Source organism: Montanilutibacter psychrotolerans, assembly GCF_003719825.1.
In the GTDB taxonomy this organism is placed as follows: Bacteria; Pseudomonadota; Gammaproteobacteria; order Xanthomonadales; family Xanthomonadaceae; genus Montanilutibacter; species Montanilutibacter psychrotolerans.
This window is the reverse complement of the sequence record NZ_RIBS01000005.1, coordinates 56,949-111,921: the sequence shown is the minus strand read 5'-3', so window position 1 is coordinate 111,921 and position 54,973 is coordinate 56,949. Positions and strand designations below refer to the sequence as shown.

The following is a 54,973-nucleotide window of genomic DNA, read 5'->3' as shown; positions in this document are numbered from 1 at the left end:
CTCGGACACGCTGCGGTGCGCCATGTACAAGGTGCGTTGCGCGTCTTCGCGCTGCTGTTCGCTGGCCAGCAGGCGATCGCGCAGCTGCGTCAGCCCCGATTCGAGCTCGCGCTCGCGGGCCTGCAGCGTTTCGATCTCGCCGCGCAGCGACTGGATCTCGCGCTCGCGCAGCAGCGCGCCCTGCTTGGCCGCGCCCGAGCGCAGCACGCGCACCCAGCCGGCGCCCAGCCGCGCGCCATCGGGCGTGATGACCGATTCGCCTTCGCCCAGCGACGCCTGCAGCGCGCGTGCGGCGTCCAGGTCGTTGGCGACGTGCAGGCGCGCGAGGATCCGCCGGATCGCCTTCGGCCCCTGCACGCGTGCGGCCAACGAGGTCGCCGGGTAGCTGCCGTCGTCGCGTTCGGGCGACACCAGCGCCAGGCGACCGTCGCCCAGTTCGCCGATCGCGGCCACCAGCGCTTCGGGCGCCTCCACCAGCACGCCTTCGATGAGCTGGCCGAGCGCGCCTTCGACGGCGTTCTCCCAGCCCGGCTCGACCACCAGTTTTTCGCCCACGCGCGCGGCCGAATCCAGGCCACGCGCCTTCAGCCAGTCCAGCGCGGCGCCCTGCTCCTGGCCCAGCGCGGCGTGCTGCAGGGTTTCCAGTGACGACAGTCGACCGCGTGCGGTCTGCGCCTGCTTGCGCACTTCCGCCAGTTCGGACTGGTTGCCGCGCTGTTGTTCCTGCAGCTCGCCGACCACGGCCTTGCGCGATTCGAGCTCGTCGCCAAGGCTGTCGATCGACAGCTTCTGTGTTTCGTGTTGCTCCTGGAGGGTGCTGAACGCTTCGGCCAGGGCGCCCACGTCCAGCCCGGTCCGCTCGTTGGCCAGCAGCTCGCGGCGGCGGTCGGCGTCGAGCACCTGGCGGTCCAGGTGCTCGATGCGGGTGCGCTCGACATCGGCCGCGCGTGCGACCTCGGCCTGCGCACGCGAATGCGTGTCCCAGCGCTGCTGCCAGTCGTTGAGGCGGGATTCGGCGTCGCGCAATGCTTCCTGGCGCGCGCCGTCGTCGTCGCGCAGGAACTCCAGGCGCGGCTCGGCATCGGCCACCGCGGCCAGCAACGCGTCCAGGCGCGCCTGGTCGTTGCCGATGTGCGCTGCAACCTCCGACAGCTGGCTCTGCGCCTCGTCGCGGGCGCGTTGCAGACGCGTGGTCATCTCGCGCTGGTGCTGCATCTGCTGCTCGATGCGCGCCAGCGTGCCGCTGACTTCGTAACTGGCGGCCTGCGCCTTGTTGAGCGTCTCGGCGGCCTCCTCGCGACGCACCCGGCCAGTCTCGATCTCGCGCTCGGCCTCGCGTTGTTCGGCAATCAGTTGCTGCAGGCGGGTTTCCTGCTGGTCGAGCTTCTCGCGCTGCGCCTGGAGCTTGTGGTCGAGGGCGCGGTGCTCGAGCGCCTTCCACTGCGCGTCCTTGACCTTCCGCTCGGCCTGGATGGCCTGGTACTGCTCGGCCTGGCGAGCCTGGCGCTTGAGGTGTTCGAGCTGCTTGCCGACTTCGTCGCGCAGGTCGTTGAGGCGGTCGAGGTTCTCGCGGGTGTGACGGATGCGGGTCTCGGTCTCGCGACGACGCTCCTTGTACTTGGAGATGCCGGCGGCCTCCTCCAGATAGATGCGCAGGTCTTCCGGTCGCGCCTCGATGATCTGGCTGATCATGCCCTGCTCGATGATCGAGTAGCTGCGCGGGCCCAGGCCGGTGCCGAGGAACAGGTCGGTGATGTCCCGGCGGCGGCATTTGCCGCCATTGAGGTAGTACTGGCTGGCGCCGTCGCGGCTGACGGTGCGCTTGACCGAGATCTCGTTGAACGCGGCGAATTCGCCGGTGATGGTGTGGTCGGAGTTGTCGAAGATCAGCTCGACCATCGCCTGCGACACCGGCTTGCGCGCCGAGGAGCCGGCGAAGATCACGTCGGTGAGCGAGTCACCGCGCAACCGGCTGGCCGAGCTTTCGCCCATGACCCAGCGCACGGCGTCGATGATGTTGGACTTGCCGCAGCCGTTGGGCCCGACCACGCCGGTCATGTTGGTTGGCAGGTGCAGCGTCGTCGGATCGACGAAGGACTTGAAGCCGGACAGCTTGATCGTGGACAGACGCATGCGACGGAGTGCCTCTGGCGCGCCACCAGGGGCGCCAATGATGCTGGAACGGGTTGGAAAACCAGGTTGGATTTCGCGCCCAAGCCATTGATTTGATTGGGCGCATCCCTGCCGTTTGGCAACAATGTCCGGCAGTATAGCGGGGCCGCGGGGCCACCGGATGCTGCCTCGGACGGCGTGCCGGAAGCACCCATCGGCCGAGGGCGCAGCCGCCCGGGTCGGGACCGCTTCGATGTGACCGGCATTGACGCGCGGCGGCAGTTTCCGCCCCCGCAGGAAAATCCGATCGCGGATTCGTGACCTGACTGCCAGCTGATCTGCAAACGCCGTCACGGAAACCAACGGCACGGCTCTTGCGTCAAATCCCGATATGAGCCTGGACCACGCCAGCACCGACCTTCGAGCCACCGCGGTTCCCGAGACCGCGCGATACGTGCTTCACGCGCACCGCGATACCGAGGCCTGGGCCTGGGCCGCAGCGGTCTGCATCGCCGGCGAGCTGCGTCGCGAGCTCCAGAATCGTCCGCGGGTCCGTCTGTTGCTGGCCGCCGACACGGGTCTGGCGCAGGTTTATCGCGTCCTGTCGAAGGCGCCGCTGGACTGGCATCGCGTCGATGTGACCCTGATCGACGAACTCTGGCTACTGCCCGACGACCCCGACAGCCACGCGCGCTTCCTGCGCCAGAACCTGCTGCAGAACCTCGCCGCGGCGGCGCGCCTTGAGCCGTTGACGCAGGCCGGCCGTCGTATCGGCGACGCCGTCGCGATCGCCAACAACTATGCGCGGCAGCCCACCAGCGTGCTGGTGCTGGCGATGGGGGCGGACGGGCGGATCGGGTCGCTGGTGCCGGGCAGCTTCGGGCTGCGCGCGGTCCTGGAAAGCCGCGTTCCCTATGCCGCGATCGACCCGGGCATCGACGCGGCGCCGGGCGAGTTCGGCCCCAGGATCGGCCTGACCCCGGCCGGCCTGGCAAACGCACACAGCTGCCTGCTGCTGTTGCGCGGTGCTCCATCGCGCGCGGCGCTGGCAACGGCGATGAGCAGCAGCGAGGTGGCCCAGTGGCCGATCGTCGCCGCGCTGGACACCCAACACGGCCGGCCACTGCACGTGCATTGGTGCGCCTGACCGGCCTGGACGCACACGCCAACGCCGACACGCGCTGCGTCGGCCGCCATCACCCGGGCGACCAGACATACCGCGATCGCTTCTGAGGGGCTTCCTGGATGAGGGGGGTGCATCGGGACGCGCGACGCTACCCGCAAGCGGGTTCGGCCACGCGATGTCCGTCGAACCCGGCGCGCCTTCGCCGCCTCAGGCCACCTTAGCTCGCCTCATCCGGTGTCCGCGCACGGATTGCCAGCGCGTGGATGTCGGTGTCCATCAGCGCACCGACCGCCGCGTACACCGCGCGATGCCGGGCCAATGGCGCCATCCCGACGAACGCCGCGCTGACCACGTCGACACGAAAGTGGCCGCGCCCGTCCCGTGCACCGGCGTGGCCGGCGTGGCGGTGGCTTTCGTCCTCGATCTCCAGCGACACCGGCGTCAGCGCAGCCTCGATTGCCGCGCGGATGGCCGCGACCCGGCGCGTGCCGGGTCCGGCATCGCTCACGGCAGCACCTTGCGGAACGGTCGCACCTCGACCCGCTGGTAGACACCGGCCGCAACATAGGGATCGGCATCGGCCCAGGCGCGGGCGTCCTGTAGCGATTCGAACTCGGCGATCACGACGCTGCCGCTGAAGCCCGCCGGGCCCGGGTCTTCGGCGTCGATGGCCGGACACGGGCCGGCCAGCAGGAGCCGGCCGCCGTCGCGCAGCGCGGTCAGTCGCGCCAGGTGCTGCGGCCTTGCCGCGAGTCGTTGCGCCAGCACATCGGCGCCGTCATAGCCTTCGATCACGTACCACATTCAGGGAGTTTTCCAGTCGCCCCGGTCGGGGCCCGCGGCGATTGTAGCCATGCGCCGCTCAGGTACTGGCTGGACAGGGCACGGATCAGCCCGTACGCTAGCTCCACATGAGGCCGGAAGCAGCGGCCAGTCGCGGTCCAGGCAACGTCCACCGCGATCCCCGTGCCCCGCCACGCACGGCAAGCTGCCCACCTCGCCCCACGCCCAGCAAGCCCCGCCGCCACGCACCCGCGTGATGCGCACGCCGGAGCCTTGGGCCTGTCGGCAACGACCTTCCGCAGTCCGTAGCACCTGCTGTCCAGCAAGCATTCGACCAACGAGGCGGCCCGTCCTGGCCGCCCGCAAGCAGCAAACGCAGTGCCCGCGGCCCGGAGGGGGCCGGCATCGCATGACCAACGACCTCGCGCCTGGCGCGACCGATCACAACCCGAATCCGGCGTCCCCGCCCCCGCAGCAGCAGGAAATGCCGCTGGCGATGGTGCATGGCCAGCCGGTGCTGCAGATCCCACAGGACCTGTACATCCCGCCCGATGCGCTCGAGGTCATCCTCGACGCGTTCGAGGGCCCGCTCGACCTGCTGCTCTACCTCATCCGCCGGCAGAACCTGGAAATCCTCGACATCCCGGTGGCCGAGATCACCAAGCAGTACGTCGACTACATCCAGGCCATGCACGAGATGCGTTTCGAGCTGGCCGCCGACTACCTGGTGATGGCCGCCATCCTGGCCGAGATCAAGTCGCGCATGCTGCTGCCGCGCGCGGCCACCGAGGAAAGCCTGGAGGACGATCCGCGCGCCGAACTGGTACGCCGCCTGCAGGAGTACGAACGCTTCAAGAAGGCCGCCGAGGACCTGGACACTCTGCCCCGCCAGGACCGCGATACCGCTCCGGTGCAGGCCTACGTGCCGGACCGGGCGTCGATCAAGCTGCCGCCGCCGGTCGAGCTCAAGGAAATGCTGCTGGCGCTGCACGACGTGTTCAAGCGCGCCGAGCTGTTCACCCAGCACGCGATCAAGCGCGACGCCCTGAGTGTCCGCCAGCGCATGGGCGAACTTCTGGAGCGCATGGCCGACGGCGTGTTTCACCGCTTCGAGTCGCTGTTCACCGCCGAAGAAGGCAAGCTGGGTGTGGTGGTGACCTTCCTCGGGCTGCTGACACTGGCCAAGGAGCAACTGATCGAGATCGTCCAGGAAGGATCGCTGGCGCCGATCTACGTCAAATCGCTCGCGCTGGGCACCCACCCGGACGAAATCCAGCTCAGCAGCGAATTCGACAACGACGATGCTGCAAACGATGACACCCGCGCATGAGCCTGCCGGCCGTCGCGACCGCTTCTTCCCGCGCAACGCCGGGGCCCTCCGCGGTTCCCGCCGTGGCTGATCCCATCCGGACCGCTGCCCGTCAGCGCCGCCGGCACTGACGGTCGACAGAACCTACCGCGCCCATGGAACAGACATTCGTCACCCGCATCGTCGAAGCCGCCCTGCTTGCGGCCAACCAGCCGTTGACGCTGGCGCAGTTGCAGGGCCTGTTCCCCGAAGACCAGCCGGCCCCGGCCGGCACGGTCGAACACGCGATCGAGGCCCTGCGCGAGGGCTGCGCCGAACGCGGCGTGGAACTGGTCGAAACCGCATCGGGGTTCCGCTTCCAGGTGCAGGCCGACGTCCATCCCTGGGTGGCGCGCCTGTGGACCGACCGACAGACCCGCTACACCCGCGCCACGCTGGAAACCCTGGCGCTCATCGCGTACCGCCAACCCATCACGCGCGGTGAGATCGAGCAGGTTCGCGGCGTGGCGGTCAACAGCAACATCATCAAGGCGTTGGAAGAGCGCGAGTGGATTCGCGTCGTCGGCCACCGTGACGTGCCCGGCAAGCCCGCGCTGTTCGGCACAACCAAGGTCTTCCTCGACTACTTCGGCCTGAAGCGCCTGGACGAACTGCCGCCGCTTTCGGAGCTCAAGGAAATCGGCGAACTCGACCCGCAGCTTCCATTCGACGGCGCCACGGCGAAGGTCGCACCGATCCAGGCCGGCGGGCTGGGCCTGGGTGACCAAAGCAGCAACGACGACGCCGACGACACCTCCGGCCGGCCCGTCATCGACGGTGACGAAGCAACCGGCGAGACCCCCGACACCACGCCCGCAGACAGCGGCACCACCGACACCACCGACATCGATGCCGAGCGCGACGAAGGGGCCGACACCGCCCCCGACGCGACCGGCGACGACCGCGACACCGCCCCCGAGCCTGCCGATGGCAGTGCCGTAGAGGGCAAGCCCGAAGCCGCGCCGGGAGAGCGCGCGGCGGACGAGAACGATCACGAGCAAGACAACGCCGTCGAGACGACGACCGTTCCCGAGTTTGAGGCCGGATCCGAACAGGACCTGCCGGAGCCACAGAAATGACCGACGAAAAACCCCGCAAGCTCACGCTCAAGCGGATCACGGAAAAAAGCGCTGCCAGCGACGCCCCGCGCCTTGAGGAACGCCTGCACAAGGTGCTCGCCCAGGCCGGCCTGGGCTCGCGTCGCGCGCTCGAGCAGCGCATCGCCGACGGCCTGGTCAAGGTCAACGGCGACGTTGCACAGATCGGCCAGAGCATCAAGAGCGGCGACAAGGTCGACCTCGATGGTCGCCAGTTCGTCGCCAGCGCGCTGACCGAACCGGCACGCGTGCTGATGTACAACAAGCCCGAAGGCGAAGTGACCACGCGCGAAGACCCCGAGGGTCGCCCGACGATCTTCGAGGCGCTGCCCGCACTCAAGGGCGCGCGCTGGATCGCGATCGGCCGCCTGGACATCAACACCACCGGCCTGCTGCTGCTGACCACCGACGGGGAGTTGGCCAACGCGCTCATGCACCCCTCGTTCGAGGTCGATCGCGAGTACGTCTGCCGTGTCCGCGCGCCGGAAGGCGAGGACAAGGTTGCCGACAACCTCGTCGACCGCCTCGCCCGAGGCGTTGCGCTGGACGACGGCCCGGCCAAGTTCGACGAGATCGAACGCATCGGCGGCAGCGATTCGCACGACTGGTTCCGCGTGGTCGTCAAGGAAGGCCGCAATCGCGAAGTGCGCCGCCTGTGGGAGTCGCAGGGCTGCCAGGTGAGCCGCCTCAAGCGCATCCGCTACGGCACGGTCGACCTGCCGCGTGAACTGCTGCGCGGCCAGTCGCAGGAACTGGTGACCGACAAGGTCCAGTCGCTGCGTACCGAGCTCGGCCTGGAGGACGGCACGCCGTCCGCGCTGACGCTGCAGCCGGTGATCGGCCAGCGCAAGGCGGCCAAGTCGACGATCAATTTCGGCGGCGAAGGCCGCGCCCACGTCGGCGGCCCGAGCCGTGCCGACGAAGGCCGCGAGCTGCGCCGTTTCGACCACGTCCGCGAAGATCGCGGCCGTGGCGGCCCGCGTCGCCATGGCGGCCTGACCGTCAGCGGCGAAGCGGCAGCCAAGCAGTCGCAGAAGCCGTTCAAGCAGCGCAAGGACAAGGGCGCGCGCGCGCTGCCCGAGGGCAATCCGGCCGCGTTCCGCAGCTGGTACGTTCCCGAAGGCGTCGACACCGGCCCGAGCGGCCACCGCAATGCCGATGGCCAGGCACCGCGCAAGCCGTACGGCGGAAAGCCGGGCGGTCCGCGCCCGGGCGGCGCCGGTCGTCCGGCCGGCGGTGGCGGCGGTTACCAGGGGCGCAGTGAACGCGGCCCGGGCGGCGGCGGCGGTTACGGCGAGCGCGGTCCGCGTGGACCGGGCGGCGGCCAGGGCGAGCGCGGCCCGCGCGGTCCCGGCGGCGGCGGCGGCGGTGGTTACGGTGGCGAGCGCAGCGGCGGCGGTTACCAGGGCGAACGCCGTGGGCCCGGCGGTGGCGGTGGCGGTGCCGGCCAGGGCCAACGCGCCCCGCGTCCGTACGGCCATCCGGGCAATGCCCCGAGCTTCCCGTCCGATCACGCCAATCCCGGCAGCTTCAATCCGTACGGCGACAAGCCGCGTGGCCCGCGTCCGGGTGGCCCGGCCGGCGCACGTCCCGGTGGTCCGCGTCCGGGTGGCAAGCCCGGTGGCGCGCCTCGTCCGGGCGGCCCGCGTCCGGGTGGCCCGCGCGGTGGCGGTCGCCCCGGCGGTGGTCGCGGCCCGCGCGGCGGCGCGTGAGGCCCGTCTGATCGACAGCAACACAGCAAAGGGCGCTTCGGCGCCCTTTGTTTTTGTAGCGGTGCGGGCCTCGATCGAGGGTCTTGCTGGCGACTCCAGCGGCCATCCGCGTGCGCGGGTTCTATCGCGATCGAAACGCCTGGTCGCGCCGGTGTGATCTCACCGTCTGGCCGCCGACCTGGCAATCGCGGCCGAAGCCGTTGCTGCCGGAGCGCTCGCGGATCGTGTCGGCGGGCGCCTTGGGCGCCCACGACCGTTCGGCGTTGCCGCCCTTACGCCAGCGAGAACACGTCGCCGTCGAGCATCGCCGGAAAGCGTTCGCGGTGCGCCCGCAACTCGGTGGCCTGCAAGGTGGTGGTGGAGACGACTTCCCCGTCGGTGCATTCGCTGATCGGCTGGCCGAGGAAATCGATCACCGCGCTGTCGCCCGAGTAATGCAGACCGTTGCCGTCGGTGCCAACGCGGTTCAACCCGGCGACGAAGCACAGGTTCTCGATCGCGCGCGCGCGCAGCAGGGTCTTCCAGGGGTACGCGCGCGCCGACGGCCAGTTGGCGACGTACAACAGCAGGTCGTAGTCGAGCCCGCCAGGACGCTCCACGTCGAAACGGTTGCGCGAGTACACCGGAAAGCGCAGGTCGTAGCAGACCAGCGGACAGATCCTCCAACCCTTCCATTCCAGCACCAGCCGCTGCGCGCCGGCAGCGTAGCGCTCGTGCTCGCCGCCGTAGCGGAACAGGTGGCGCTTGTCGTAGGTGTGCAGCTGGCCGTCGGGGGTGGCGAACAGCAGGCGGTTGACGACCTTGGAGTCGCCCGCGCCGTCGTCGATACGCAGTTGCACGCTTCCGGCCACCGCGGCGCCGAGCTTGGCGGCCTGCTCCCGGATCCACGCAACGGTTGGGCCGTCCATGCCCTCGGCGTTGTGGATTGCCTCGTTGCTGAAGCCGCTGGTGAAGGTTTCCGGCAGCAGCACCAGATCGGTGGTGCCGTGCAGCGGCGCCATCAGATGACCGTAGTAATCGCGGTTGCCGGCGGGATCGTGCCAGCGGGTATCGCCCTGGACCAGGGTGATGCGCAGGTCGTCCATGTCAAAGCCCCTGCAGTCGTTCGATCGCGGCATCCAGCGTGGCTTCGTTCTTGGCAAAGCACAACCGCGCCAGGCGCTGGCCGGCCGGTGGCGATTCGTAGAACGGCGACAGCGGGATGGCCGCGACGCCCTTCTCGGTGGTCAGCCAACGGCAGAACGCGGCGTCGTCCAGATCGCTGACCGCCGAGTAGTCGACCAGTTGGAAATAGCCGCCGGGCACGTCGAGCGGCTTGAGACGGGTGGTCAGCAGCTGCTCGCGGAAACGGTCGCGCTTGGCCTGGTAGAACGCGCCCAGCTGCTCGTAATGCTCCGGCTCGGCCTCGAGCATTTCGGCAAACGCCCATTGCGCCGGGGTGAAGCTACTGAAGCTGTTGTACTGGTGCACCTTGCGGAACTCGACGCTGAGCGCCGGCGGCGCGATGCAGTAGCCGATCTTCCAGCCGGTGCAGTGGTAGGTCTTGCCGAAGCTGGACACCACGAACGCGCGCGCGCGCAGTTCCGGATGGCGCAGCACCGACTCGTGGATGGCGCCGTCGAACACGATGTGTTCGTACACCTCGTCGGAGATCAGCAGGATGTCGGTGCCGCGCAGCAGCTCGGTCAGCTGGCGGATGTCGTCGGCGGAGAACATCGCGCCGGACGGGTTGTGCGGGCTGTTGATCATCAGCAGCCGCGTCCGGGGACTGATCGCGGCGCGCACCAGGTTCCAGTCGGGGGCGAAGCTGCGCGGGTCCAGCGGCACGTGCACCGCCACGCCGCCGGCCAGGTCGATCGCCGGTTCGTAGCAGTCGTAGCAGGGATCCAGGACGATCACTTCGTCGCCCGGGTGCACCACGGCGTGGATCGCATCGAAGATCGCTTCGCTGGCGCCCGACACCACGGTGATCTCGCTGTCGGCGTCGGGCCGGTGGCCGTAGCAGCGCTCGGTCTTGCCGGCGATGGCCTGGCGAAGCGCCGGGATGCCGGTCATCGGCGAGTACTGGTTCTTTCCGTCCTGCATCGCGCGAGTCAGCGCATCCACCAGGCGCACGGGCACGTCGAAATCGGGGAAGCCCTGACCGAGGTTGACCGCGCCGTGCTCGATGGCGAGCTGCGACATCACGGTGAAGATGGTGGTGCCGACCTTCGGCAACTTGGTGTCTGGAGTCATCGGGTATGGGGCGCCGGCGCGGGGATCGCCGAGTGTACGTAATGCCGGTGGCGAGGCCGTAATGACGATTCACCATGCCCGCATCGCCGCACGTCGGTTGATCCACCCTGAGGGATCTGCCGGGATTGCGCTGCATTCACACCGCCATGACACTCGCTGCATGAGCAGGGAACTCCACGTCGTCAGCGCCGCCGAGCTTGCCCTGGCCTATGCCGGCGCGAAGTATGCCGTCCGGCTGGATGGCGACGCGCTTCCATTGCGTGTGGGCCAGCTGGCGCAGGACCTGGAAGCCTACTGGCCGGCCACGCGCTACATGTTCATCACCGCGTGGAATCCGGCATCCGAGCCGCATTCCGACGGCGCCAACGAGGCCGCCGATGCGTTGCTGGTTGCCGAACTCGCCGCGCTGGGCCTGGCCACGCAACCTGCCTGGGCAGAGGACGAAAGCGGCCGGTGGCGCGAACCGGGCTGGGTGCTGGCCGATCCGGAGCCGGCCACGGTCGACCGTCTCGCCCAGCAGTTCGGCCAGGCCGCGGTGCTGGTCTGGGAACACGGGCAACCGGTGCGCCTGCGCATGATGCTGCCGCGCCCCGCCGGGGCCACGTCCTGCGACCACACCGACTGGTTAGAATGACCCCCCGCGGCCACCCGGCCGCACTCCCGTGTCGACCTTCGCCGCGCGACCGCCTCACGACGGTACCTCGCCGGCTTTCCGTTGCCGCTTGCACCGCCGCTTGGCCCCGGCGCGGTCCGGCCGGTCCGGCGACCGCCCCACCTCCACCGGATCCCGCGCGACACCGATGACCAGCGATCACGCCCCGCCCCTGCTGCAAGCCCGCGGCCTGAGCTTCAGCCGCAACGACGAGCCGGTGTTCGGGCCGCTGGATTTTTCGGTGAATGCCGGCGAGGCGCTGCTGGTCCAGGGTGGCAATGGCGCCGGAAAGACCACCCTGCTGCGCGTGCTGGCCGGACTGCTGCGCGCCGACGAGGGCGAGATCGATATCGATGGCCAGCCCGCGCAGGCCGCGCGCCGCGCACGCGCGATCGCCTATCTCAGCCATCTTCCCGGGCTCAAGGCCGACCTCAGCGCGCTGGAAAACCTCGACTTCCTTTGCGGACTGCACGGCCGTCGTCGTGCGCAGGTGCCCGGCAACGCGCTGGCCATCGTCGGCCTGGCCGGCTATGAGGACGCCCTCGCCCGGCAGCTGTCGGCTGGCCAGAAAAAACGTCTGACGCTGGCCCGGCTGTGGCTGTCGCCGGCACCGCTGTGGCTGCTCGACGAGCCCTACGCCAACCTCGACCTGGAAGGCATCGAGCTGGTCAACCGCATGGTGCAGGCGCACCTGCGCGATGGCGGTGCCGCGCTGGTCACCACCCACGGCGCCTACGCCGCCCCGCCGGTGCGCACACGCATGCTGGTGATGGAGAAGGCGGCATGAATCCGATGATCGACACCCCTCCAGCGCCCGATGCGCACGCCGCCCGCGGCCGGGGGCTCGCATGAGCCGCGCGGGTTTGCCCGGCCTGCCCGGTTCGGCACGCGCACTGATGGCCCGCGACCTGCGCCTGTTGTGGCGTCGTCGCGGCGATGCATTGCAGCCGGCGCTGTTCGCCCTGCTGGTGGTGGTGCTGTTTGCACTGGGCCTGGGTAGCGAGCCGCGCGAGTTGGCCAAGGTGGCCGGTGCGGTGCTGTGGCTGGCGGTGCTGCTGGCCGGGCTGCTGTCGCTGGACACGCTGTTCCGTGGCGACGCCGAGGACGGCTCCCTCGAGCAATGGATGCTGGCGCCGGTGCCGCTGGCGTGGCTGGTGGGCGTGCGCACGTTCATGCACTGGTCGACCACGGCGCTGCCGCTGCTGCTGGCCGCCCCGTTGCTGGCCGAACTGATGCACCTGCCGCGTGCGCAGTTGCCGGCGCTGATGGCCTCGCTCGCGCTGGGCACGCCCCTGCTCAGTCTGATCGGTGCGGTGGTGGCCGCGCTGACGGTCGGCATGAGGCGGTCCGGTATACTGGTGGCCCTGCTCGCGCTACCGCTGTACGTGCCCGTGCTGGTGTTCGGCGCCGGCAGCGTGGCGGCCTCGGCCCAGGGACTGGATTACGGCGGCGGGCTGCTGATGCTCGGCGCCGGACTGGTGCTCGCGGTGGTGCTGGCGCCACTGGCGGCCGCCGCGGCCATCCGCATCGCGCTGAATTGAGCCGGACCACCTTGCGGCAGCCACTGTCCGCGACCATCCCCGCCGTCACTGCCCGGCCTGTCGTTGGCCGGGCGTGGACTGAGAAACGATGAATCCGATCCTGCTGTGGTTCCACAAACTCGGCTCGCCGCCCAACTTCGATCGCTTCGCCGCGCGCTGGAGCCCATGGGGCTATGGACTGGGCCTGCTGGTCATGGCGTGGGGCCTGTATGGCGCACTGTTCCAGGTCAACGCCGACTTCAAGCAGGGCGACAGCTTCCGCATCCTCTACATCCACGTGCCCAGCGCGTGGATGAGCATGGCGGTGTTCGCCCTGATGGCGGTGTACGCGGCCATCGCGCAGATCTGGCGGATCAAGCTGTGCGAAATCCTGGCCATGGCGTGTGCCCCGATCGGCGCGGCCTTCACCCTGATCACCCTGCTGACCGGCTCGATCTGGGGCCAGCCGATGTGGGGCACCTGGTGGGACTGGGACCCGCGCCTGACCACCGAACTGATCCTGTTGTTCATGTACCTGGGCGTGATCGGCCTGTACCACGCGATCGACGACCGTCGCGCGGCCGCGCGCGCCGCCGGATTCCTGGCCATCGTCGGTGTCGTGCTTTTGCCGGTGATCCGCTACTCGGTGGTCTGGTGGGAGACCCTGCACCAGGGCCAGACCATCAGCCTGTTCGGCGATTCGAAGATGGATCCCAGCATGATGCCGCCGCTGGTGTGGATGCTGATCGGCACCAAGTTGTGGTTCGTCGGCGCCCTGCTCGCCCGCGCCCGTGCCGACAACCTGCGCCGCGAGTCCGGCAAGGCCTGGGTGGCCGAACTGGCCGGCGTTGCCACCGCCAACCGCCGCAACACAGGTCGCAGCGCATGAGCTACCTCGGTTATGTCGTCGCCGCCTATTCGGTGTTCTTCGTGGTGCTGGGCTGGGATTTCGTCGCCACCCGCCTGCAGGTCCGCCGCGAACTGCGCAACGCGCAACGGCGCGCCGCCCGCGATGCGGCGCGCGCAACGTCCCAGGAACTGACCCGATGAACCCCACCCGTCGCCGCCGCCTGTTGTGGGTGCTGTTGCTCGTCGTCGCCGCGGGCATCGCCGCCACGCTGGTGGCGCTGGCATTGCAGCGCAATGTCGCCTACCTCTACACGCCCAGCGAAGTGCTGCGCGGCGAAGCCGGCGAACACGCACGCTTCCGCCTCGGCGGCATGGTCGCGGCGGGTTCGTTCCAGCGCGCCCAGGGCTCGCTCGAAGCCCACTTCAAGGTCACCGACGGCGATGCGGAGATGCCGGTCGTGTACGACGGCATCCTGCCGGACCTGTTCAGCGAGAAGACCGCGGTCATCGCCACCGGCCGCATGGACGGCAACCGCTTCGTCGCCGAACAGGTGCTGGCCAAGCACGACGAGACGTACATGCCCAAGGAAGTGGCCGACAAGATGGGCATGGCGCACCAGAAGCACGACGTGCCGCCCACGCCCGCGGAGCAGACGCCTTGAGGCATGCGGGTTCGCTGTCCGTTGTCGTTCGCGCTGCGCGCATGACCCGCACCACCCGTCGCGAGGACCATCCGCATGCTGCCTGAACTTGGCCAGATCGCGCTGTTGTTGGCGCTGCTGGTAGCCCTGATGCAGGCAGTGCTGCCGCTCGCCGGCGCGCAGCGCTCGATCGCGTCGTGGATGGCGATCGCGCGCCCTGCCGCGTACGCGCAACTGCTGCTGGTGGCGCTGGCGTTTGCCGCACTGACGCACGGCTTCGTGACCCAGGATTTCTCCCTGCGCTACGTCGCCACCAACTCCAATTCGTTGCTGCCGGTGATCTACCGCTACACCGCGGTGTGGGGCGCGCACGAGGGCTCGCTGCTGCTGTGGGCGCTGGTGCTGGCGCTGTGGACAGGCGCGGTGGCGCGGTTTTCGCAACGCCTGCCGGCCGAGGTCATCGCGCGCGTGCTGGGCGTGATGGGCGTGGTCAGCGTCGGATTCCTGGCGTTCCTGATCTTCACCAGCAACCCGTTCGAACGCCTCCTGCCGGGCGCCGTCGAGGGGCGCGACCTCAACCCGCTGTTGCAGGATCCGGGGATGATCATCCACCCGCCGATGCTCTACGTGGGCTACGTGGGTTTCTCGGTGCCGTTCGCGTTCGCTATCGCGGCGCTGCTCGATGGCCGCATCGACACACGCTGGCTGCGCTGGACGCGGCCGTGGACCAACGTGGCCTGGGCGTTCCTGACGTTCGGCATCGCGTTGGGCTCGTGGTGGGCGTACTACGAACTGGGCTGGGGCGGCTGGTGGTTCTGGGATCCGGTCGAAAACGCCAGCTTCATGCCGTGGCTGGCCGGCGCGGCGCTGCTGCACTCGCAGGCGGTCACCGAGAAGCGCGGCAGCTTCCGTGGCTGGACGCTGCTGCTGGCGATCGCGACGTTCTCGCTGTCGCTGCTGGGCACGTTCCTGGTGCGTTCGGGTGTGCTGACCAGCGTGCACGCGTTCGCCGCCGATCCCACCCGCGGCTTGTTCATCCTGATCTTCCTGGGCATCGTGATTGGCGGCTCGTTGCTGCTGTACGCGCTGCGCGCGCCGACGGGCGACGACGGCGCGCCGTTCGCCGGCAGCTCGCGCGAGACCCTGCTGCTGGCCAACAACCTGCTGCTGTCGACCGCCTGCGCGATGGTCCTGATCGGCACGCTGTACCCACTGCTGGCCGACGCGCTGGAACTGGGCAAGATCTCGGTCGGACCGCCGTACTTCGCGTTGATGTTCCTGCTGCTGATGGCACCGCTGGTGCTGCTGCTGCCGTTTGGACCGGTGACCCGCTGGCAGCGCGAGCAACCCTCGCGCCCGCTGGCGATGCTGCTGCCGTGGGCCGGGCTGGCCGTGGCGGTCGGTGTCGCCGCGTTCTGGCTGGCGCCGCAAGGGGCATGGAAAGTCGCCGCCGGCGTGCTGGGCGCGGCGTGGGTCGCGGCGGGTACCGCGCGGTTCGTCTGGTCGCGCCTGCGTGGCAGCGGCCAGCGCTTCACCGCCGAGATGCTGGGCATGACGCTGGCCCACCTCGGCGTTGCGGTGTTCCTGGTGGGCGCCCTGCTCACCGAGGGCCTGAGTCAACAGCGTGAGCTGGCCGTGGCACAGGGCCAGACGGTGGAACTGGGCGGTTACGGATTCCGTTTCGACAGCGTCGCGCACCGCGCCGGCCCCAACTTCGAAGCCGACCGCGGCACCGTCACCGTGTTCGAAGGCGGCCGGCAGATCGCCGTGCTGCACCCGGAAAAACGCGCATACGCCAGCGGCGGCCAGGTCATGACCGAGGCGGCCATCGAGCGCGGCGTCACCCGCGATCTCTACGTTGCGCTCGGCGAATCGCTGGGCGGCGGCGCGTGGGCGCTGCGCGTGCACGTCAAGCCGTTCGTGCGCTGGATCTGGGCCGGTGCGTTGCTGATGATGCTGGGCGGCCTGGTCACCGCGACCGACCGGCGCTTCCGCACCGCGCGCGCACCCGCGGAACGCGCCCGCGACGAGGACACCTCCGACGGCGCGGACATCCCCGAGGTGCTTCCGGTCCAGGCGCGGCGCCGGAACGAGGACGCAGACCCCGACCCGGACTTCGCGCTCGACGCAGGAGACGACTGATGAAAGGATCCCGCTGGTTGCCACTGGGCGTCGCCGCCGCTCTGGGCGCGTTGCTCGCCGTGGGCGTGATGCTCAGCCGCAATCCCGGCCGCGAGGCGCTGCCGTCGCCGCTGATCGGCAAGCCGGCGCCGGCCTTCCGACTGCCGGTGCTGCACGAACCCGGACGGCTGGTCGATTCTGCGCAACTGCGTGGCGCACCGTACGTGCTCAACGTCTGGGGCAGCTGGTGTCCGGAATGCCGCGTGGAGCACCCCGTGCTGACGCGCTTCGCTGAAACCAAGCGCGTGCGCGTGATCGGCTACAACTGGAAAGACGAACACGCCGACGCCATGCGCTGGCTCGAACAGTTCGGTAATCCGTACTGGATGGTGCTGGTCGACCGCGACAGCGACACCGCCATCGACTGGGGCATCTACGGCGCGCCGGAAACCTTCCTCGTCGACGGCGCCGGCATCGTGCGCTGGAAGCACGTCGGCGCATTGACCGATGCGGTGATCCAGGACGAGCTGATCCCGCAGCTGACCGAAATCGAGACGGCGCGATGAGCCCGTCACGCGCAGGCTCCATGCCGCGTCTGGCGGCCTCCGTCGGCATTGCGCTGGCGCTCCTTCTGGCGATCCTGCTGGCGTGGCCGGCCGTGCCCGCACACGCACAGGCGGCCGTCGATCCGATGCCGCTGACCTTCAACGACGACGCCGAGGAAGCCCGCTTCCACGCGCTGGTCGCCGAGCTGCGCTGCGTGATGTGCCAGAACCAGTCGCTGGCCGATTCCAACGCGCAGATCGCCGTGGACCTCCGCCGCGAGGTGCTGGGACTGATGCGCGACGGCAAGTCCGACCGCCAGATCAAGGAGTTCCTGGTCGCGCGCTACGGCGAATTCGTGCTGTACCGCCCTCAACTGGAAGCCGACACCTGGCTGCTGTGGTTCGGCCCCGCCGCGCTGCTGCTTGCCGGCGGCGTGGTGATCGCGGTGGTGGTGCGTCGCCGTTCGCGCCAGGCGGTTCTCGACGCCGGTGACGGCACCGACGGCCAGGAGTGGTGATGACGGCCTTCGTATTTGCCAGCGCGTTGCTGGTGTTGGTGGTGCTGGCGTTCGTGCTGCGCCCGTTGTGGCAGGCCCGGCCGCTGGCCGGCGCGGGCATATCGATCGCGATCGCGGTCGTCGTCGGCCTGCTGTATGTCGTGGTCGGCACGCCGCGCGCGCTCGATCCGGCGCAGCGTGAGCCGATCGACAGAATCGCCGATGCCATCCCGATGCTGCAGGCCGAGCTCGCACGCGACCCCAGCCAGCTCGAAGGCTGGCGCCTGCTCGCGCGTGCACAGGCCGACGCGGGCCGCCTGCCCGAAGCGCGGGACGCGTTCGCCCGCGCCGCCCGACTGGCGCCCGACGACGCCGACGTGCTGGTCGAGGCCGCCGAGTCACGCGCGGTCGCCAACCCGGCGCGGGTGTTCGACGCGCAGGCGCTCGCCCTGCTGCACCGCGCGCTCAAGCTGCAACCGATGCACCAGCGTGGCCGCTGGTTCCTGGGCATCGCCCAGCGCCAGGCCAAGCAACCTGCCGAGGCGGCCAAGACCTGGGAACCGTTGCTGGCGATGGTCGACGAACGCACCGGCGCCAGCCTGCGCGCACAGATCGATGACGCGCGTGCCGATGCCGGCCTGCCGCCGTTGCCGGCCGCGCCCGTCGAGCCCGCAGCTCCCGTGGGCAGATCGATCGCGGTGAGCGTGTCGCTCGATCCGCGGTTGGCGATGGGTCTGCCGCCCGACGCGGTGGTGTTCGTGATCGCCCGCCAGCCCGGTATGCGGATGCCCGCGGCGGCGAAGAAGTTGCCCGCAGCCAGTCTTCCGCAGGTGGTCAACCTCGACGACCGCGACAGCCCGATGCCGACCCTGAAGCTCTCGCAGCTGCAGGACATCGAGATCAGCGCGCGCATTTCCGCCAGCGGCGATGCCACGCCGCGAAAGGGCGACTTCCAGGCCACCCCGGCCGTGATCACGCACGACCAACAGGCAGCGGCCGTACTGATCGACCGCGTGGTGGAATAGCGCGTTGCGACGCAAGCCGGCATCGCGCGAATCGGCGATGCTGGGCACGCGCGACGCCGACGTCGGCAACACGCAAGCGAATGGGTTCCCGGCAGTGTCCGGGATGCGCAATGGACGGCTCCGGCCCGTACTGGACAGACAAGCACGCATGACCGAATTCATCCCGCCCGGCACCCGCACCATCGACCTGCCATCGCCGTTCTCGATGCGCCGTGGCGGCGCGTTGCACGGCGCGCACGCCGCCTTCGAAACCTGGGGTGAGCTGGACGCCGCACGCGGCAATGCGGTGCTGATCGTCACGGGCCTGTCGCCCGACGCGCACGCGGCCGCCAACGCCGCCGACCCCAATCCGGGCTGGTGGGAGCCGATGCTGGGTCCAGGCAAGCCGATCGACACCGATCGCTGGTTCGTGATCTGCGTGAACTCACTGGGCAGCTGCAAGGGTTCGACGGGCCCGGCGTCCGTCAATCCGGCGACCGGCGAGCGCTACCGTCTCGAGTTTCCCGACCTGTCCATCGAAGACGGCGCCGACGCCGCCGTGCACGTGGTGCGCGCGCTCGGCATCGAGCGCCTGGCCTGCGTGATCGGCAACTCGATGGGCGGGATGACCGCGCTGGCGTTGCTGGTCCGTCACCCGGGCATCGCGCGCAGTCACATCAACATCTCCGGCGCGGCCCGCGCGCTGCCGTTCTCGATCGCCATCCGCTCCTTGCAGCGCGAGGCGATCCGGCTGGACCCGAACTGGAACAGCGGCGGCTACGACGACGCGCGCTATCCCGAGTCGGGCATGCGCATGGCGCGCAAGCTCGGCGTGATCACCTATCGCTCGGCGCTGGAATGGGACGGCCGTTTCGGCCGTGTCCGGCTGGACTCCGATCGCGCCGAAGACGAACCGTTCGGCCTGGAGTTCGAGGTCGAGAGCTACCTGGAGGGCCACGCACGCCGCTTCGTGCGCCGGTTCGACCCGAACTGCTACCTGTATCTGAGCCGTTCGATGGACTGGTTCGACCTGGGCGATTATTGCCCCGTGAGACAGGCCGACACGCAGGTATCCGCCAGCGACGCCAGCACGCGCGCCGGCCTGGCCAGCATCCGCGTCGACAAGGCACTGGCGATCGGGGTGCACACCGACATTCTTTTCCCGTTGCAGCAGCAGCGCGAAATCGCCGACGGCCTGCGCGAAGGCGGCGCGGACGCGCGCTTCCTGCCGCTGGAATCGCCGCAGGGACACGATGCCTTCCTGGTGGACATCGCCCGCTTCGGGCCCGCCGTCCGCGGATTTCTCGACGAGTTGTAACCAGGCCCCGCCTGTGCGCTTGCGCCGCCCCCGGCAAAACCGGGGGCGTGCGTGGCAGGGCGAACCTACTCCAGCTCTGCCCAGCGTGCGTACGCGGCTTCCAGCTCCAACTGGCTCTGGGCCAGCGCTGCGTTGTCGGCGTTGATCACCGTCGTTTCGCGCTGGAAGAAGCCGGGCTGGTTCATCTGTGCCGTCAGCGTCGCCACGCGCGTTTCGAGGGTCTCGATCAGCGCCGGCAGCTGCTCCAGTTCGCGCGCTTCCTTGTAGCTGAGCTTGCGCTTGGGCGGTGCGGGCACCGCCGGCGCGGCGGCCGGCGCACCGGTCGCGATCGACGACACCGGCATCGAGGCCGACTTGCCCGGCGCGGTCACGCTGACCACCGGACGCTGGCGCAACCAGTCCGTGTAACCGCCGATGTACTCGCCTACGCGCCCCTCCCCTTCCATGACCAGCGTGGAGGTCACCACGTTGTCGAGGAAGTCGCGGTCGTGGCTCACCAACAGCAGCGTGCCCGGGTAGTCCCCGAGGATTTCCTCCAGCAGCTCCAGCGTCTCCACGTCCAGGTCGTTGGTCGGCTCGTCCATCACCAGCAGATTGGACGGCTGGGCAAACAGCTTGGCCAGCAGCAGGCGGTTGCGTTCGCCACCCGACAGGCGCGTGATCGGCGCCCGAGCGCGCTCGGGGGTGAACAGGAAGTCCTGCAGGTAGCCGATCACGTGCTTGTTCTTGCCGCCCACCTCGACGAACTCGCGGCCTTCGGCGACGTTCTCGATCGCGTTCCAGTCCTCGCGCAGCGTCGCGCGGTACTGGTCGAAGTAGGCGATCTGCAGGTTGCTGCCAGTGCGCACCTCGCCGTCGGTGGGCTGCAGTTCGCCAAGCAGGGTCTTGAGCAGCGTGGTCTTGCCGCTGCCGTTGGGGCCGATCAGGCCAATGCGGTCGCCGCGGAAGATCGTGGTCGAAACGTCGGCCAACAGCGCCCGGCCGCCGTAATCGAACGACACGGCCTTGGCCTCGATGACCTTCTTGCCCGAGTTTTCAGCCTGGGCGAAGTCCATGCGCACGTTGCCGATCTGGTCGCGGCGCTGCGAACGCTCGCTGCGCATCGCCTTGAGGCGTCGCACGCGACCTTCGTCGCGGGTGCGGCGAGCCTTGATGCCCTGGCGGATCCAGATTTCTTCCTGTGCCAGCAGCTTGTCGAAGCGCGCGTTCTCCTGCGCCTCGGCGTTGAGTCGCTCCTCACGGCGGCGCTCGTAGTTGGCCCAGTCACCGGGCCAACTGGTCACTTGGCCACGGTCGATCTCGACGATGCGGGTGGCCAGCGCGCGCAGGAAGCGGCGATCGTGGGTCACGAACAGCAGCGCGCCCTGCCAGCCCTTGAGGAAGGTTTCGAGCCAGTCGATGGCCTCGATGTCGAGGTGGTTGGTGGGCTCGTCCAGCAGCAGCAGGTCCGGCGCCGACACCAGCGCGCGCGCCAGCAGCACGCGTCGTTTCATGCCGCCCGACAGGCCGGCAAACGCCTGGTCGCCGTCCAGGCCCAGGCGCTGCAGGGTTTCGACCACGCGCTGGTCCGCGCCCCAGCCGTTGGCGGCCTCGATCTTGGCCTGCACGGCAGCGAGCGCGTCGCCGTCGAACTCGTCGGCGTGGCTGAGGTGGTGGTACTGGGCCAGCCAGCTGCCAAGCTCGCCCATGCCTGCGGCGACGACGTCGAACACGTCGCCGACCGCGTCGGCCGGGACTTCCTGCTCGAGTCGGGCGATGCGGGCACCGCCTTCGCGGCGGACCTCACCGTCGTCGGCATGCAGCTCGCCGGCGATCAGCTTCATCAGGGTGGACTTGCCGGCACCGTTACGGCCGATCAGGGCGATGCGTTCGCCGGGTTCAATGGACAGCTCGACATTCTCGAGCAGCAGCGGGCCGCCGACGCTGTAGTCGACGTTCTGGAGGGTAATCAGGGGCATCCGCCCATTCTACGGGGCGCGGGCGCCACGCGGGTTGCCGACTGCGCGCCATCTCGCTGCATTGCGACAGGTGAACGGGCCCCGCTCCGGCGCATACTCCGTCCGTGCCGTGCGTCCCGCACGCCGGCCAGCCCATCCACCGCCAGCCATCCGAGGACAGATCATGAGCAAGGGCATGGACCAGAAAAAGGAACAGAAGAAGAAGCCGGCCAAGACCGCCAAGGAAAAGAAGGCCGAGAAGAAGGACAAGAAGGCCACCCGCGGCTTCGCGCCCGAGTGATGCCACGGCGTGCCGCGGGGCCTGGGCTCCGCGGCACGTCCCGGATTGGCCTGTGACGAGGTAGTCAGGCGCGCGCAGGCACCGTGCTCACGAGCTGCACGACAGCATCGAGCACCCCGCGCGATCGCGCGCCCAATCCGGGCGTCGGCGTGCGTACATCTCGCGACCGGGCTGCTCGTCGTAGGGCCGGCGCATCACGTCCAGCAACGTGTGCACGCCCCCCAGGTCGCCCTGCTCCGCACGGTCGATCGCCTCCTGCGCGAGGTAGTTCCGTAGTACGTAGCGCGGGTTCGCCGCGCGCATGCGCTCGCGTCTGCGCGCGGCCGGTAGCCCGTCCTCCCGCAACCGGGCCGTATAACGGGCAAGCCAGGCCAACAGGGCCGGCGACTGCGCATCGCGCTTGTCAGCGTCGTAGAACGCCGCCTCGAACGTCTCCAGCGTCGGCGATTCCATCGAGTCGTCCACCTCGGCCAGCGCGGTGAACCACAGCGTCATGTCGATCTCGCCGGCCAGCAACAACGCCTGCAGGTCCTGCATCAGCGCAGCGTCGTCGTCGCGGAACCCGGCCAGGCCCAGCTTGCGCACGATGTTGTCGCGTTCGGCGGCGTGCCAGGTATCGATGAAACCCTGCAGGCCCGCGTGCAGCGCTTCGACACCGTCGAACAGCGGCGACAGGGCACCGGCCAGGCGCCCCAGGTTCCAGTACGCCACCTGAGCCTGCAGGCCGAACCGGTAGCGGCGGCCCTGCGCATCGGTGGTGTTGGGCGTCCAGTCCGGGTCGACATTGTCGATCCAGCCGTAGGGGCCGTAATCGATGGTGAGACCCAGGATCGACATGTTGTCGGTGTTCATCACCCCGTGCACGAAGCCCACGCGCATCCAGTGCGCCACCATCGTCGCGGTGCGTTCGCACACCTGGGCGAACCATTGCGCGCGGCGCTGGTCGGCCTCGCCCTCGATGTGGGGGTAATCGCGGCGGATGCAGAAGTCGACCAGTTGCCCCAGCAGCTCGGTATCGCCGCGCGACGCCGGCAGTTCGAAGTTGCCAAAGCGCAGGAACGACGGTGCGACGCGGCACACCACCGCCCCGGGCTCGGCCTTGGGATGACCGTCGTAAAACATGTCGCGAACCACCTCGTCGCCGGTCGCGACCAGGCTCAACGCGCGCGTGGTCGGTACGCCCAGGTGGTGCATGGCCTCGCTGCACAGGAACTCACGGATCGACGAGCGAAGCACCGCGCGGCCATCGGCGCTGCGCGAGTACGGTGTCGGCCCGGCGCCCTTGAGCTGCAGCTCCCAGCGCTCGCCGTCGGCGTTGACCACCTCGCCCAGCGAAATCGCGCGGCCATCGCCCAGCTGTCCCGCCCAGTGGCCGAACTGATGCCCGCCGTAGTTGGCGGCAAACGGCTGCATGCCATCGAGCAGCGCGTTGCCGGCGAACACTTCGGCGAACGCCGGGGAGGCGATGTCGGCCGCGTCGAATCCCAGTCGCGAGGCCATCTCGGCCGAATGCGCCAGCAGGCGCGGCGCGGCAACGGGCGTGGGGTCCACGCGCGACCAGAGTGCGCCGTGCACCTGGCGCAGGCGTGCGCCGGTTTCCGGATCGCCCGGAAGTTCGCCCAGGAACCGGTTGTCGAAGTGCAACGGCGTCATCGCAGCAACTCGAACGGACCGCCGCGCTCCACCGCGCGCTGGTACGCCGGGCGCGCACGGATGCGTTCGACGAACGCCTGCGGGTAGGTGCCACCACCGCGCGCGATCGCGGCCTCGACCGGGAAACTCATCTGGATGTCGGCCGCGCTGAAGCGATCGCCCGCAAACCAGCCGTGCCGGCCCAGCTCGGACTCCATGTAGCCCAGGTGCAGCGCGCGTTGCGGCCCGACAAAGGCCGACACGGCCTTGTCGACGATGGCGCGGGCCACGGGCCTGGCGAAGAACGGCATCGGCGCCTGCCGGATGCGCGCCAGCACCAGGCCCAGCAACAGCGGCGGCATCGCCGAGCCTTCCGCGTAGTGCATCCAATGGCGAAAGCGCAGGCGCTCGGGCGCGTCCAGCAGCTCGGGCGAAGGCGACAGGCGATGGTTGGGGTCGTGGCGCTCGAGCAGGTATTCCAGGATCGCCCCCGATTCGGCCAGCACATGCCCGTCGGCCTCCAGCACCGGCGACTTGCCCAGCGGATGCACCGCGCGCAGCTCCGGTGGTGCGAGCAGCGTGGTGGCATCGCGCCGGTAGCGCACCAGCTGGTACGCGACGCCGAGTTCTTCCAGCAGCCACAGCACGCGCTGCGAGCGCGAGTTCTCGAGATGGTGGACGGTGACCATGAACAACCTGTCGACGAAGCCAGGGGCCATGGTAAGGCCCTCGCGCACGCCGGCTTCGTCACATGCGCGCAACGCTGCGGCCGCACCGGCGGTGCGGGATCGCCTAGAATCGACACCTACCCCCCAGAGCAATCGCCGATGGCCAAGCCCAATTACTCGTTCGAGAAGCGCCAGCGCGAACTCGCCAAAAAGAAGAAGCAGGATGAGAAGCTCGCCAAGAAGCAGGCTGCCAAGGGCAGCGGGCAGGACGGCGACAACTACGGCGATCACGCACCGCACAACCCGCCTGCCGACGACGGCACCGGCAATACCGCCCAGTAACGCGGAATCCCGCGGGAGGGCGTGAGGAGCCAGGCCGTCCGGCCGACACCCTCACCCCGCGACGGACCGCCCGGCGCCCTGCAATGGCACGAGGAACGGCACGGTTCTCGCGCCAAGCGGCATCGGGCCGTGGCCCGACCGCGAACGATACGGTTCATGTTCGGCCTGCCGCATCCGGCACCGCGGAGGCCGTGGGACCCTGCCGCCGCCCCCCCGTCACGGACGTGCGCACCGCCGAGGTGCGTCCGGGTCGCGGCAACGCCAATCGCCTTGCACCCCAACGCCGGCGAGGGCCACCACCGCAACCCGCGCGGCCACTACGCCGGTCGTGCAGGGCAGGAAACACGTCGAGCCGGCTCGCCGCCTCCTCGCAAATCCGCGTGCCAATCCTCAATCCCGGCCGGCAAACGCAAAGAGAGCCTTAGCTCACCCGCGCTCCCGTACAATATGCCGCCTTCCGACCGGCCGCGCCGGCGCCTACGAGAATTGCGATGAGCGCCGAGACGCCCGCTTCGCCCGAATCCCCGACCCTGAAATTCACTGATCTGGCCCTGTCCGAGCCGCTGTTGCGCGCGCTGACGGACGTCGGCTACGAGTCACCCTCGCCGATCCAGGCCGCCACGATCCCGCCTTTGCTGGCCGGCCGCGACGTGCTGGGTCAGGCCCAGACCGGTACCGGCAAGACGGCCGCGTTCGCGCTGCCGATCCTCGCCCAGATCGATCCGAAGCAGTTCAAGCCGCAGGCCCTGGTGCTGGCGCCGACGCGTGAGCTGGCTATCCAGGTCGCCGAGGCCTTCCAGAAGTACGCCGTGCACCTGCCGGGTTTCCACGTCCTGCCGATCTACGGCGGCCAGAGCTACTACCCGCAGCTGCAGGCGCTCAAGCGCGGCGTGCACGTTGTCGTCGGCACGCCGGGCCGGGTGATCGACCATCTCGATCGCGGCACCCTGGACCTGTCCGAGCTGCGCTGCCTGGTGCTCGACGAAGCCGACGAAATGCTGCGCATGGGGTTCATCGACGACGTCGAGAACGTCCTCAAGAAGACCCCGGCGACGCGCCAGGTCGCGCTGTTCTCGGCCACGATGCCGTCGCAGATCAAGCGCATCGCGCAGACCTACCTGAAAGAGCCGGTCGAGATCGCGATCAAGTCGACCACCACCACCAACATCAACATCCGCCAGCGCTACTGGTCGGTCAGCGGCGTGCACAAGCTCGATGCGCTGACCCGGATCCTCGAGGCCGAGCCGTTCGAGGCGATGATCGTGTTCGCGCGCACCAAGATCGCCACCGAGGAGCTGGCAGAGAAGCTGTCCGCCAGGGGGCTTTCGGTGGCCGCCATCAACGGCGACGTGCAGCAGGCCCAGCGCGAGAAGACCATCCAGAACCTCAAGGACGGCAAGATCGACATCCTGGTCGCCACCGACGTCGCCGCGCGCGGCCTCGATGTCGAGCGCATCAGCCACGTCCTCAACTACGACATCCCCAGCGACACCGAAAGCTACGTTCACCGCATCGGTCGCACCGGCCGCGCCGGTCGCAAGGGCGAGGCGATCCTGTTCGTGACCCCACGCGAGCGCGGCATGCTGCGCGCGATCGAACGCGCCACGCGCCAGCCGATCGACGTGATGGAACTGCCGAGCGTCGAGACCGTCAACGAGCAGCGCGTGTCGCGCTTCCTGGGCAAGATCACCGACGCGCTGGGCAGCAGCGACCTGCAGCTGTTCCGCGAGATGATCGAGCGTTACGAGCGCGAGAAGAACGTGCCGGCCATCGAGATCGCCGCCGCGCTGGCCCGCCTGGTGCAGGGCGATCACCCGCTGCTGCTGACCGCGTCCGCCGCGCGCCCGGCCTTCAACGAACGCGATACCGGACCGCGCGAACACCGCGGCGCCGCCACCCGCAAGTTCGTCGAGCGCTCGGGCGACACCCGTCCGCCGCGCGCCAACGACAACCGCCCGCCGCGCACCTTCGACGAGCGCAACGCCCCGCCGTCGCGCCACGCGCCGCTGGACCGCAATGCCGGCGAATCGATGTTCGGCGACGACGGTGCATCGCGCCGCGCACCCGAGCGCCCCGCCCGCGCGGCCCCGGACGTGGGCATGGAAACGTTCCGCATCGAAGTGGGCCACGCCCACGGCGTGCAGCCGGGCAACATCGTCGGCGCGATCGCCAACGAGGCCGACCTGGAAAGCCGCTACATCGGTCGCATCGACATCCGCGACGAGTACAGCCTGGTCGACCTGCCCGAAGGCATGCCGGCCGAGCTGATGGAGCACCTCAAGAAGGTCTATGTCGCTGGCCAGCCGCTGCGCATCAAGCACGCCGGCAACGACGACACCAGCCAGGGCCAGCGCCCGCACGGGCGCCAGGCGCACGGCGACGATCGCGGTCCGCCGCGTGGTCCGCGACCGCCGCACGCGGGCAAGCCGCATGCCGCCGGTCCGCGCAAGCCCGGTGGCTTCCACAAGCCCGGCAAGCCGCGCCCGCCGCGCTGATCGCGCGTGTAGACGCCACCACGAGAACCCCGGCCCGGCGCCGGGGTTTCTTTTTTGGCATGCCATCTCGGATGCAAACCCGCAACACCTGCCGCGGTTTTGGCATAGTCGCCGCATCCGTCGCGATTGCCTGTCATGTCCCGCCTTCTCGTCTTCCAGCACGTTGCCGCCGAGCCGCTCGGCACGCTTGACCCACTGATCCGGCGTCGCGGCCACCGCGTCCGTTTCGCCAACTTCGAGCGCCACCCCGACGCGCAGCCCACGGTCGACCGCTACCGCGGCCTGATCGTGCTGGGCGGTCCGATGAACGTCGAGGACCGCGAGCAGCGCGCGCACCTGCGCACCGAGTTGCGCACGATCGAACGCATGCTCCATCAAGGCAAACCAGTACTGGGGATCTGCCTGGGCGCGCAGTTGCTGGCGCACGTGCTGGGCGCGCCGATCCGTCGGCACCCGCAATCGGAGATCGGCTGGTACCCGCTCAAGACCACCGAGGCCGGCCGCGAGGACCCGGTGCTTGCGCCGCTTGGCAACGAGGCGCCCGTGTTCCAGTGGCACAGCTACAGCTTCGACCTGCCCCAGGGCGCGACCCACCTGGCGCGCACCGATGGCTGCGAATCGCAGGCGTTCCGCTACGGCGAGCACGCCTACGGCTTCCAGTTCCACCTGGAGATGGACGAGGCCTTGATCGAACGGTGGCTGGCCAACCCCACCTACCGCGTCGACCTGGCCGAGCTGGGCGGCGACGAACACGCCATCCGCGCGGCGACGCGCCAGCACATCGCCGCGATGCAGGCCAACGCGCACGACGTGTTCAACCGCTTTCTCGACCACGTCGGCCGCCCGCAACGCCGCTACACCCTGCCCTCGCGCGAGTGGCTCTGATCGGGACTTGCATGGCGCACCCTGGGTAACGATGCAGCCCCGGCGGGACACGTCGCCACCCGGTGATCGCGGCGCAAGCCACTCCTACCGACGTCCGCACGGTTACGGCGCGTCGAGCGACGCCAGGCGCAAACGGCTCTCGAAGCGGCGCGCCTGCCCGCTCAACGGATCGACGAACGCCAACGACTGGGCCAGCAACTGCAGGGGCTGCGTGTAGTCCCCCGGCGCACGCGGGCAAAGGTGTGGGTACATCGCATCGCCGACGATCGGAGCCCCCAGGGCGGCCATGTGCACGCGCAGTTGATGCTTTCGACCGGTCACCGGCGACAGCGCATAACGCCACGTCGACGCCCCCCGCTCGCACACGGCAATCCGCGTCTGGCTGTTGGCCGCACCTTCGTCTTCGGCTTCACGCATGCGGAAGAAGGGCTCGCCCGGCACGATCCGGCTGGACCGCACCAGCGGGAACTCCAGCTCGGGCAGCGCCGGCGCCAGCGCTTCGTAGGTTTTCTCGATGCGACGCAGGCGGAACAGATCCTGGTAGGCCGAACGCGTGGCCGGGTTGGCCGAAAACAGCACCACGCCGGCGGTTTCACGATCCAACCGGTGCAGCGGCACCAGATCGGGATTGCCCAGGCGTCGGATCAGCCGGGCCAGCAGGGTTTCGCGCACGTAGCCTCCGGCCGGCGTCACCGGCAGGAAATGCGGTTTGTCGGCCACCACCAGATCGTCGTCGGCGTGCAGCACGACTTCCTCGAAGGGGATCACGGGTTCGGCGGCCACCTCGCGGAAGTAGCGCACCTGCGCACCGAGCCGGTACGGGGCGTCGAGCGCCAACGGCGCGCCATCGGCATCCAGCACCCGGCCGCGCACGAAGCGGTCGATCCAGGTCTCGCGCGAGATCGCCGGGAACCGGTCGCACAGGCAATCGAGCACGCTCGTCCACGGCCCGGGCGGTAGCTGCAGGCGGCTGGGGGCGGTGTCGTCGGGCGGCGGGTCGGCGTGCAAGGGGAGTCCGCGAAGCTGAAGGGTATGGATTCTGACGCGACCGGACGCCGATGGCGCGCCGCTCCCGGCAGCCGACGCCAGGGCCCCATTGGGCCGCGCGCCGCGGTGCGGCCGGAACCGTGAACGACGCGGTTCATCCGCCGCCGACGTGCGTGGCTAACAGGCCCTAGAATGGCCGACCCTTTTCAACCGGCACGTCCGGCAGGCACACCCATGGCGCCCAAGGCGACCGTCTACAAAGCCGAGCTGCAGGTCACCGACATGGACCGGCACTACTACGCGACCCACAACCTCACCCTCGCCCAGCATCCGTCGGAGACCGACGAGCGGCTGATGGTCCGGTTGCTGGCGTTCGCCCTGTTCGCCGACGAGCGCCTCGAGTTCGGCCGCGGCCTGAGCGACGAAGAAGACCCCGACCTGTGGCGCCGCGACTACACCGGCGACATCGAGCAGTGGATCGACCTTGGCCAACCCGACGAGTCGCGCATCAAGAAGGCCTGCGGTCGCGCCCAGCAGGTGGTGCTGGTGAACTACAGCGGCAATGCCGCCGACATCTGGTGGAACAAGGTGTCCGCGTCGCTGGTCCGCTTCAAGAACCTGACGGTGATCGACATCGACGCCGCTGCCGTCGAGGCCGTCACCACCGTGCTGCAACGTGGCATGCGCCTGACGGCGATGATCCAGGACGGCGAGCTGCAGTTGATGAGCGAAAGCGCCAACATCGCGTTGACGCCGCGCGTGCGCATGGCGCCGGCCGTAACCGCCTGACGCGACACGCACGCGCATCATGCAGCACTACGATGCCCTGATCATCGGTGGTGGCGCGGCAGGCTTGATGTGCGCGCTCACTGCCGGCCGACGCGGCATGCGCGTGCTGGTGGTCGAGCACGCCAACCGCGTCGGCAAGAAAATCCTGATGTCGGGCGGCGGGCGCTGCAATTTCACCAACACCGGCGCCACACCGGCCAACTACCTCTCGGCCAACCCGCACTACTGCAAGTCGGCGCTGGCACGCTACACGCCCTGGCACTTCATCGAGATGGTCGAGCGCCACGGCATCGCGTACCACGAGAAAGAACTCGGCCAGCTGTTCTGCGACGAGTCGTCGAAGTTGATCGTGAAGATGCTGCTCGACGAATGCGCTGCGGTGGGCGTACGCGTGGAGACGTCGTGTTCGATCGAGCGCGTGCAGCACGCCGACACCGACGCGACGGCCAACGACCGTTTCCGCCTGCACACCACCCATGGCGTGTTCGCGGCACCTTCGCTGGTGGTGGCGTGCGGCGGCCTGTCGATTCCGAGCATGGGCGCCAGCGGCTACGGCTTCGAGCTGGCGCGCCAGTTTGGCCACGACGTGCTGCCCACCCGCGCGGGCCTGGTGCCACTCACGCTCAGCGGCAAGCACCTCGAACGCCTATCCGAGCTCAGCGGCGTCGCGCTGCCGGTCACCGCGCGCTGCAACGGACGCGAGTTCAGCAACTTCCTGCTGATTACCCACCGCGGTGTCAGCGGGCCGTCGATCCTGCAGATCTCCTCGTACTGGCAGCCCGGCGACGACCTGCGCCTGGACCTGCTGCCGGGCCGCGACGCGCTCGAAACCCTGCAGGCACTGCAGCGCGAACGCCCCGCCGCCGAACTGCGCACGTTGTTGGGCGATGTGCTGTCCAAGCGTTTCGCACAGCGCCTGTGCGAGGTCTGGCTGGCAAACCTGCAACCGAGCCGGCCGATTCGCCAGTTCAACCTGCCGCAGCTGCGCGACGTGGCGGCGATATTGCAGGACTGGCCACTGGTCGCCAGCGGCACCGAGGGTTACCGCACGGCCGAGGTCACCCTGGGCGGCGTCGATACCGACGGACTGTCGTCCAGCACGATGATGTCGCGCCACGTGCCGGGGCTGTACTTCATCGGCGAGGTGGTCGATGTCACCGGCTGGCTGGGTGGCTACAACTTCCAGTGGGCCTGGGCCTCGGGGCACGCGGCCGGCAACGCGCTGTAGCGCGGCTGCTCACGTGAAACGCAAAACGGGGCAGCGCGCGTGCCGCGGCTGCCCCGTTGGTTACCGCCGTGTGTTCAAGCGCGCAGCGTGCGCCGGAGCCCGAAGTACTGCAGCTCGGCAAACACCAGCACGGCCACCGCCTGCGCGATCACAAACCCGTAGCCCAGTGCGTTGGGCGCCACCCAGCCACTGAACAGCAACGCGATGCTGTCGAACACCCACATGGCGTTGATGGCGATGACCGTCCACGCCATCGCCTTGCCGATCTGCGGACGGGTGAGCATCCACGCGAGCAGACCCACCCACAGCAGCAGCCCCGCGCCGACGCCGCGCAACAGCATCGTCGGCAACGCCAACAGCTCCGACATCGGTGCGGCCAGCAGCAGCATCGGCAACCCGATGGCACCGCTGGCGATCGCGTCCAGCGTCACGGCGCCGCGCAGCAGGCGCGCATCGTTGCGCTGCACATGGGTCGGCCCGCCATTGGCGGCGCGCGGGTTGCTGGCGAAGGTGTTCATGGTCGGCTCCTTGCGTGATGGTCATCGGTTGGGTTCGACGCCATTTCACCGCCACCGCCGCGTACGGTCGATTACCCGCCAGGTAATACCGGTCGCCACGCGGCCGGGCTAAGGTGATGCCCATGAACCTCTCAGCCACCCTCACGCCTCGCCCGGTGGGCGAACAGCTCCGCGATTGGCGCCAGCGCCGTCGCCTGACCCAGCTCGACCTGGCCGACATGGCCGAGACGTCGACACGCCATGTCAGCTTCATCGAGACCGGACGCGCGATGCCGAGCCGGGCAATGCTGATGCGCCTGGCCGAACGCCTCGACGTGCCGCTGCGTGATCGCAACCACCTGCTGACCGCCGCCGGACTGGCGCCGATGTACCACGAGCGGGGCCTGGACGACCCCGCGCTGGAACAGGCGCATGCCGCGATCGAGCTGGTGCTGACCGGCCACGAGCCCTACCCCGCGCTCGCGATCGATCGTCACTGGAACATCGTCGCCGCCAACCGCGCCCTGGCACCGATGCTGGCCGGCGTGGCGCCGCACCTGCTCGAAGCGCCCATCAACGTGATGCGCCTGACCCTGCATCCCGAGGGCGTCGCGCCGCGCATCGTCAACTACGCGGAGATGCGGGCGCACCTGCTGCATCGCCTGCATCGCCTGCTCGCTGCCACCGGCGATCCGGTCCTGCACGCGCTGCACGATGAGCTGATGTCCTATCCCGCGCCCGATGGACGCGCGCACGACGCGTCCGTCGCCCCCAGCGGCGTGGCGATCCAGCTGCAACTGCGCACCGAAGCCGGCGTGCTGTCGTTCATCAGCACGATCACCGTGTTCGGCTCGCCGATGGACATCACCCTGTCCGAGCTGGCCATCGAATCGTTCTTCCCCGCCGACACCGCCACCGCGCAGGCGTTGCGGGCGCTGACGCCGGAGTGATCGGGTGGGTTTCGATGCGGCGGCCCGCGGCGACCATGCGGCGCAGCGTCGCCACAGCAGGTAACCTCGTGCACCAAATCGAGGAGTCGCCGTGATGTTGCGTCTTTGTTCGCTGTTGCTGGCCGTGCTGCTGCTGGCATCGTGCGCCGAACCCGCCCCGCCGCCCGGTGGTCGCATCGGCGAGTTGCAACGCATCGACGTCAGTCCCGGCACTGGCCCCACCGCGCGGGCGGGCATGGACGTCCGCGTGCATTACACCGGATGGCTGTACGACGAGAAGGCTCCCGACCGGCACGGCGCGCAGTTCGACAGCTCGCGCGAACGCGGCGAACCGATTGCCTTCCTGCTCGGCGCCGGCCGCGTGATCCGCGGTTGGGACGACGGCCTGGCCGGCATGCGCGTGGGTGGGAAGCGCGTGCTGATGATCCCGCCGGAGATGGCCTACGGCCGCAAAGGCGCGGGCGACGCGATCCCGCCCAACGCCTCGCTGGTGTTCGAGGTGGAACTGGTGGACGCACGCGAGCACTGAGTGGTGGCGGGTGCCGTTCAACGGCGTCGCGCGAGCGGATTTGCCGCGTGCGCGATGCAGGGTTGCGCTTCGCCCACCCAGCGCACTTCGATGTATCAGCCCGGCGTACGCGCGCCTTGTCGGCGCGGTTTCACAGCACGATGCTGCAGCACGTCACGGCGCCCTCGGCCTTCTGCAGTTCCGACACGTCGACCGTGCTGACCTCGAAGCCGGCGTCCAACAGGCGCTGGCGGGTCAGCGGAAAACTGTCCGGCATCAGCAAGGCCGAGCCGATGCGCAACACGTTGGCGGCGTGCTCCTCGGCCGGGTCCACTTCGATGATGCGATAGTCGGTGAAGGGCTCGCGATCGATCCACGCGGGCTGCAGCAGCACGGTGTCGTCCGAGAGTGCGGTCACCGCCGATTTCAGGTGCAGGCAGCCACGAATCGCCACGCCCTGCACCTGGTACCCGAACGGTGCAAGCAGCGCGCACAGCTGGGCAATGCCTTCGGGATTGCTGCGCGCCGATTCGCCGACATACAGGCGACGGCCGATGCGCAGCACGTCGCCACCATCGAGCGTGCCGGGGGCTTCGATGGCCTGCACCGGGCGATGGCGGGCCAGCACCTGCGCCACGCTGGCGCCCTCGCCGCGGCGCGACGGCGCACCGGGACGCGTCATCACCGCCAGTTCGTCGACCACCACCGCGACGTCCTCGACGAACACCGCGTCGGGCAACTCCGGTTCGGCATCCAGGCTCAGCACCGTGCAGCCCAGCGATGACAGCAGTCGCTGGTAGGCGCGGTGCTGCTCGTTGGCGCGGGCGACATCGATCGGGCTGCGATCGACGAACGACAGCTGGCAATCGGCGAGGCTGGAACTGACTTCACGGGTGATGGCGATGGGCATCGTCGGTGGTCGTGGCACGGCGCAGTCCGCGGGAGTCGGCATTGTCACCGATCACCGCGCGACCGACACACGCCTCAGGCCGCGCCCCTTCGCGGTGACGCCGGCGCGCCCGGATGCGATCCGCGGGTCAACTCACGCGGGCTGATCCACCGCGAGAAACGCCGCGGCCGCCAGCCGTTGCGCGAGTTCCCTGACGTCGACCGGCCATGACGCGATGCACGCGTCGAAACGCGGCCCGTCCGCGGCGAACAGCGCGCGCGAGGCCTCCTCGAAGCCCGCCTCGTTGCCGGCCATGGCCGACATGAAGCGGTACGCCGCGTCCTGCGCCCGGCGTTGCCGCTCGCGATGGGTGCCGGCGCCACGCGCCTGCTCCACCAGCTTGCGCAGGGTCACCGACGCGCCGCCGGGCTGGTCGGCCAGCCATTGCCAGTGGCGCGGCAGCAGGGTGATCTCGCGGGCCACCACGCCCAGCTTCGGCCGGCCCGGACCGCCGCGCGCGGGCACGGCGGCGGCGGCTTCGGCATCGCCGCCGACGGCGACGTTCGCAGTCGCCGTCTGGTCGACCCGGGCCTGCGCGCGCTCGCGGACATCGTCGACCGAACCGCGCAGGTCGAAATCGAGCTGCGTGCCACTGCGATCGTCGAAGGCCAGCAGGGTGGCGGTTTCGCCGCGGTCGATCGCTTGCTTGATGGCCACGGCGACGTCGGCGGGCGAACCGCTGGCAAACCGTCGGACGCCGGAAAACGCGGTGCAGGTGATCGGAGGGTTCATGGTAACGCGCTCGTCGCAGTCGGGCGCACAATTTACCCGGGCAAATTACCATTCGTCAATATTGCCCGGGTTTTATTGATCGCTCCGCCTACCGCGCCGTGTCCCTCGCCACCGGCACCAGGCGCAGGTCCTGGAAGTCGAAGCTGAAGTCGGTCCGCGGCGAGATCGCCTCGATGCGCATCTCGCGGATGCCGCCGTCCGCGGTCAACGCGAAGTTCACGAACGCATCGGCGTTGAGCCAGCGTTGGTCCCAGCGGACGATGAACGTGTCGTGCTGCCAGTGCTCGAGCACGCCGACCATCGCCGGGCTGGCGGTGAAACGCATCCGCAGCTTGCCGTCGTGCGGCTCGATCGCGACGTCGCCGTACCACGGGTCGCGATAGGTGCCCGCGTAGCCGGTCAACGGCAACGAGGGTGTCGATTCCGCATCGCGCGCGGCCAGGTGCTTGCGCCAGCTGTCGTCGGCTTTTTCCTGCGCCTTGGCAAGCGCCGCGCCGTAGGCCGCGGTCCAGTCGGTCCGCGGCGCGCCGAGGTACGCATCGAGCACGCGCATCGTGATGGCATTGAACGCGCCGCCCTGCTCGGCGCTGGTCAGCACGATCACGCCCAGGCCGAGTTCAGGCACCATCGTCAACCGCGACACCATGCCCGGCCAGCCGCCGGTGTGCCAGACCAGCTTGTTGCCGCGGTAATCCGACAGCTGCCAGCCCTCGCCGTAGCCGAGGAAATTGGGCTTGGCCGGCAGCAATTCCGGCACCGACGGCGTCGAGATCGGGATCGGCGTGATCACCGACCACATCGCCTGCTGGCGCTTCTGGCTGAAGAGGCGACGGGCCGACTCGCCCTGCCCTTCGTACACGCCGCCGGCGAGCTGCACGCGCATCCACTTGCCCATGTCGTGGACGCTGGAGTAGATCCCGCCGGCGCCGGCGACGTTCGACCACGTCATGCGCGGCGCGGGCTGCAGGTGCGTGAAGTCGGCCTTGGCGTGACCGGTGGCGACATTGTCACCAGCGCGCAAGGCGTCGGCGTTGTAGCGCGTCTCGTCCATGTGCAACGGCGCGAAGATGCGCGTGCGCAGGAAAGCCTCGTAGCTTTGCCCGCTGACCTTCTCGATCACCAGTTGGGCGACGCCGTACAGGATGTTGTCGTACGCGTACTGGCCGCGGAAGCTGCCGGTCAGGGGCACGTGGCGCAGGCGCCGCGCGACCTCCTCGTTGCTGTAGGTGGTGCCGGGCCAGTACAGCAGGTCACCCGCGCCCAGGCCCAGTCCGCTGCGGTGCGCGAGCAGGTCGCGCAGGCGCATCTCGCCGGTCACGTAGGGGTCGGACATCTGGAACCACGGCAAGTGGTCGATGACGCGATCGTCGAGGCTGAGTTTGCCGTCCTCGGCCAGCATCGACAGGCCGGTGGCGGTGAAGGCCTTGGTGTTGGAGGCGATGGCAAACAGGGTGTGGGCGTCGACGGCCTCGGGCTTGCCGAGCTCTCGCACGCCGTAGCCGCGCTCCAGCACCACCCGGCCGTCCTTGACGATGGCGATGGCGATGCCGGGCACGTCGAACCGTTTGCGCACGCTCTCGATATGGACATCGATGTCCTGGAGCTGCGCTGGCAGAGCGGCATCGGCGGTGGCCACCTCGGACGCGGCGGCTACGGGCTGGTTGGCCACCGCCTGGTTGGCTGCGACCTGGGCGAGCGCGACGGGCGCAAGCAGCGCTCCGGACAACAGCAGCGCGACACGGCGCGCGAGCAGGCTGGGCTGATGCATTGGTGGGTCGATTTCCGTTTCGGCGACGGGCGACCTTATCGCACGCGGGGAACACGTTGCGAGGATTGCGGGACGCACGGGGGCGAACCGCCCCGGCGCCTCGCAGCGCGTGCCCGGCCGCGAACGCCCCGCATCTGGCCTCGGCGACGTCGCTGGCCCATCATGGCCGCCCCCTTGGGCCAGCCGGCCTGCAGTGAGCCGTCCCCGTGCCCAGCGACAACCGCCCAGTCCCGTCCGCCATCGACCAGCCCGCGCCGCGGCTGGCGGTCATCGGCGGCGGACCGGCCGGACTGATGGCCGCCGAAGTCGCGCGGGCCGCGGGCGTCGACGTGCATGTCTACGAGGCCAAGGGATCGGTCGGGCGCAAGTTCCTGATCGCCGGCAAGGGCGGCCTCAACCTGACCCACGGCGAGCCGCGCCCTGGGTTCGATGCGCGGTATCGCGAGCGCGCGGCGCAGGTCGGCCGATGGCTCGACGTGTTCGACGGCGACGCGCTGCGCGAATGGGCGCGTGGGTTCGGCATCGACACCTACGTGGGCACCTCGGGCCGGGTGTTTCCCAACGATCGAAAGGCCGCGCCGTTGCTGCGCGGCTGGGTGCGGCGCCTGCGCGAATCGGGCGTGCATTTCCACGTTCAGCACCGCTGGACGGGTTGGTGCGACGACGGTGCGTTGCGCTTCGAAACGCCGGCAGGCGAGACCACCGTGCACGCGGACGCCGTGGTGCTGGCGCTGGGCGGCGGCAGTTGGCCGGAGCTGGGTTCCGACGGTGCCTGGGAATCCTGGCTGCGCGAGCGCGGCATCGACGTCGCACCGCTGCAGCCATCCAACTGCGGCTTCGACATCGGCTGGAGCGAGCACTTCGCCAGCCGGCACGCCGGTGCGCCGATCAAACCCGTGGTGGCCCATTGGATCGACGCGGAAGGTACGCACCACGCCCTGCAAGGCGAGTGCGTGGCAACCGCGACCGGTATCGAAGGCAGCCTCGTCTATGCCCTGTCGGCGCCGCTGCGCGATGCGATCGCGCGCGACGGCGCGGCGACGCTGGTGCTCGACCTGGCCCCGGGCCGCGAACCCGAACGCCTGCGGCGCGAGCTGGCCAAGCCGCGCAACGGCCGCAGCCTCACCGAACACCTGCGACGCCACGCCGGTATCGAAGGCGTCAAGGCAGCGCTGCTGTACGAAGTGCTGGGCAAGCAGGCGGTCAACGATGTCGACGCGCTGGTCGCCGCCATCAAGCAGCTGCCGCTGCGGCTGGCACGCGCGCGGCCCATCGCCGAGGCGATCAGCAGCGCCGGCGGCGTTCGCCTCGAAGCGCTGGACGACAACCTGATGCTGCGCGGACCGGACACGCCAGCGGCTGCGGGCATGCCCGCGTCGGGTGTGTTCTGTGCGGGCGAGATGCTCGACTGGGAAGCGCCGACCGGGGGCTACCTGTTGACCGCGTGCTTCGCCAGCGGCCTGATCGCCGGGCGCGGCGCGGTGGCATGGCTGGGTTCGAACGCGATGGCCGACCGGCCGGCTGGCGAGACCAGCCCGGCACCGTAGCGACCGGGCAATGGCAACCCGGCCGGGGCCGCCGACCGCGCGACAGTGTGCGCGGTGGCGACGTTTCGGCCGCTTGCGCTTACGGCTTCTCGATCAGGATCTGGTGCTGCGCGTACACGTGCGTGGTCGTCACCGGCACGATCACCGTCGGGATGATCATGTTGACGAAAACCACCTTGTAGCCGAGCTGGTAAAGCTGCGGCACCGTCTTGGCACCGGAAATGCCGGGGCAGACGTACGTGGTGCCGTTGTAGGGAAAACTGGTGCCGATCGAAATGGTCTGCCCGGTCTGGTCGCCCGACGAGATGCGGTGGGCGAACTTCGGCGAGAAACAGAACATGCCGGTGCCGGCCTGGGCGGTGGACGGAATGGCAAACACCAGGGCAGCGGCGGCGAGCGAAAGCAGGGAAATCCGGTTCATGGTTGTCCTTGAGTGCTGGAATCGGTTGCGATGCCGGTAGCAGGTCCGCGCCCGGCCTTGACGAACGACGCAGCCGGGCGGGCCGGCTGCGTGGCGATTCTAGCTTGCCCGGCGCGGCCGACGCCGGCCGCGGGCACCGGCCCCCGTCACCCGGGGCGTCAGACGGCTGCGGCGACGATCTCGCCGGCGCCATCCACCATCGGCTGCAGCTGCGGGTCCAACGCGACGCGCTGGTCGAACACGAAGCAGCGCCCGTCGTAGCCGTAGCCCCCCACCTGTTCGAAGTAGGCCAGGATGCCGCCCTCGAGCTGCAGCACGTTGTCCATGCCGTCGGCCTGCATCCACAACGCGGCCTTCTCGCAGCGGATGCCGCCGGTACAGAAGCTGACCACGGTGGCATCGCGCAACGCCTCGCGGTGCGGCGCCAGTGCATCGGGCAACTCGGTGAAGTTGTCGATCGGCAAGGTCAGTGCATCGACAAAGCTGCCGTAGCCGATCTCCTCGCGATTGCGGGTGTCCAGCAGCACCACGCGCCGGCCGGTGTCGTCATGCCCCTGCCGGAGCCAGCGCGCCAGCTCGGCCGGAGCCAGCGCCGGGGCACGGCCGGACAACGGCGAGGCATCGTCGCGGCGGAACGCGATGATCTCGGCCTTGACCTTGACCTTGAGCCGCGCAAACGGCTGGGCCGCGCTGCGGCTGTGCTTGACGACCATGTCGGCGAAGCGCGCATCGGCGCGCAGCGGCGCCAGGAACGCCGCGATGGCGGCCGCGTCGCCGGCCAGGAACAGGTTGATGCCCTCGCCCGCCACCAGCACGGTGCCGAGCAGTTCCCCGGCCCGGGCGCGCTCGCGCAACTGAGCGGCTAGTGCCTGCGGGTCGTCGATGGGGGTGAAGTGGTAGGCGGCGATATTGTCGATCATCGGCGCAATTTTACGGGGATGGGCGGGCGGGCGTACGCCCCGGGATGGCGCGGCGCTGCCCGAACGCGGCCGGACGCCGCCGCATCGGCGTCCGCGGCCCAGCCGCTACCGGCTCCCTGGCCGCCAGGCCGGTTGCCTGACGCGCCGGAAAGGCCGGCGATGCGCGATTCCCTTCCCGCACCGCCGTCCCGTGGCATGCCGCGCGACCGCCATCCGCCGGGAGCGTTCCCTCGCCCCCGGTGCGGCGCCCGGTCATGCCTTGTCACTGCCTGGTACCGCTCGCGCCGGTGGCGGGCATCCCTGTCCGCCACCGACGCCACCTGCCTGCCGCGACACCGCCGTCCGCCGGAGACGATCCGTCATCCCCGGTGCGGCGCGCGGCGAACCCTCACCACAGCTTGCGGACAGTCACCTGCGCCTTGGCCATGCCGCCCTGTCCGTCGCTGACGGAGTAGTAGAAGCGCTCGGTGCCGATGAAGCCCCGCGGCGCGGTGTAGATCACCCGCGAGCCGCTGATCGACACGCGCCCGCGGGCGGGCTGGCTCACGGCGACCAGGCTCAGCTCGTCGCCATCGACGTCCGTGTCGTTGGACAACACCGGCAACGACACGCTCGTCAGGCGCGTGCTGTAGCTGTCATCGACGGCGACCGGTGGCGAGTTGGGGGCGACGGTGGTCACCGCCACGGTTGCCTCCACGCTCGCGCGCCCGTAGCTCACGCGATAGCGGAAGCTGTCGACGCCGACATGGCCCGGCGTGGGCACGTAGGTCACCTGGTCGCCGGAGACGCTCGCAGTGCCGTGCGCCGGCTGGCTGGCGATGGCGTACGTCAGGGCGCCACCGTTTCCGATCGACCCGCTCAACGCCACCGTGACGGGAGCGCCGGCGTTGCTGGCGGTAACCACATCGGCCGCGGCAAGCGGCGCGTACATGCGATGCACGCGCACGCCGCCGGTCACCGACACCATCAGCAACGAGCCGTCCCGCGACAGCTTCGTACGGCCCTGGCCGAACGCGCGGTTGCCGGTATGCACGAAGCTGTCCTCGAAGTCGTAGCTGCCGACTTCGCTGAAGGTGCGGCTGTCGTACACCTTGACCTCGCCACCGCCCGACCAGGGCAGGTAGAGGCGGTCTTCGACCGGGTGGTAGGCCACGCCGATCGGCTGCGGACCGGCGTACTGCCCGATCGTGGCGACCTTGGTGTACGCCTCATTGTAGATGTAGGTGCCAAAGTAGGTCGGGATGGCGAACTGCCCACCGAGGCGGTCGGTGGCGATCTCGAAGTTGAACGCGCCGGTGCCACCGAAGCCCGACTGATACGCCAGCTGCGCCGTCGGCACGTCGTACAGGCCCCAGGGCCCGGCCGAACTGTTGCTTTCGGCGAAGGCGATGGTGCCACCGTCGCCACTGCTGGCCAGCATGGTGTCCTGGCGCACGCTGGCGATGTCGGTTGGCTGTCCGCCCGGCAACGCCAGCCGACGCATCGGCGCCCAGCCCGATCCGTTGTAGCGCGAGGTGGTCAGCAGGGTGTTGTCGTCGGCGTAGGCCACGGTGAACAGCCCCGCTTCGCCGAAGGCCAGCGGCGTTGCGTAACCCGTGGCCCCCAGGCTGTCCAGGTTCACGACATAGGCCCGTGCGAACCCGCCGTCGCCGAAGTCGTCGGCCACCGCCAGGCTGTTGCCGTCGGGCGACAGGTCCATGCCGCGCACCCGACCCGGCATCCACACCGGGTCGAGGAAGGTCTGGCTTTCGAGCTGGTAACGACGGATGTAGTTGCCGTCGGAGATGTAGACCAGTCCACGCTTGGCATCGTGAACCATGTCGATGCGCTGCGTCGCAGGAATGAACGTTCCGACGGCGATGGCGTTGCCCGACCACAGCGCCAGTCCTGCCAGGATTGCGGCGGTGAATTGCTTCAACTGCATGTGTTGCTCCTTGTCTGCCCGATGGGAAGACAGGATGCCGGTCGCACGTCGCACAGACCGCGACTGGAACGCGCCCGCAGCAACGATTTCGAACGTTTTTCCGGAACGCCGTCCTCAGCGCTTTTCGGTGATCGCGCGGCGCAGGTTGTTGCGCGCCTGGACGTCATACCGGTGATGGAAGAACTCGCTCAGGAAGATCCGTTCGCGCCCCACCAGGGCCTTCAGGAAACGGCGTCGATTGAGCCGGAACAACGGCCCTGGCACGTGCCCGCGGTACTCGGCGGCGATGCCGCGATGGTAGGCATCGAACTGCTCGGGCGCGGCACCCAGGATGGCCATGTCGGCATCCAGGAAATGCCGCGCGTCCTCGATTGCCGGATCGGCCGCCAGTGCCGCGTCGTCGATCTGTCCGTGGCGCGCAGTCATCGCGATCAAGTCGGCCACGCGCGTCGCATCGACCTGCCCGTGGAGCCAGTGCGCGATGTGCTCGCGGGCGAGCTGCGCCGAGCGTGCCTCGTTGTCGCGTCGTCCCGGCTGGTAGATGGCGTCGTGGTACAGCACGGCCAGCAGCACCTCGGCCGGTTGCCGCCAGCCCGGCCCCGCGGCCACGTCGGCGTAGTGGCGCAGCACCTCGCGCACGTGGCCGAAGTGGTGGTAGGCCCGCGCGGGCGTCGCATGCGCGGTCTGCAGCGCCGACCATTGCTCGGCCCCGATGCGCAGTGGCCAGTCGCGCTGCATGTCCGCGTCCATGTCGGTGCCGGCGCCGGGAGTTGTGGCGCTTGCGGGCGCGTCGTCGTTGCGGTGTTCGTGCTCGCCCATGCCGGTGACCTGTTCGTGGAATGCACAGCATGCAGGTGCCTGGCAGGCATGGCCAGCGCCTGACGCGGCCCGGCCGGCTGCCGGCAACCGCCCCGTCGGCGGCGACGGATACGCCGCCCGGTGACGCGGTTCATTACACTGCGTGCCCTGTCCCGTCGCATCGCAAGGCTTTTCCATGTCCGAACCCGTCCGCCTTTCGCGGCTCGTTGCCGACCTCGTCCGTTGCTCGCGCCGCGAGGCCGAGCAGTACATCGAGGGCGGCTGGGTCAGCGTCGACGGTACGGTCGTCGAGGAACCGCAGTTCACCGTCGCCCCCGACGCGCAGGTCAGCATCGCGCAGGATGCCGTGCTGGAAGCCAGCGAGCCGGCGACCATGCTGCTGCACAAGCCGGCCGGCGTCGCGTTTGCCGATTGCGCCTCGCTGGTGATTCCGGCCGAGCACGCCGAAGGCGACCTGTCTGGAATTCGCGAACTTCAACGCCACTACCGCCATCTCGCCCCGCTGATGGTGCTCGACGACGAAGCCAGCGGCCTGGTCGTGGTCAGCCAGGACGAGCGTGTCCTGCGCCGATTCCGCGAGGACGGCGCGCAGATCGAGCAGGAATTCGTGGTCGAGGTAAGTGGCAAGACCGGCCCGTACACGCTGGGCAAGCTGTCTCGCGGCCTCAGCTACCAGGGGCGCGCGTTGCCGCCGTGCAAGGTCAGCTGGCAAAACGAGGTGCGGCTGCGCTTCGCCATCCACGACGTGCGCCCGGGCCAGTTGCGGCACATGTGCAACGAGGTCGGGTTGGACGTCGTGGCGATCCGGCGTATCCGCATCGGCCGCGTGTCGATGGGCAAGATGCCGGCGGCGCAGTGGCGCTATCAGCCGCCGGCCGATCGCTTCTAGACCGGGCCGCCGGGTCGCGCGGCCGGTTGCGGCACGCCGCGTCGCAGCCACCACGCTGCCATCCACAACCAGGCCAGCACCAGCGCGATCACGCCCTTCTGCACCAGCCCGCGTGGCGCGTCACGCCACAGCGCCAGGGTCCACAGCGCCAGGAACGCGACCACCGCCAGCGTGAACGCCGGCAGGAAGCGCCCGCGCCACATCGCATCCCCGCGCAGCCGCCACGACTGCAGCAACATCGCGGTGGTCACGCACAGGAACGCCGCCTGCGCCGCAACGCCATGCACCCAGCCGGCAAAGGTCGGCGCCTGGCCGGGAAGATTGGATTCGGCCACGGCCGTCACCACCAGGGCCACGCCGGACACAGCAAACAGCAGCAGTGGCGCGGCACTGCGCGCATGCGCCGGCAGGGCCCGGTAGTAGCTGAAACCCAACGCCACCAGCGCCACGGCCAGCACGAAATAGCCCGACTGCAGGTAGCAGCCGTGCGCACCCGACAGGTACAAACTCAGCGGCGCGCGCTGCCAGTCGAGATCCTCACGCAGCCACTGCAACACCACCGTGACCATCGCGAACGCGGCCACACTTCCCAGCGAGAGCTGCGCGAGGATCGCCACCATCGATCGCTCCGGGGAAGTCCGGCCCACCGGCCGTACTGCCGTCGTCAGCACGGCATCGTCACCGATGTCGCTGACACGCAGCACCGGCCGCACGTCGTTGTTGCCTGCATCGTCCTGTCCAGTCCGGTCCATCCTGACCATTGCCACTCCCGGTTGCGTGCATCGCCGGATCGGCCAGCGCACGCGCCGGCCGATCGGTCCTTGTGGCTCAGTACGAGCCCATGAAGTCGCGCTTGCCCACCTCGACGCCGTTGTGGCGCAGCAGGGCGTAGGCGGTGGTGACATGGAAGAAGAACTGCGGCAGGCCATAGCTCAACAAATAGGTCTGGCCGTCCAGCGTGCGTTCCTTCGGCGTACCCGGTCGCAGCACGATCGCGCGCTGCTCGCTGCCCTCGAACAGCGTCGCTTCCAGGCCGTCGATGAAGGCCAGGGTGGTGGCGACGCGGGCGCGCAGTTCATCGAAGCCCTGCTCGTTGTCCTCGTACGAGGGAACCTCGACACCGGCAAGGCGCGCCGGGACGCTCTTGGCGAAATCGCACGCGACCTGCACCTGACGAGTCAGCGCGAACATGTCCGGGAACAACCGTGCCTGCAGCAGCGCCGGCGGGTCGATCTTGCGCTCGCCGGCATGCGCGGCGGCCTTGGCAAGCAGCGCGTCGAGACTGCCGAGCATCTGCTTGAACACCGGCACGGAGGCGGAATACATCGAAATCGTCATGGGAAACCTCTTGCGTGGGGGATGCGGGTGGTGGTGCACGGCCAGCGATCGGCTGACGCGTGCCTCGTTGCGGTTGAATCAACGCCGACGGCAGCCGTCGCTTGGACCCGTGAACCGGGTCATTGGTTCGGCATGGGTACCGGTTCAGCGACCCAGCAGTTTGGCCAGCACCGCCTGCGCTGCGCCATCGCCTTTCTCGCCGAGAAAGCCGGTGATGACTGGCAGGAAGTTCCTGGCGGTGTCCAGGTCGACGCCCAGCTTGGAGAAACCGTTTGCAAGCGTCATCAGGTCGCCGGCCTGGCCGCCGAGCAGCCCGCCAAGCGCGCCCATCAGGCCGCCGTCGTCCTCGCCCGGTGCCGCTGCGATGAGGTCCGCCGCACCGGGCACGGCATTGGCCAACGAGGCGAATTCGCTTCCGGCAAGCCGGTCCTGGGCCAGCTTCAGCAGCAATCCGGTACCGCCACGTGCCTGCTGATCGTTGATGCCGAGCTGCGAAACCAGCATCTGCACGAGGTCCATCGGTGTCTCCGGTTTGCGGTCAGGGAGCGGCAAGCTACTCCAGTGCGTGCCCGGTTGGAACCACCGCGACGAGACGGACCGTCGCGTGCGGCGCTAGCTGCATGGGGCGGGTCTCCGTATGGTGGTGGCATGTCGTCGTTGAAATACCTTGTTGGCTATCCCGAACCCGTGCTGGAACAGGTGCGCGCATTGATCGCCGCCGGCAAGCTGGAGGCCCACCTGCGCGAGCGCTACGGCGAGGCGCACGCGGTGCGCAACGACCGCGCGCTGTACGACTACACGGTCGAGATGAAGAACCGCTGGATGCGCACGGCCCCGCCGCTGGCGAAGGTGGCCTACGACAACCACCTGCACGTGGTGCAGCAGGCACTGGGCACGCACACCTCGGTGTCGCGCGTGCAGGGAGGGCGACTCAAGGCCAGTCGCGAGATTCGTATCGCCACGGTGTTCCGCGACGCCCCGGCCGAGTTCCTGCGCATGATCGTGGTGCACGAACTGGCGCACCTGAAGCATCGTGAGCACGACAAGGCCTTCTACCAGCTGTGCACGCACATGGCCGGCGATTACCACCAGCTCGAGTTCGACACCCGCCTCTACCTGACCCAGTTGTCCCTCGCGGGCCAGGGCTGACGAAGTTCAGCAGCCCCGGCTGCGCAGGAGCGCCACGACCTGCCCGTTCACACGGGTGTCCAGCGTGCGGGCCTGGTCGGGCCGTGCCTGCCAACGCGAACGTCGACGCTCGATCCCATCGGCGGTCTCGCTCTGGTATTCGCGCAACGCCGGGCACCCGGCCTGTTCGATGCCACAGCCCAGCGCGCGCAACTGCGCCAGGTTCGCCGCGAGGCACTGCGCCGGGGTGGCGCTGCCACCGGATGCGACCGCCACGACCGCGCGACTGGGCACGTTGCGGACGGTCGGTGCCGCCGGCTTGGGCGCGGGCGGCCGCGTGGGTGCCGCAGCCTGTCCGGGAGCCGGGGTATCGCTGTAGACCGTTTGGCCGTTGGCGTCCTTCCACTTGTAGACCTGGGCCTCGGCCGGGCCGGTGGCGAGCGAGATCCCCAACAGCATGACGATGGCGAACAGGGCAGCGGGCAATCGCATGGGCGGCACGGCATCGGACGGTGGCCGCGCGATCATAGCCAGTCCGCTTGCCGCGAACGGCCTGCGCCCGGCTCGCCCCGACGTCCGGTCAAACGCCCCCGCCCGACGGCCGGCAGGTGCCTGGCCTAGACCTCTGCCCGCCCGTGCGATCAGGCCGGTGCCCTGTGGTCCGGGGCCGTCAGTCGGCGCTGGACTGTCCTGGGGCAGGCCAGCTCGGCAAGGCGCGCCCGGTTTCGAGGGCGCCTCCCGCGGTTCTTTCTGAACCCTCCGATCGGTCCCGCAGGGCGCGGGGGTGTACGATGGCCCGGCACCACGTCACCTCATGCGTCTCGCCCGGCCGCTGCACAGTCGCCCGCTTCGCTCCTCTCACGCGTCACCGTTCCGCCTGTGCGGACCGACGCCCCCTCGGGAGCGCCCATGCCGGGTCATGCCACCACCCCGTTTTCGGATTGTCGCCAGCCCGCTGCGACACCGCCCGTCGTTATACGCGGTGCGGAGCCGTGCGCATGAGCCGCCAGCGCAATGCCATCGACGACATCGTGCCCTCGGCCGCGCCCGTTGCCGAGAAGGTCTGCTGCAGCGCCTGCGATGCGGTCTGTTGCCGCCTCACCGTGGTGGTGATGCCCGACGATCCGGTCCCGCGCCAGTACGTAGAGCGCAGCGTGCAGGGCCTGGATGTGATGGCGCGCGATTCCGACGGCTGGTGCGTCGCGGTCGACCATTCGCGCATGTGCTGCAGCATCTACGAACTGCGCCCGGCGATCTGCCGCAAGTTCGCCATGGGCAGCAGCTATTGCCGCGAGGAGCGCGAGAAGTACCGCACCCGCTTCGACCAGGGTATCGAGCTACACCTGCTTTGAGCCAACGCCCCCGAAATATCGGGAGCCGGTGCGATCCCCTCTGGACGAACTCCGGCGCCTCCGTCCAAACTCGGGCGTATGGAAATCCGGATCGATGTCGCCCGCCACGTCGACGCAACGCCCAGCCGGGTGTTCGCGTTGCTGCTCGATCCTGTCGCATTCCCGGCCACTTTCCGTGGCTATGGTCCGATCGCCGCGATCGAGCGCATCGTCCTGGACGCGCCGCCCGCACTGGGCAGCACGCGCAGCATCCACAACGCCGATGGCAGCGTGCTGCGCGAACGCATCACCGCGCTGGAACCCCCACACCGTCACGCCTACCGCCTTGACGGGTTCGTCGCGCCGTTTGCGTGGCTGGTGCGCGCTGGTCATGCCGACTGGCGAATCGACACGCAACCGTCGGGTTCGTTGCTACGCTGGAGTTACCGATTCGAACTCACCTCGCCGCTGCTGTGGCCGCTGTGCTGGCCGTTGCTGCGCGTGTGCATGAAAGCGGCCATGACGCGCTGCCTGGACGCGATCGCCGTCGCCTGCCAACCCGACGAAACCGGAGACCGCCGCTGATGGAGCAATGGATCCTGCTGGCGATGGCGCCGGTATTCCTCGGCCTGATCGCCCTGGAGGCGTGGTACTGGCGGCGTCGCCGGCCCGACGCGTACAGCCTCGCCGATACCTTGTCGAACGCGGGCCTGGCGTTGATGCACCAGGCCTCCGATGCGCTGGCAGGGCTGCTGGTGATCGGCGTGTACACGGTGGCCTATCGCTATCGCCTGTTCGAGATCGATGCCAGCATCGCCAGCGTGTTCGTGCTGTTTCTCGCGCAGGACTTCTTCTACTACTGGTTCCATCGCGCCAGCCACCGCATCCGCTGGATGTGGGCTTCGCACGTGACCCACCACTCCTCGCCGCGGTTGAATCTCTCGACCGCGTTCCGCCAGAGCCTGACCTACCCCATCTCGGGCATGTGGCTGTTCTGGTTGCCGCTGGCCTGGATCGGCTTCGAACCACGCCATGTGGTCGCGGTGGTGGCGATCAACCTGGGATTCCAGTTCTTCGTGCACACCGAAGCGATCGGCCGGCTGGGCTGGCTGGAGCGGGTCTTCAATACCCCTTCGCACCACCGCGTGCACCACGCGCGCAACCCGCGCTACATCGATCGCAACTACGCCGGCGTGCTGATCATCTGGGACAAGATGTTCGGCACCTTCGTCGAGGAAGATCCGGCAGTGAAGTGCGAGTACGGCATCGTCAACCCGATCCACAGCCACAACCCGATCACGCTGACCTTCCACGAATGGCGCGCGATGCTGCGCGACGCTGCACGTCCGCAACGCCTGCGCGCGCGCCTGGCGCAGCTGTTCGGACCGCCCGAGCGTTCGCATGCCGACTCGGAGGCCGGTCTCGACGTCGGCATCGCGGCCGGCGATCCCCAGCCAGAACACACCAGCGGCCACGGCGGCTGAATCGCGGAAAGCACCACGCCGCGCCATCCCTTCTGGCCGATTAACGGCATCTGGCGATGTGACCGCAATCGCAGACGCCAGCGCGTCCTGGTCGTCTCATTGTCCCGTCACAGGGGGCAATGCCATGAGCGCACAGAAACCCGTCCGGCCGGACCGGCTGGAACGCATCCTTCGAGCCATGCTCGCCGCCGCATTGCTGTGTGCGGTTGCCTGGGCCTGGATGGACGGCAGCGGCGGGCCGTCAGCACAGCCGATGTTCTGACAGCCGCGCCCTAACAACTGCTCCCAGGCAACCGCGTTCTGACGTCCTCGTTCTTCGCCCGTCCTCGGGACCGAAGACGGGCCAAGGCCGTTCATCCGCGCTGGATCGAGACGTCCTGGGCCACCGGCCCGCGCAACCACGCTTGTGCCTTGGGCACACCCGGCTGCGTTGCGACCGGTGCGCAGTGCTCCTGGCCGTCGCCATCGGACACCGATTCGGCCGCCTGCCCTTTCGTACAACGGTGGTGGGCAGACCCGCGCGCTAGGGTCCCTCGACCGATTCCGGAGCCCGGTATCCCACCGGCCGGACACGGCGGGAGGAATTCCGATGAACAGCAGGTTCTGCAGGTTCGGCCTGGCCGCATTGCTGTGGCTGGCGCTGGCACCCACGGCATGGTCGGCGTGCCGCGACGCGGTGGTGCTGGTGCATGGCAACGCCGGAACGCCGGCGGATTTCGACAACACCTACGCCGAGCTGCGCGCACGCGGCCTGGCCGCTGGGGAGATATTCCGGCCCAACTGGGGCAGCAAAACCTGCGCCGGATGCAACGACCACAGCGGCAGCGAGGAAGCCCCCGTGCTGGCGGCCATGGTCGATGCCATCGCGACGTCGTGCACGGGCCGCATCGACGTCATGGGCCACTCGATGGGCGCCACGCTTGCCGCCAGCCAGATCGCGCGCAACGGCCTGAGCGGTGACGTGGACGCCTTCGTCGGCATTGCCGGCGCGTTCCGCGGGCTGTGGTCGTGCGGCACCTACCCGTTCAACGTCGCCAACAGCACCTGCGGCAGCCAGGGGCTGTCGGTGTCGAGCCCGTTCCTGGACGACCTGTACGGTCGGCAGTTCGGCAGTCGCGTGTATTCGATCAAGTCGTACTACGACCAGATCGTCTGCTATGCCGGCGTGTGCACGGTCGGCGGCATCCACTCCTCGTCGATCTGGAACGAAACGGCCAGCACCACCTACGCCTACGGCCACTTCGGCCTGCTCAGCCAGACCGCGTCGCTGCAGGCCAATTTGATTCAGTAGCGCTCGGCACGGCGGCGCAATGCCGGCTGCTCAAGGTACAGCGCGTATGCGCGACGGCTTCGCCCCGGCGTGCAAACCACCCCACCCTCGCGTCGACTGTCGGGTCGACGCGAGGCGCTGGCTGACGACTCCGCGACTCAGCGGGCCGGCGCCACCGGCATGCCCGATCCGGCCGTGTACGGGAACTTGGCGAAGATCGCAGCCACCGATGCATCCGCCGCGGTAGCGCGTTGCTGCGGCGTCTTCTGCGTGACGCGACCGATCGCATCACCGGTCCAGACCAGGTGGTTGCGTGCGGCATCCACCAGATCGACGGTCAGGGTGCCTTCGGTGTACTGATCCACCTCGGTCTGGTCGTACCAGATCGGCACGCCAACGTAACGACGCGCGCGGAAGCTGTAGAAGTAGTGCACGTCGGTGCGTGGCATGCTGTACACCTCGGTCTTCTCGCGGACCACGCCCTGGAAGTTCACGCGAAGGCCGGGACTCTGGGCATCGAACACATAGCCGCGCTTGTCCATTTCGCGGCGCACGGAGGCCTTGATCTGGTCGGTGAGGTAGCTGGTGTAGCCCGACTCCTCCATCGCCAGCGGCTGGTAGAAGCCGTAGGTGCGATAGCGCGAGAAGTCGGCCGCCGGGTCCACGTCGGTGCGCACGCGCGGACCGGTCGCGCACGCGCTCAACAGCACCAGGACAAATGCTGCCGACAGGAAACGGGCAATTCGGTTGCGGTGCTTCATGGCACACCTCGGGGATTGGGACGTTAAGCGCAAGTTAGCAACAATTTCCGGCATGGCCAGTGAACGAAATCACGCCGGCAGACCGCGCTTCCCCGTCGAATCTGCCAGCACCGACGGCGCCGCATTGGCGCTTGCAGGCGCGGCGCGTCGGGCGTATCGTCCGCGCCCTTCGCCCACATGGGCACAGCCGCCGGAACGCCCGCTTCGATGCACCACGCCCACGACGCCCTCCAGCACGACGCACGACAGGCCGATGGCCTGCGCACGGGTGCCGCCTGGTTCGTCGCTGGCCGCAGCGAGGCCGGCATCCGCCGCAACTGACCTTCCCAAACGGGAGGTCGGCCCACCGATCTCCCGGGAAACGCGAACGCCTCCGGGGCCCCGCTCCGGGGGCGTTTTGCCATTCGCTCACTCCATCGTCACGCCCACATTCACCGCACGCTTCGCGCGGCATGGGCACATACAGAATCCGGCGGCCGTGATGAGGCCGCAGCCCGTCCACCCGGGCACCATCAGGAACACCCCATGGACACGCAACCGCACTACGAACTCCTGCACGCCGAAGGTTCCACCACCCCGATCAAGGGCTGGGTGCACGGCGTTCCCCTGGAAGAGCAGGCCCACCGCCAACTCCAGAACATCGCCGCGCTGCCATTCGTCGGACCGTGGGTAGCGGTGATGCCCGACGTTCACCTTGGCAAGGGCGCGACGGTCGGATCGGTCGTGCCAACGCGCGGCGCGATCATCCCGGCCGCGGTCGGCGTCGACATCGGTTGCGGCATGGCCGCCGTGCGCACCACGCTGCGCGCCGCCGACCTGCCGGACAACCTCGCCCTGCTGCGCTCATCGATCGAGCGCGCCGTACCGGTCGGCAACGGACCCGGCGGCGACCACCGAAAGCTGCCCGACAGCATCGCCACGCGACTGGCCCACTCGGGGTTGGCCGATCGCCTGGCGACGATCAAGGACAAGCACCGCAAGATCCGCACCGACAAGCTCCACAACCAAACCGGAACGCTCGGTGGCGGCAACCACTTCATCGAGGTCTGCCTGGACGAGTCGGACGCGGTGTGGGTGATGTTGCACAGCGGTTCGCGCGGCACCGGCAACCTCATCGGCACCTACTTCATCGAGCGTGCCCGCGAGGAGCTCGCGCGTCGCGTCCTGGGTTTCCACCTTCCGGACCGCGACCTCGCCTTCTTCCTGGAAGGCGAGCCGTTGTTCGACGACTACGTCGAAGCCGTGTCGTGGGCGCAGGACTACGCACGCAACAACCGCGAGGCGATGATGGCGCGGGTGCTCCACGAGATGCGCCAGCGGCTGCCGAAATTCCAGCTCGAGAAGCTGGCGGTGAACTGCCACCACAACTACGTTCAACGCGAACAGCACCATGGCGAGTCGCTGCTGGTCACCCGCAAGGGCGCGGTCAGCGCGCGCGAGGGCGAACTGGGCATCATTCCCGGCAGCATGGGCACACGCAGCTATATCGTGCGCGGCAAGGGCAACCCGGACAGCTTCCACAGCTGCAGCCACGGTGCCGGCCGGGTCATGAGTCGCACCCAGGCACGGCTGAGCATCACGCTGAAACAGCATCGCGAGGCAACCGCGCACGTCGAGTGTCGCAAGGACGCGGCGGTGATCGACGAATCGCCCGCGGCGTACAAATCGATCGATGCGGTGATGGCGGCCCAGTCCGACCTGGTCGAGGTCGTGCACACGCTGCGCCAGGTGGTGTGCATCAAGGGCTGAGCCGTGCCCGAACCGCATGCCCCATCTCGGGGGCATCGTGTCGCGCAAACCGCACGCGTCGCAGCACCGCTCCGAATCGGACCCGCTACCCGCCGGAACACCGAATGCGGTGTCAGGTCGATCGCATCCCCGCTGATCGCGGGGCACGTCGCGTCAGACCTTCTTGAGGTAACACGCCTTCAGCATGAAGTTGCCGGCGTCCATCTTGCAGTCGACCTCGTGGTCGCCGGCAACCAGGCGGATGCTTTTCACCTTGGTGCCCATCTTCAGCGTGGTCGAGGAACCCTTGACCTTGAGGTCCTTGATCAGCACCACCGCGTCGCCGTCGGCGAGCACGTTGCCGTTGGAGTCGCGAACGACACCGTCATCGCCGGTGTCCGCGGCCTCGGCGGCTTCGGCCATGGGCCATTCGTGGCCGCAGTCGGCGCAAACGTAGTTGTCGCCATCGGGGTAGGTGTTCTCCATGGCGCATTGCGGGCAGGCGGGAATCGTGGACATGCGTCGTGCCTGGCGGCTGAGCGGGAGGGGCAGCGATTATACGCGCCGGCCGTCGTCGGCCCGGCACGCGGCGCGCTACTCGTGCGCAGGCCATCGATCTATTGCGCTGCGGCGACGGGCGCGGCGTCGGCGACTTCTTCCAGTTCGATGTCAAAGGTGAGCAGCGTGTTCGGCTCCACCTTGCCGGCCAGGCCGCGCTCGCCGTAGCCAAGCGGCCCGGGAATCCACAGCCGGTAACGGCTGCCGACCGGCATCAGCATCAAGCCTTCGATCAGGCCCGGCATCAGCCGATTGACCACGAATTCGCCCGGATGGTCCGTCGCCCGGGTGTCCTCGAGCGTGCTGCCGTCGAGCCGGGTGCCCGTGTAGTGCATGCGCACGGTGGCGTCGCGTCCGGGCCGCGCGCCCTCGCCCGCTTTCAGCACCTGGTACTGCAAGCCCGACGCGGTGACCCGCACGCCGTCGCGCCCGCGGTTGTCGGCCAGGAAGCGTTCGCCCAGCGCCAGGTTCTTCGCCGCCATCTGCTTCTCCAGATCGGTCCGACGCTGCTGCAGGTGCGCGGTCAGCTGCTTGCGCACGGCATCGGCCGCCGCGTCGTCCAGCAATGGCGTGCCGCCGGCGTGCACGGTGCGCAATCCTTGCAGCAGCACCTCGATATCGAGGTCGTCGTCGATGGCGGCAACCTGCCGGCCCAGGTCGAGCCCAACCACGTAACTCATCCGTGCGCGATCGCTGTCGAGCGTCGCGGTAGCCGTCGCATTCGCCTTCGCCGTGTTGTCGGGCGACGAAGGTGCGCAGCCGGCAAGCAACGTGGCAGCAATCGCGAATGCCAGCACGCGGATCAGGGTGGAAGCGTTGGTTTGGCGCATGGGCTGCCTCGATGAGAGATCAGGGAGGAAACGGAGATCCGATCGCGGTGCCGATCCACCGCGTGCATCAGCGAGCAAGCGCATCGCCGCGCACTCAATCGGTCACCGCGAAGGTGAGCATCATGCCCATGTCCTCGTGCTCGAGGTTGTGGCAATGGAGCATGTAGCGCTGCGTGCCGGTGAACGGCTGACTGAAGTCGATCGCGATACGCACGACCTCGCCGGGCCACACCACCACCGTGTCGCAATACCCCATGTCCTGCGGCCCGCGACCGCCCTCGGCCACCGCGCGGCCGCGCACGTCCGGCGGGCTGATCGCGCGCGACAGAACACGGAACGGGAAACCGTGCAGGTGGATAGGATGCGGCATGCTGGTCATCGCGTTGCGCAGCTCCCAGATCTCGCGGCTGCCGCGCCTCACGCTGAACACCGGTTCGTGGCCGGTGTCGTTGAAGTTCCAGTCGTTGATGAACCAGCGCCCCTCCGAATCCATGCGCAGGCGCAAGTCACGCACCGGCCAGCCCGCCGTGTCCGGCAATGCGGGCAGCTCCGCCAGACGCGCCGGCAGCGCGTCGAACGCGCGATGCAACGGCACACCGTCGCCGGCCTGGACGCGCAGTTGCATGATGTCCAGCGCACCGCCCATCGGCACGGCGCCGGGATGGTCGGCGATCGGGTCGCCGGCAAACGCGCCGGACTCGTCCTCGTTTTCCATCGCGGCGTAGTCGAGACTGCGCAGCATCACGTGCTCGCCTGCCGCGATGCCGCCGAAGTCGACCAGCACGTCGACGCGTTGCGCCGGTGCGAGGAACAGATCATCCATGGGCCACGGTTGCGCCAACAGCCCGCCGTCGACGCCCAGCAGCTGCATCGGCAACGGCTGGCCGTCGTGCACGAACGCCGGTCGCAGCATCCGCGCGTTGCAGACATTGGCGATGCGGAATCGGTACAGGCCGGGCACGACATCGAGGTACGGCTCGGGCGTCCAGTTGACCAGCATCCGATTGCCGATCCAGTCGTCGGCGCAGTCCTTGTAGGTGATCGCATTGCCGGCATCGACCTGCTTGTCGGCCAACATCAACGGCAGGTCGCGTTCGCCCCAGGCCAGGCCGAGACGTTCGCGCAGCGCCAGCTCCTCCTCGTCCTCGACCATCAGCAGGCCGGCCAGTCCCATCTGCAACTGACGCCCGGTGCGGTGGTGCGGATGCGCGTGGTACCAGTACAAGCCAGCGCGGTCGCGCACGGTGTAGCGAATGCGCTGGTGCGCGCCGGCGGGCAGCGGGTGCAGGCCGCTGCCGTCGTTGGCTTCGTCCAGCGCCAGGCCATGCCAGTGGACCGTGGTGACCTCGGTCAACCGGTTGTGCAGTTGCAGGTCGATCGCCTCCCCGCGTCGCGCGCGAAGCAGCGGGTTCGCAAGCCGTCGTCCTTCGTGCTCGGCCGCGTAGTGCCAGACCTCGGTGTCTGCGCCGGCGAGCACCTGGAACCGCGACGCCTGCGCGGTCAACGTCCCGGCGCGCGACAACGGCAGTTCGGCCATCAGGCCTTCGCGCCCGGGGATCCGCAGCGGCTCGATGAACCGCTGGGCGGGCGATGCGGCGGGCGCGGCGACCGATGCCGTCGATGCTGCCGTGCGGGTGCCGCCGCGCAGTTGCCGCCATGCAAACGGTGCGGCCGCGGCGACGCCCGCCGCGGCGGCAAGTGCGGTCAACAACCGTCGGCGTTGCGTGTCGGTCATGGCGATTCGTGGGTTGCGCTGCGGTGGATGTGCGACGCCGGCGTCGGATCGAACTGCGCGAA

55 protein-coding genes and 1 pseudogene (1 of these 56 running past the window's edge) are annotated in these 54,973 nt (G+C 69.1%); 31 read left to right on the top strand and 25 right to left on the bottom strand.

Going from position 1 to position 54,973, the window contains the following annotated elements; genetic code table 11:
- Positions 1-2,133 carry the 5' portion of a chromosome segregation protein SMC gene (gene smc / locus EER27_RS11660; RefSeq protein ID WP_123088294.1) on the bottom strand. 1,371 nt of this gene lie to the left of the window's left edge, so only the first 2,133 of its 3,504 coding nucleotides appear in the window; the start codon lies at positions 2,131-2,133; its stop codon lies beyond the left edge, outside the window.
- Between the two features lie 370 nt (positions 2,134-2,503).
- Here smc and EER27_RS11655 point away from each other — a divergent pair, with 370 nt between their 5' ends.
- A complete protein-coding gene (locus EER27_RS11655; RefSeq protein ID WP_123088293.1) occupies positions 2,504-3,259 on the top strand; it encodes a 6-phosphogluconolactonase in 756 nt (251 codons plus the stop codon).
- Positions 3,260-3,455: 196 nt separating this feature from the next.
- Here the strand turns inward: EER27_RS11655 and EER27_RS11650 are convergent, their stop codons facing one another.
- The gene (locus tag EER27_RS11650) at positions 3,456-3,746 is read right to left on the bottom strand and encodes a BolA family protein (protein WP_123088292.1); all 291 of its coding nucleotides are present in this window, start codon (positions 3,744-3,746) and stop codon (positions 3,456-3,458) included.
- Positions 3,743-4,042: a YciI family protein gene (locus EER27_RS11645; RefSeq protein WP_123088291.1), complete on the bottom strand. Its 300-nt coding sequence runs from the start codon at positions 4,040-4,042 to the stop codon at positions 3,743-3,745. The genes EER27_RS11650 and EER27_RS11645 overlap by 4 nt, the downstream gene beginning before the upstream one ends.
- 388 nt (positions 4,043-4,430) lie before the next feature.
- Here EER27_RS11645 and EER27_RS11640 point away from each other — a divergent pair, with 388 nt between their 5' ends.
- From EER27_RS11640 to EER27_RS11630, 3 genes are all read left to right on the top strand, one after another.
- Entirely contained in the window at positions 4,431-5,351 is a 921-nt protein-coding gene (locus tag EER27_RS11640) for a segregation and condensation protein A (RefSeq protein WP_123088290.1), read from the top strand.
- Positions 5,352-5,485: 134 nt separating this feature from the next.
- Positions 5,486-6,448, top strand: coding sequence for an SMC-Scp complex subunit ScpB (gene scpB, locus EER27_RS11635; protein WP_123088289.1), 963 nt, complete (start codon positions 5,486-5,488; stop codon positions 6,446-6,448).
- On the top strand, positions 6,445-8,178 hold the full coding sequence (locus EER27_RS11630; protein ID WP_123088288.1) for a pseudouridine synthase: 1,734 nt from the start codon (positions 6,445-6,447) through the stop codon (positions 8,176-8,178). The genes scpB and EER27_RS11630 overlap by 4 nt, the downstream gene beginning before the upstream one ends.
- Positions 8,179-8,450: 272 nt before the next feature.
- Here EER27_RS11630 and EER27_RS11625 read toward each other — a convergent pair whose 3' ends face one another.
- The gene (locus tag EER27_RS11625) at positions 8,451-9,263 is read right to left on the bottom strand and encodes an amidohydrolase (RefSeq protein ID WP_123088287.1); all 813 of its coding nucleotides are present in this window, start codon (positions 9,261-9,263) and stop codon (positions 8,451-8,453) included.
- Between the two features lies 1 nt (position 9,264).
- On the bottom strand, positions 9,265-10,413 hold the full coding sequence (locus EER27_RS11620) for a pyridoxal phosphate-dependent aminotransferase (protein ID WP_123088286.1): 1,149 nt from the start codon (positions 10,411-10,413) through the stop codon (positions 9,265-9,267).
- Positions 10,414-10,573: 160 nt separating this feature from the next.
- Here EER27_RS11620 and EER27_RS11615 point away from each other — a divergent pair, with 160 nt between their 5' ends.
- The 11 genes and pseudogenes from EER27_RS11615 (at position 10,574) to metX (ending at position 19,560) form a co-directional block, all read left to right on the top strand.
- The gene (locus EER27_RS11615; RefSeq protein ID WP_190285762.1) at positions 10,574-11,047 is read left to right on the top strand and encodes a DUF3293 domain-containing protein; all 474 of its coding nucleotides are present in this window, start codon (positions 10,574-10,576) and stop codon (positions 11,045-11,047) included.
- A 166-nt stretch (positions 11,048-11,213) separates the two neighbouring features.
- Complete coding sequence (gene ccmA / locus EER27_RS11610; RefSeq protein WP_123088285.1) at positions 11,214-11,852, top strand: heme ABC exporter ATP-binding protein CcmA; 639 nt, start codon at positions 11,214-11,216, stop codon at positions 11,850-11,852.
- Positions 11,853-11,913: 61 nt separating this feature from the next.
- Positions 11,914-12,606 (top strand): heme exporter protein CcmB, encoded by a 693-nt coding sequence (gene ccmB, locus EER27_RS11605; RefSeq protein ID WP_123088284.1) that lies wholly within the window; start codon positions 11,914-11,916, stop codon positions 12,604-12,606.
- Positions 12,607-12,694: 88 nt separating this feature from the next.
- Complete coding sequence (gene ccmC, locus EER27_RS11600) at positions 12,695-13,474, top strand: heme ABC transporter permease CcmC (protein ID WP_123088283.1); 780 nt, start codon at positions 12,695-12,697, stop codon at positions 13,472-13,474.
- Positions 13,471-13,635: a heme exporter protein CcmD gene (gene ccmD, locus EER27_RS11595; protein WP_123088282.1), complete on the top strand. Its 165-nt coding sequence runs from the start codon at positions 13,471-13,473 to the stop codon at positions 13,633-13,635. Before ccmC ends, ccmD begins: the two co-directional genes overlap by 4 nt.
- Positions 13,632-14,096, top strand: coding sequence for a cytochrome c maturation protein CcmE (ccmE, locus tag EER27_RS11590; protein WP_123088281.1), 465 nt, complete (start codon positions 13,632-13,634; stop codon positions 14,094-14,096). Before ccmD ends, ccmE begins: the two co-directional genes overlap by 4 nt.
- A gap of 75 nt (positions 14,097-14,171) precedes the next feature.
- A pseudogene (locus EER27_RS11585) lies at positions 14,172-16,070 on the top strand (heme lyase CcmF/NrfE family subunit); the annotation flags it as partial.
- A 146-nt stretch (positions 16,071-16,216) separates the two neighbouring features.
- Entirely contained in the window at positions 16,217-16,762 is a 546-nt protein-coding gene (locus EER27_RS11580) for a DsbE family thiol:disulfide interchange protein (RefSeq protein WP_123088279.1), read from the top strand.
- Positions 16,763-16,782: 20 nt separating this feature from the next.
- Entirely contained in the window at positions 16,783-17,259 is a 477-nt protein-coding gene (locus EER27_RS11575) for a cytochrome c-type biogenesis protein (protein ID WP_123088278.1), read from the top strand.
- Positions 17,259-18,263 carry a tetratricopeptide repeat protein gene (locus tag EER27_RS11570; RefSeq protein ID WP_123088277.1) on the top strand — a complete coding sequence of 335 codons (1,005 nt, stop codon included), beginning with the start codon at positions 17,259-17,261 and terminating at the stop codon, positions 18,261-18,263. Before EER27_RS11575 ends, EER27_RS11570 begins: the two co-directional genes overlap by 1 nt.
- Before the next feature lie 148 nt (positions 18,264-18,411).
- Positions 18,412-19,560 (top strand): homoserine O-acetyltransferase MetX, encoded by a 1,149-nt coding sequence (gene metX / locus EER27_RS11565; RefSeq protein ID WP_123088498.1) that lies wholly within the window; start codon positions 18,412-18,414, stop codon positions 19,558-19,560.
- 65 nt (positions 19,561-19,625) lie between these two features.
- Here metX and EER27_RS11560 read toward each other — a convergent pair whose 3' ends face one another.
- The 3 genes from EER27_RS11560 to EER27_RS11545 all read right to left on the bottom strand — a co-directional run bounded on the left by EER27_RS11560 (position 19,626) and on the right by EER27_RS11545 (position 24,119).
- A complete protein-coding gene (locus EER27_RS11560; protein WP_123088276.1) occupies positions 19,626-21,518 on the bottom strand; it encodes an ATP-binding cassette domain-containing protein in 1,893 nt (630 codons plus the stop codon).
- 367 nt (positions 21,519-21,885) lie between these two features.
- The gene (locus EER27_RS11550; RefSeq protein ID WP_123088274.1) at positions 21,886-23,451 is read right to left on the bottom strand and encodes a protein adenylyltransferase SelO; all 1,566 of its coding nucleotides are present in this window, start codon (positions 23,449-23,451) and stop codon (positions 21,886-21,888) included.
- Complete coding sequence (locus EER27_RS11545) at positions 23,448-24,119, bottom strand: glutathione S-transferase (RefSeq protein WP_123088497.1); 672 nt, start codon at positions 24,117-24,119, stop codon at positions 23,448-23,450. Before EER27_RS11545 ends, EER27_RS11550 begins: the two co-directional genes overlap by 4 nt.
- 138 nt (positions 24,120-24,257) lie before the next feature.
- Between EER27_RS11545 and EER27_RS11540 the strand changes: the two genes are divergently transcribed.
- From EER27_RS11540 to EER27_RS11530, 3 genes are all read left to right on the top strand, one after another.
- Positions 24,258-24,440, top strand: coding sequence for a hypothetical protein (locus tag EER27_RS11540; protein ID WP_123088273.1), 183 nt, complete (start codon positions 24,258-24,260; stop codon positions 24,438-24,440).
- A 491-nt stretch (positions 24,441-24,931) separates the two neighbouring features.
- The gene (locus EER27_RS11535; protein WP_123088272.1) at positions 24,932-26,935 is read left to right on the top strand and encodes a DEAD/DEAH box helicase; all 2,004 of its coding nucleotides are present in this window, start codon (positions 24,932-24,934) and stop codon (positions 26,933-26,935) included.
- Positions 26,936-27,070: 135 nt separating this feature from the next.
- Positions 27,071-27,820, top strand: a complete 750-nt coding sequence (locus EER27_RS11530; RefSeq protein WP_123088271.1) for a type 1 glutamine amidotransferase — start codon at positions 27,071-27,073, stop codon at positions 27,818-27,820.
- A 102-nt stretch (positions 27,821-27,922) separates the two neighbouring features.
- On the opposite strand, the gene EER27_RS11525 is transcribed toward EER27_RS11530, so the two are convergent.
- Positions 27,923-28,828, bottom strand: a complete 906-nt coding sequence (locus EER27_RS11525) for a pseudouridine synthase (RefSeq protein ID WP_123088270.1) — start codon at positions 28,826-28,828, stop codon at positions 27,923-27,925.
- A 213-nt stretch (positions 28,829-29,041) separates the two neighbouring features.
- On the opposite strand from EER27_RS11525, the gene EER27_RS11520 reads away from it, so the two are divergent.
- Together EER27_RS11520 and EER27_RS11515 are read left to right on the top strand one after the other, a co-directional pair.
- Positions 29,042-29,596 (top strand): YaeQ family protein, encoded by a 555-nt coding sequence (locus EER27_RS11520; protein ID WP_123088269.1) that lies wholly within the window; start codon positions 29,042-29,044, stop codon positions 29,594-29,596.
- Positions 29,597-29,615: 19 nt separating this feature from the next.
- Positions 29,616-30,824, top strand: a complete 1,209-nt coding sequence (locus tag EER27_RS11515) for a BaiN/RdsA family NAD(P)/FAD-dependent oxidoreductase (protein ID WP_123088268.1) — start codon at positions 29,616-29,618, stop codon at positions 30,822-30,824.
- Positions 30,825-30,898: 74 nt separating this feature from the next.
- On the opposite strand, the gene EER27_RS11510 is transcribed toward EER27_RS11515, so the two are convergent.
- Positions 30,899-31,342 carry a hypothetical protein gene (locus EER27_RS11510; protein WP_223807302.1) on the bottom strand — a complete coding sequence of 148 codons (444 nt, stop codon included), beginning with the start codon at positions 31,340-31,342 and terminating at the stop codon, positions 30,899-30,901.
- A 122-nt stretch (positions 31,343-31,464) separates the two neighbouring features.
- Here EER27_RS11510 and EER27_RS11505 point away from each other — a divergent pair, with 122 nt between their 5' ends.
- Together EER27_RS11505 and EER27_RS11500 are read left to right on the top strand one after the other, a co-directional pair.
- Positions 31,465-32,271 carry a helix-turn-helix domain-containing protein gene (locus tag EER27_RS11505; RefSeq protein ID WP_223807301.1) on the top strand — a complete coding sequence of 269 codons (807 nt, stop codon included), beginning with the start codon at positions 31,465-31,467 and terminating at the stop codon, positions 32,269-32,271.
- A 97-nt stretch (positions 32,272-32,368) separates the two neighbouring features.
- A complete protein-coding gene (locus tag EER27_RS11500) occupies positions 32,369-32,800 on the top strand; it encodes an FKBP-type peptidyl-prolyl cis-trans isomerase (protein ID WP_425480842.1) in 432 nt (143 codons plus the stop codon).
- A 130-nt stretch (positions 32,801-32,930) separates the two neighbouring features.
- Here the strand turns inward: EER27_RS11500 and EER27_RS11495 are convergent, their stop codons facing one another.
- From EER27_RS11495 to EER27_RS11485, 3 genes are all read right to left on the bottom strand, one after another.
- On the bottom strand, positions 32,931-33,689 hold the full coding sequence (locus EER27_RS11495) for a dimethylarginine dimethylaminohydrolase family protein (RefSeq protein ID WP_123088265.1): 759 nt from the start codon (positions 33,687-33,689) through the stop codon (positions 32,931-32,933).
- Positions 33,690-33,821: 132 nt separating this feature from the next.
- Complete coding sequence (locus tag EER27_RS11490; protein WP_123088264.1) at positions 33,822-34,460, bottom strand: DUF2239 family protein; 639 nt, start codon at positions 34,458-34,460, stop codon at positions 33,822-33,824.
- Positions 34,461-34,548: 88 nt separating this feature from the next.
- Complete coding sequence (locus EER27_RS11485) at positions 34,549-36,228, bottom strand: serine hydrolase (RefSeq protein WP_123088263.1); 1,680 nt, start codon at positions 36,226-36,228, stop codon at positions 34,549-34,551.
- 239 nt (positions 36,229-36,467) lie between these two features.
- Here EER27_RS11485 and EER27_RS11480 point away from each other — a divergent pair, with 239 nt between their 5' ends.
- Positions 36,468-37,775, top strand: a complete 1,308-nt coding sequence (locus EER27_RS11480; RefSeq protein WP_263316936.1) for a TIGR03862 family flavoprotein — start codon at positions 36,468-36,470, stop codon at positions 37,773-37,775.
- Between the two features lie 79 nt (positions 37,776-37,854).
- Here the strand turns inward: EER27_RS11480 and EER27_RS11475 are convergent, their stop codons facing one another.
- The 4 genes from EER27_RS11475 to EER27_RS11460 all read right to left on the bottom strand — a co-directional run bounded on the left by EER27_RS11475 (position 37,855) and on the right by EER27_RS11460 (position 41,778).
- Entirely contained in the window at positions 37,855-38,196 is a 342-nt protein-coding gene (locus tag EER27_RS11475; RefSeq protein WP_123088262.1) for a hypothetical protein, read from the bottom strand.
- Between the two features lie 158 nt (positions 38,197-38,354).
- Positions 38,355-39,116, bottom strand: a complete 762-nt coding sequence (locus tag EER27_RS11470; RefSeq protein ID WP_123088261.1) for a sulfurtransferase — start codon at positions 39,114-39,116, stop codon at positions 38,355-38,357.
- 388 nt (positions 39,117-39,504) lie between these two features.
- Entirely contained in the window at positions 39,505-41,040 is a 1,536-nt protein-coding gene (locus tag EER27_RS11465) for an Ig-like domain-containing protein (RefSeq protein ID WP_123088260.1), read from the bottom strand.
- Between the two features lie 114 nt (positions 41,041-41,154).
- On the bottom strand, positions 41,155-41,778 hold the full coding sequence (locus EER27_RS11460; RefSeq protein WP_123088494.1) for an HD domain-containing protein: 624 nt from the start codon (positions 41,776-41,778) through the stop codon (positions 41,155-41,157).
- Positions 41,779-42,034: 256 nt separating this feature from the next.
- Here EER27_RS11460 and EER27_RS11455 point away from each other — a divergent pair, with 256 nt between their 5' ends.
- Positions 42,035-42,748 carry an rRNA pseudouridine synthase gene (locus tag EER27_RS11455; protein ID WP_123088259.1) on the top strand — a complete coding sequence of 238 codons (714 nt, stop codon included), beginning with the start codon at positions 42,035-42,037 and terminating at the stop codon, positions 42,746-42,748.
- Here the strand turns inward: EER27_RS11455 and EER27_RS11450 are convergent.
- The 3 genes from EER27_RS11450 to EER27_RS11440 all read right to left on the bottom strand — a co-directional run bounded on the left by EER27_RS11450 (position 42,745) and on the right by EER27_RS11440 (position 44,605).
- The gene (locus tag EER27_RS11450; RefSeq protein ID WP_223807299.1) at positions 42,745-43,500 is read right to left on the bottom strand and encodes a DUF998 domain-containing protein; all 756 of its coding nucleotides are present in this window, start codon (positions 43,498-43,500) and stop codon (positions 42,745-42,747) included. The genes EER27_RS11455 and EER27_RS11450 overlap by 4 nt on opposite strands.
- Before the next feature lie 76 nt (positions 43,501-43,576).
- Positions 43,577-44,086, bottom strand: a complete 510-nt coding sequence (locus EER27_RS11445) for a DUF1993 domain-containing protein (RefSeq protein WP_123088258.1) — start codon at positions 44,084-44,086, stop codon at positions 43,577-43,579.
- Between the two features lie 144 nt (positions 44,087-44,230).
- Positions 44,231-44,605, bottom strand: coding sequence for a DUF2780 domain-containing protein (locus tag EER27_RS11440; RefSeq protein ID WP_123088257.1), 375 nt, complete (start codon positions 44,603-44,605; stop codon positions 44,231-44,233).
- Positions 44,606-44,734: 129 nt separating this feature from the next.
- Between EER27_RS11440 and EER27_RS11435 the strand changes: the two genes are divergently transcribed.
- Positions 44,735-45,235, top strand: a complete 501-nt coding sequence (locus EER27_RS11435; RefSeq protein WP_123088256.1) for a M48 metallopeptidase family protein — start codon at positions 44,735-44,737, stop codon at positions 45,233-45,235.
- Positions 45,236-45,241: 6 nt separating this feature from the next.
- On the opposite strand, the gene EER27_RS11430 is transcribed toward EER27_RS11435, so the two are convergent.
- Entirely contained in the window at positions 45,242-45,706 is a 465-nt protein-coding gene (locus EER27_RS11430) for a DUF4124 domain-containing protein (protein ID WP_123088492.1), read from the bottom strand.
- Positions 45,707-46,212: 506 nt separating this feature from the next.
- On the opposite strand from EER27_RS11430, the gene EER27_RS11425 reads away from it, so the two are divergent.
- From EER27_RS11425 to EER27_RS11410, 5 genes are all read left to right on the top strand, one after another.
- Positions 46,213-46,566, top strand: coding sequence for a YkgJ family cysteine cluster protein (locus EER27_RS11425; RefSeq protein ID WP_123088255.1), 354 nt, complete (start codon positions 46,213-46,215; stop codon positions 46,564-46,566).
- Positions 46,567-46,644: 78 nt separating this feature from the next.
- Positions 46,645-47,130, top strand: coding sequence for an SRPBCC family protein (locus EER27_RS11420; RefSeq protein ID WP_123088254.1), 486 nt, complete (start codon positions 46,645-46,647; stop codon positions 47,128-47,130).
- Positions 47,130-48,029, top strand: a complete 900-nt coding sequence (locus EER27_RS11415; RefSeq protein ID WP_123088253.1) for a sterol desaturase family protein — start codon at positions 47,130-47,132, stop codon at positions 48,027-48,029. The genes EER27_RS11420 and EER27_RS11415 overlap by 1 nt, the downstream gene beginning before the upstream one ends.
- A gap of 124 nt (positions 48,030-48,153) precedes the next feature.
- The gene (locus tag EER27_RS17120; protein ID WP_190285761.1) at positions 48,154-48,291 is read left to right on the top strand and encodes a hypothetical protein; all 138 of its coding nucleotides are present in this window, start codon (positions 48,154-48,156) and stop codon (positions 48,289-48,291) included.
- A 327-nt stretch (positions 48,292-48,618) separates the two neighbouring features.
- Positions 48,619-49,320: an alpha/beta fold hydrolase gene (locus EER27_RS11410; RefSeq protein WP_123088252.1), complete on the top strand. Its 702-nt coding sequence runs from the start codon at positions 48,619-48,621 to the stop codon at positions 49,318-49,320.
- 137 nt (positions 49,321-49,457) lie between these two features.
- Here the strand turns inward: EER27_RS11410 and EER27_RS11405 are convergent, their stop codons facing one another.
- Positions 49,458-50,060, bottom strand: a complete 603-nt coding sequence (locus tag EER27_RS11405) for a DUF4136 domain-containing protein (protein WP_123088251.1) — start codon at positions 50,058-50,060, stop codon at positions 49,458-49,460.
- A gap of 525 nt (positions 50,061-50,585) precedes the next feature.
- Between EER27_RS11405 and EER27_RS11400 the strand changes: the two genes are divergently transcribed.
- Entirely contained in the window at positions 50,586-51,809 is a 1,224-nt protein-coding gene (locus EER27_RS11400; RefSeq protein WP_123088250.1) for an RtcB family protein, read from the top strand.
- A gap of 153 nt (positions 51,810-51,962) precedes the next feature.
- Here EER27_RS11400 and EER27_RS11395 read toward each other — a convergent pair whose 3' ends face one another.
- From EER27_RS11395 to EER27_RS11385, 3 genes are all read right to left on the bottom strand, one after another.
- Positions 51,963-52,307, bottom strand: coding sequence for a zinc ribbon domain-containing protein YjdM (locus EER27_RS11395; protein WP_123088249.1), 345 nt, complete (start codon positions 52,305-52,307; stop codon positions 51,963-51,965).
- 98 nt (positions 52,308-52,405) lie between these two features.
- Positions 52,406-53,176, bottom strand: coding sequence for an FKBP-type peptidyl-prolyl cis-trans isomerase N-terminal domain-containing protein (locus EER27_RS11390; RefSeq protein WP_190285760.1), 771 nt, complete (start codon positions 53,174-53,176; stop codon positions 52,406-52,408).
- Between the two features lie 94 nt (positions 53,177-53,270).
- On the bottom strand, positions 53,271-54,911 hold the full coding sequence (locus tag EER27_RS11385) for a multicopper oxidase family protein (protein WP_123088247.1): 1,641 nt from the start codon (positions 54,909-54,911) through the stop codon (positions 53,271-53,273).
- Between the last annotated feature and the right edge of the window lie 62 nt (positions 54,912-54,973).

Coding starts and splice junctions, on each gene's coding strand:
- EER27_RS11655 (WP_123088293.1), top strand. CDS start 2,504: ATGAGCCTGGACCACGCCAGCACCGACCTTCGAGCCACCGCGGTTCCC.
- EER27_RS11645 (WP_123088291.1), bottom strand. CDS start 4,042: ATGTGGTACGTGATCGAAGGCTATGACGGCGCCGATGTGCTGGCGCAA.
- EER27_RS11640 (WP_123088290.1), top strand. CDS start 4,431: ATGACCAACGACCTCGCGCCTGGCGCGACCGATCACAACCCGAATCCG.
- scpB (WP_123088289.1), top strand. CDS start 5,486: ATGGAACAGACATTCGTCACCCGCATCGTCGAAGCCGCCCTGCTTGCG.
- EER27_RS11630 (WP_123088288.1), top strand. CDS start 6,445: ATGACCGACGAAAAACCCCGCAAGCTCACGCTCAAGCGGATCACGGAA.
- EER27_RS11625 (WP_123088287.1), bottom strand. CDS start 9,263: ATGGACGACCTGCGCATCACCCTGGTCCAGGGCGATACCCGCTGGCAC.
- EER27_RS11620 (WP_123088286.1), bottom strand. CDS start 10,413: ATGACTCCAGACACCAAGTTGCCGAAGGTCGGCACCACCATCTTCACC.
- EER27_RS11615 (WP_190285762.1), top strand. CDS start 10,574: ATGAGCAGGGAACTCCACGTCGTCAGCGCCGCCGAGCTTGCCCTGGCC.
- ccmA (WP_123088285.1), top strand. CDS start 11,214: ATGACCAGCGATCACGCCCCGCCCCTGCTGCAAGCCCGCGGCCTGAGC.
- ccmB (WP_123088284.1), top strand. CDS start 11,914: ATGAGCCGCGCGGGTTTGCCCGGCCTGCCCGGTTCGGCACGCGCACTG.
- ccmC (WP_123088283.1), top strand. CDS start 12,695: ATGAATCCGATCCTGCTGTGGTTCCACAAACTCGGCTCGCCGCCCAAC.
- ccmD (WP_123088282.1), top strand. CDS start 13,471: ATGAGCTACCTCGGTTATGTCGTCGCCGCCTATTCGGTGTTCTTCGTG.
- ccmE (WP_123088281.1), top strand. CDS start 13,632: ATGAACCCCACCCGTCGCCGCCGCCTGTTGTGGGTGCTGTTGCTCGTC.
- EER27_RS11580 (WP_123088279.1), top strand. CDS start 16,217: ATGAAAGGATCCCGCTGGTTGCCACTGGGCGTCGCCGCCGCTCTGGGC.
- EER27_RS11575 (WP_123088278.1), top strand. CDS start 16,783: ATGCCGCGTCTGGCGGCCTCCGTCGGCATTGCGCTGGCGCTCCTTCTG.
- EER27_RS11570 (WP_123088277.1), top strand. CDS start 17,259: ATGACGGCCTTCGTATTTGCCAGCGCGTTGCTGGTGTTGGTGGTGCTG.
- metX (WP_123088498.1), top strand. CDS start 18,412: ATGACCGAATTCATCCCGCCCGGCACCCGCACCATCGACCTGCCATCG.
- EER27_RS11560 (WP_123088276.1), bottom strand. CDS start 21,518: ATGCCCCTGATTACCCTCCAGAACGTCGACTACAGCGTCGGCGGCCCG.
- EER27_RS11550 (WP_123088274.1), bottom strand. CDS start 23,451: ATGACGCCGTTGCACTTCGACAACCGGTTCCTGGGCGAACTTCCGGGC.
- EER27_RS11545 (WP_123088497.1), bottom strand. CDS start 24,119: ATGGTCACCGTCCACCATCTCGAGAACTCGCGCTCGCAGCGCGTGCTG.
- EER27_RS11540 (WP_123088273.1), top strand. CDS start 24,258: ATGGCCAAGCCCAATTACTCGTTCGAGAAGCGCCAGCGCGAACTCGCC.
- EER27_RS11535 (WP_123088272.1), top strand. CDS start 24,932: ATGAGCGCCGAGACGCCCGCTTCGCCCGAATCCCCGACCCTGAAATTC.
- EER27_RS11530 (WP_123088271.1), top strand. CDS start 27,071: ATGTCCCGCCTTCTCGTCTTCCAGCACGTTGCCGCCGAGCCGCTCGGC.
- EER27_RS11520 (WP_123088269.1), top strand. CDS start 29,042: ATGGCGCCCAAGGCGACCGTCTACAAAGCCGAGCTGCAGGTCACCGAC.
- EER27_RS11515 (WP_123088268.1), top strand. CDS start 29,616: ATGCAGCACTACGATGCCCTGATCATCGGTGGTGGCGCGGCAGGCTTG.
- EER27_RS11510 (WP_223807302.1), bottom strand. CDS start 31,342: ATGAACACCTTCGCCAGCAACCCGCGCGCCGCCAATGGCGGGCCGACC.
- EER27_RS11505 (WP_223807301.1), top strand. CDS start 31,465: ATGAACCTCTCAGCCACCCTCACGCCTCGCCCGGTGGGCGAACAGCTC.
- EER27_RS11495 (WP_123088265.1), bottom strand. CDS start 33,689: ATGCCCATCGCCATCACCCGTGAAGTCAGTTCCAGCCTCGCCGATTGC.
- EER27_RS11490 (WP_123088264.1), bottom strand. CDS start 34,460: ATGAACCCTCCGATCACCTGCACCGCGTTTTCCGGCGTCCGACGGTTT.
- EER27_RS11485 (WP_123088263.1), bottom strand. CDS start 36,228: ATGCATCAGCCCAGCCTGCTCGCGCGCCGTGTCGCGCTGCTGTTGTCC.
- EER27_RS11475 (WP_123088262.1), bottom strand. CDS start 38,196: ATGAACCGGATTTCCCTGCTTTCGCTCGCCGCCGCTGCCCTGGTGTTT.
- EER27_RS11470 (WP_123088261.1), bottom strand. CDS start 39,116: ATGATCGACAATATCGCCGCCTACCACTTCACCCCCATCGACGACCCG.
- EER27_RS11465 (WP_123088260.1), bottom strand. CDS start 41,040: ATGCAGTTGAAGCAATTCACCGCCGCAATCCTGGCAGGACTGGCGCTG.
- EER27_RS11460 (WP_123088494.1), bottom strand. CDS start 41,778: ATGCAGCGCGACTGGCCACTGCGCATCGGGGCCGAGCAATGGTCGGCG.
- EER27_RS11455 (WP_123088259.1), top strand. CDS start 42,035: ATGTCCGAACCCGTCCGCCTTTCGCGGCTCGTTGCCGACCTCGTCCGT.
- EER27_RS11450 (WP_223807299.1), bottom strand. CDS start 43,500: ATGGACCGGACTGGACAGGACGATGCAGGCAACAACGACGTGCGGCCG.
- EER27_RS11445 (WP_123088258.1), bottom strand. CDS start 44,086: ATGACGATTTCGATGTATTCCGCCTCCGTGCCGGTGTTCAAGCAGATG.
- EER27_RS11440 (WP_123088257.1), bottom strand. CDS start 44,605: ATGGACCTCGTGCAGATGCTGGTTTCGCAGCTCGGCATCAACGATCAG.
- EER27_RS11435 (WP_123088256.1), top strand. CDS start 44,735: ATGTCGTCGTTGAAATACCTTGTTGGCTATCCCGAACCCGTGCTGGAA.
- EER27_RS11430 (WP_123088492.1), bottom strand. CDS start 45,706: ATGCGATTGCCCGCTGCCCTGTTCGCCATCGTCATGCTGTTGGGGATC.
- EER27_RS11425 (WP_123088255.1), top strand. CDS start 46,213: ATGAGCCGCCAGCGCAATGCCATCGACGACATCGTGCCCTCGGCCGCG.
- EER27_RS11420 (WP_123088254.1), top strand. CDS start 46,645: ATGGAAATCCGGATCGATGTCGCCCGCCACGTCGACGCAACGCCCAGC.
- EER27_RS11415 (WP_123088253.1), top strand. CDS start 47,130: ATGGAGCAATGGATCCTGCTGGCGATGGCGCCGGTATTCCTCGGCCTG.
- EER27_RS17120 (WP_190285761.1), top strand. CDS start 48,154: ATGAGCGCACAGAAACCCGTCCGGCCGGACCGGCTGGAACGCATCCTT.
- EER27_RS11410 (WP_123088252.1), top strand. CDS start 48,619: ATGAACAGCAGGTTCTGCAGGTTCGGCCTGGCCGCATTGCTGTGGCTG.
- EER27_RS11405 (WP_123088251.1), bottom strand. CDS start 50,060: ATGAAGCACCGCAACCGAATTGCCCGTTTCCTGTCGGCAGCATTTGTC.
- EER27_RS11400 (WP_123088250.1), top strand. CDS start 50,586: ATGGACACGCAACCGCACTACGAACTCCTGCACGCCGAAGGTTCCACC.
- EER27_RS11395 (WP_123088249.1), bottom strand. CDS start 52,307: ATGTCCACGATTCCCGCCTGCCCGCAATGCGCCATGGAGAACACCTAC.
- EER27_RS11390 (WP_190285760.1), bottom strand. CDS start 53,176: ATGCGCCAAACCAACGCTTCCACCCTGATCCGCGTGCTGGCATTCGCG.
- EER27_RS11385 (WP_123088247.1), bottom strand. CDS start 54,911: ATGACCGACACGCAACGCCGACGGTTGTTGACCGCACTTGCCGCCGCG.